General features: G+C 60.2%; 54 protein-coding genes and 1 pseudogene. 22 read left to right on the top strand and 33 right to left on the bottom strand.

Going from position 1 to position 55,969, the window contains the following annotated elements; all coding sequences use genetic code 11:
• Positions 1-21: 21 nt before the first annotated feature.
• From ybgF to AC07SU_RS11955, 15 genes are all read right to left on the bottom strand, one after another.
• Positions 22-858, bottom strand: coding sequence for a tol-pal system protein YbgF (gene ybgF / locus AC07SU_RS12025; protein ID WP_176994304.1), 837 nt, complete (start codon positions 856-858; stop codon positions 22-24).
• A gap of 6 nt (positions 859-864) precedes the next feature.
• Positions 865-1,365: a peptidoglycan-associated lipoprotein Pal gene (gene pal, locus AC07SU_RS12020; protein ID WP_003209827.1), complete on the bottom strand. Its 501-nt coding sequence runs from the start codon at positions 1,363-1,365 to the stop codon at positions 865-867.
• A 55-nt stretch (positions 1,366-1,420) separates the two neighbouring features.
• Entirely contained in the window at positions 1,421-2,701 is a 1,281-nt protein-coding gene (tolB, locus tag AC07SU_RS12015) for a Tol-Pal system beta propeller repeat protein TolB (protein WP_494997132.1), read from the bottom strand.
• A gap of 17 nt (positions 2,702-2,718) precedes the next feature.
• Positions 2,719-3,792 carry a cell envelope integrity protein TolA gene (gene tolA / locus AC07SU_RS12010; protein ID WP_176994306.1) on the bottom strand — a complete coding sequence of 358 codons (1,074 nt, stop codon included), beginning with the start codon at positions 3,790-3,792 and terminating at the stop codon, positions 2,719-2,721.
• Positions 3,792-4,244 (bottom strand): protein TolR, encoded by a 453-nt coding sequence (tolR, locus tag AC07SU_RS12005; RefSeq protein WP_161634127.1) that lies wholly within the window; start codon positions 4,242-4,244, stop codon positions 3,792-3,794. The genes tolA and tolR overlap by 1 nt, the downstream gene beginning before the upstream one ends.
• 23 nt (positions 4,245-4,267) lie before the next feature.
• Positions 4,268-4,963, bottom strand: a complete 696-nt coding sequence (gene tolQ, locus AC07SU_RS12000) for a protein TolQ (RefSeq protein ID WP_494997131.1) — start codon at positions 4,961-4,963, stop codon at positions 4,268-4,270.
• 1 nt (position 4,964) lies between these two features.
• Positions 4,965-5,420, bottom strand: a complete 456-nt coding sequence (gene ybgC, locus AC07SU_RS11995) for a tol-pal system-associated acyl-CoA thioesterase (protein ID WP_176994307.1) — start codon at positions 5,418-5,420, stop codon at positions 4,965-4,967.
• A 139-nt stretch (positions 5,421-5,559) separates the two neighbouring features.
• The gene (gene ruvB / locus AC07SU_RS11990) at positions 5,560-6,618 is read right to left on the bottom strand and encodes a Holliday junction branch migration DNA helicase RuvB (RefSeq protein ID WP_176994308.1); all 1,059 of its coding nucleotides are present in this window, start codon (positions 6,616-6,618) and stop codon (positions 5,560-5,562) included.
• The gene (gene ruvA / locus AC07SU_RS11985; RefSeq protein ID WP_034100169.1) at positions 6,619-7,230 is read right to left on the bottom strand and encodes a Holliday junction branch migration protein RuvA; all 612 of its coding nucleotides are present in this window, start codon (positions 7,228-7,230) and stop codon (positions 6,619-6,621) included.
• 67 nt (positions 7,231-7,297) lie between these two features.
• Entirely contained in the window at positions 7,298-7,822 is a 525-nt protein-coding gene (ruvC, locus tag AC07SU_RS11980; RefSeq protein WP_105695400.1) for a crossover junction endodeoxyribonuclease RuvC, read from the bottom strand.
• 158 nt (positions 7,823-7,980) lie between these two features.
• Positions 7,981-8,727, bottom strand: coding sequence for a YebC/PmpR family DNA-binding transcriptional regulator (locus tag AC07SU_RS11975; RefSeq protein WP_176994309.1), 747 nt, complete (start codon positions 8,725-8,727; stop codon positions 7,981-7,983).
• A 135-nt stretch (positions 8,728-8,862) separates the two neighbouring features.
• Positions 8,863-10,638, bottom strand: coding sequence for an aspartate--tRNA ligase (aspS, locus tag AC07SU_RS11970; protein ID WP_176994310.1), 1,776 nt, complete (start codon positions 10,636-10,638; stop codon positions 8,863-8,865).
• A gap of 107 nt (positions 10,639-10,745) precedes the next feature.
• Positions 10,746-10,967 carry an FmdB family zinc ribbon protein gene (locus tag AC07SU_RS11965; protein WP_176994311.1) on the bottom strand — a complete coding sequence of 74 codons (222 nt, stop codon included), beginning with the start codon at positions 10,965-10,967 and terminating at the stop codon, positions 10,746-10,748.
• Positions 10,968-11,131: 164 nt separating this feature from the next.
• Positions 11,132-11,473, bottom strand: coding sequence for a ribbon-helix-helix domain-containing protein (locus tag AC07SU_RS11960; RefSeq protein ID WP_494997130.1), 342 nt, complete (start codon positions 11,471-11,473; stop codon positions 11,132-11,134).
• 182 nt (positions 11,474-11,655) lie between these two features.
• Positions 11,656-12,129: a Dps family protein gene (locus AC07SU_RS11955; protein WP_176994313.1), complete on the bottom strand. Its 474-nt coding sequence runs from the start codon at positions 12,127-12,129 to the stop codon at positions 11,656-11,658.
• Positions 12,130-12,546: 417 nt separating this feature from the next.
• On the opposite strand from AC07SU_RS11955, the gene AC07SU_RS11950 reads away from it, so the two are divergent.
• Positions 12,547-13,149, top strand: a complete 603-nt coding sequence (locus tag AC07SU_RS11950) for a cold-shock protein (protein ID WP_003193875.1) — start codon at positions 12,547-12,549, stop codon at positions 13,147-13,149.
• Between the two features lie 80 nt (positions 13,150-13,229).
• Here AC07SU_RS11950 and AC07SU_RS11945 read toward each other — a convergent pair whose 3' ends face one another.
• Both AC07SU_RS11945 and AC07SU_RS11940 read right to left on the bottom strand, forming a co-directional pair.
• Positions 13,230-13,436, bottom strand: a complete 207-nt coding sequence (locus AC07SU_RS11945; protein WP_015885618.1) for a SlyX family protein — start codon at positions 13,434-13,436, stop codon at positions 13,230-13,232.
• A 16-nt stretch (positions 13,437-13,452) separates the two neighbouring features.
• Entirely contained in the window at positions 13,453-13,878 is a 426-nt protein-coding gene (locus AC07SU_RS11940) for an HIT domain-containing protein (protein ID WP_494997129.1), read from the bottom strand.
• Between the two features lie 754 nt (positions 13,879-14,632).
• On the opposite strand from AC07SU_RS11940, the gene AC07SU_RS11935 reads away from it, so the two are divergent.
• A complete protein-coding gene (locus tag AC07SU_RS11935; RefSeq protein ID WP_178921789.1) occupies positions 14,633-15,904 on the top strand; it encodes an OprD family porin in 1,272 nt (423 codons plus the stop codon).
• 191 nt (positions 15,905-16,095) lie between these two features.
• On the opposite strand, the gene AC07SU_RS11930 is transcribed toward AC07SU_RS11935, so the two are convergent.
• Both AC07SU_RS11930 and AC07SU_RS11925 read right to left on the bottom strand, forming a co-directional pair.
• On the bottom strand, positions 16,096-16,938 hold the full coding sequence (locus AC07SU_RS11930; protein WP_176994317.1) for a mechanosensitive ion channel family protein: 843 nt from the start codon (positions 16,936-16,938) through the stop codon (positions 16,096-16,098).
• 136 nt (positions 16,939-17,074) lie between these two features.
• Positions 17,075-17,560: a YajQ family cyclic di-GMP-binding protein gene (locus AC07SU_RS11925; RefSeq protein WP_010208088.1), complete on the bottom strand. Its 486-nt coding sequence runs from the start codon at positions 17,558-17,560 to the stop codon at positions 17,075-17,077.
• A 123-nt stretch (positions 17,561-17,683) separates the two neighbouring features.
• On the opposite strand from AC07SU_RS11925, the gene AC07SU_RS11920 reads away from it, so the two are divergent.
• The 3 genes from AC07SU_RS11920 to AC07SU_RS11910 are packed head-to-tail and all read left to right on the top strand — an operon-like array spanning position 17,684 to position 21,265.
• Positions 17,684-18,601 (top strand): putative 2-dehydropantoate 2-reductase, encoded by a 918-nt coding sequence (locus AC07SU_RS11920; RefSeq protein ID WP_494997128.1) that lies wholly within the window; start codon positions 17,684-17,686, stop codon positions 18,599-18,601.
• 46 nt (positions 18,602-18,647) lie between these two features.
• Positions 18,648-20,684, top strand: coding sequence for a sensor histidine kinase (locus tag AC07SU_RS11915; protein WP_176994319.1), 2,037 nt, complete (start codon positions 18,648-18,650; stop codon positions 20,682-20,684).
• Between the two features lie 2 nt (positions 20,685-20,686).
• The gene (locus AC07SU_RS11910; protein WP_494997127.1) at positions 20,687-21,265 is read left to right on the top strand and encodes a cob(I)yrinic acid a,c-diamide adenosyltransferase; all 579 of its coding nucleotides are present in this window, start codon (positions 20,687-20,689) and stop codon (positions 21,263-21,265) included.
• Positions 21,266-21,375: 110 nt separating this feature from the next.
• Here AC07SU_RS11910 and AC07SU_RS11905 read toward each other — a convergent pair whose 3' ends face one another.
• From AC07SU_RS11905 to secA, 3 genes are all read right to left on the bottom strand, one after another.
• Positions 21,376-22,320, bottom strand: a complete 945-nt coding sequence (locus AC07SU_RS11905; protein ID WP_176994321.1) for a Nudix family hydrolase — start codon at positions 22,318-22,320, stop codon at positions 21,376-21,378.
• A gap of 13 nt (positions 22,321-22,333) precedes the next feature.
• Positions 22,334-23,551, bottom strand: coding sequence for a bifunctional glutamate N-acetyltransferase/amino-acid acetyltransferase ArgJ (gene argJ, locus AC07SU_RS11900; RefSeq protein WP_176994322.1), 1,218 nt, complete (start codon positions 23,549-23,551; stop codon positions 22,334-22,336).
• A 124-nt stretch (positions 23,552-23,675) separates the two neighbouring features.
• Positions 23,676-26,411 carry a preprotein translocase subunit SecA gene (secA, locus tag AC07SU_RS11895; RefSeq protein ID WP_176994323.1) on the bottom strand — a complete coding sequence of 912 codons (2,736 nt, stop codon included), beginning with the start codon at positions 26,409-26,411 and terminating at the stop codon, positions 23,676-23,678.
• Positions 26,412-26,716: 305 nt separating this feature from the next.
• Here secA and AC07SU_RS11890 point away from each other — a divergent pair, with 305 nt between their 5' ends.
• Positions 26,717-27,172, top strand: a complete 456-nt coding sequence (locus AC07SU_RS11890; RefSeq protein WP_176994324.1) for a DUF721 domain-containing protein — start codon at positions 26,717-26,719, stop codon at positions 27,170-27,172.
• A gap of 4 nt (positions 27,173-27,176) precedes the next feature.
• Here AC07SU_RS11890 and AC07SU_RS11885 read toward each other — a convergent pair whose 3' ends face one another.
• Positions 27,177-28,655: a helicase HerA-like domain-containing protein gene (locus AC07SU_RS11885; protein ID WP_494997126.1), complete on the bottom strand. Its 1,479-nt coding sequence runs from the start codon at positions 28,653-28,655 to the stop codon at positions 27,177-27,179.
• A gap of 204 nt (positions 28,656-28,859) precedes the next feature.
• On the opposite strand from AC07SU_RS11885, the pseudogene AC07SU_RS11880 reads away from it, so the two are divergent.
• Positions 28,860-29,891: pseudogene (locus AC07SU_RS11880) on the top strand (HAMP domain-containing protein); the annotation flags it as partial.
• A gap of 93 nt (positions 29,892-29,984) precedes the next feature.
• On the top strand, positions 29,985-30,749 hold the full coding sequence (locus AC07SU_RS11875) for a methyl-accepting chemotaxis protein (RefSeq protein WP_371319318.1): 765 nt from the start codon (positions 29,985-29,987) through the stop codon (positions 30,747-30,749).
• An 11-nt stretch (positions 30,750-30,760) separates the two neighbouring features.
• On the opposite strand, the gene AC07SU_RS11870 is transcribed toward AC07SU_RS11875, so the two are convergent.
• Together AC07SU_RS11870 and purU are read right to left on the bottom strand one after the other, a co-directional pair.
• Positions 30,761-30,931 (bottom strand): hypothetical protein, encoded by a 171-nt coding sequence (locus AC07SU_RS11870; protein ID WP_494997125.1) that lies wholly within the window; start codon positions 30,929-30,931, stop codon positions 30,761-30,763.
• Between the two features lie 86 nt (positions 30,932-31,017).
• Positions 31,018-31,866, bottom strand: a complete 849-nt coding sequence (gene purU, locus AC07SU_RS11865) for a formyltetrahydrofolate deformylase (protein ID WP_494997124.1) — start codon at positions 31,864-31,866, stop codon at positions 31,018-31,020.
• A 349-nt stretch (positions 31,867-32,215) separates the two neighbouring features.
• Here purU and mvaT point away from each other — a divergent pair, with 349 nt between their 5' ends.
• Complete coding sequence (mvaT, locus tag AC07SU_RS11860) at positions 32,216-32,590, top strand: histone-like nucleoid-structuring protein MvaT (RefSeq protein ID WP_016970296.1); 375 nt, start codon at positions 32,216-32,218, stop codon at positions 32,588-32,590.
• 90 nt (positions 32,591-32,680) lie between these two features.
• On the opposite strand, the gene sbcB is transcribed toward mvaT, so the two are convergent.
• Positions 32,681-34,108 carry an exodeoxyribonuclease I gene (sbcB, locus tag AC07SU_RS11855; RefSeq protein WP_494997123.1) on the bottom strand — a complete coding sequence of 476 codons (1,428 nt, stop codon included), beginning with the start codon at positions 34,106-34,108 and terminating at the stop codon, positions 32,681-32,683.
• Positions 34,109-34,274: 166 nt separating this feature from the next.
• Between sbcB and AC07SU_RS11850 the strand changes: the two genes are divergently transcribed.
• The 6 genes from AC07SU_RS11850 to AC07SU_RS11825 are packed head-to-tail and all read left to right on the top strand — an operon-like array spanning position 34,275 to position 40,948.
• Positions 34,275-34,967, top strand: a complete 693-nt coding sequence (locus tag AC07SU_RS11850) for an RDD family protein (RefSeq protein WP_494997122.1) — start codon at positions 34,275-34,277, stop codon at positions 34,965-34,967.
• The gene (locus tag AC07SU_RS11845) at positions 34,964-35,944 is read left to right on the top strand and encodes a stage II sporulation protein M (protein ID WP_494997121.1); all 981 of its coding nucleotides are present in this window, start codon (positions 34,964-34,966) and stop codon (positions 35,942-35,944) included. Before AC07SU_RS11850 ends, AC07SU_RS11845 begins: the two co-directional genes overlap by 4 nt.
• A complete protein-coding gene (locus AC07SU_RS11840; protein WP_494997120.1) occupies positions 35,931-37,460 on the top strand; it encodes a DUF4129 domain-containing protein in 1,530 nt (509 codons plus the stop codon). Before AC07SU_RS11845 ends, AC07SU_RS11840 begins: the two co-directional genes overlap by 14 nt.
• A complete protein-coding gene (locus AC07SU_RS11835; protein WP_494997119.1) occupies positions 37,457-38,617 on the top strand; it encodes a DUF4350 domain-containing protein in 1,161 nt (386 codons plus the stop codon). The genes AC07SU_RS11840 and AC07SU_RS11835 overlap by 4 nt, the downstream gene beginning before the upstream one ends.
• Complete coding sequence (locus AC07SU_RS11830; protein WP_494997118.1) at positions 38,614-39,609, top strand: AAA family ATPase; 996 nt, start codon at positions 38,614-38,616, stop codon at positions 39,607-39,609. Before AC07SU_RS11835 ends, AC07SU_RS11830 begins: the two co-directional genes overlap by 4 nt.
• Before the next feature lie 7 nt (positions 39,610-39,616).
• Positions 39,617-40,948, top strand: coding sequence for a DUF58 domain-containing protein (locus tag AC07SU_RS11825; protein WP_494997117.1), 1,332 nt, complete (start codon positions 39,617-39,619; stop codon positions 40,946-40,948).
• 57 nt (positions 40,949-41,005) lie between these two features.
• On the opposite strand, the gene AC07SU_RS11820 is transcribed toward AC07SU_RS11825, so the two are convergent.
• Positions 41,006-41,365: a PilZ domain-containing protein gene (locus AC07SU_RS11820; RefSeq protein WP_494997116.1), complete on the bottom strand. Its 360-nt coding sequence runs from the start codon at positions 41,363-41,365 to the stop codon at positions 41,006-41,008.
• Between the two features lie 220 nt (positions 41,366-41,585).
• Complete coding sequence (locus AC07SU_RS11815) at positions 41,586-41,960, bottom strand: tetratricopeptide repeat protein (RefSeq protein ID WP_176994337.1); 375 nt, start codon at positions 41,958-41,960, stop codon at positions 41,586-41,588.
• 173 nt (positions 41,961-42,133) lie between these two features.
• Between AC07SU_RS11815 and pyk the strand changes: the two genes are divergently transcribed.
• Positions 42,134-43,585 carry a pyruvate kinase gene (gene pyk / locus AC07SU_RS11810; RefSeq protein WP_494997115.1) on the top strand — a complete coding sequence of 484 codons (1,452 nt, stop codon included), beginning with the start codon at positions 42,134-42,136 and terminating at the stop codon, positions 43,583-43,585.
• 166 nt (positions 43,586-43,751) lie between these two features.
• On the opposite strand, the gene AC07SU_RS11805 is transcribed toward pyk, so the two are convergent.
• Entirely contained in the window at positions 43,752-44,501 is a 750-nt protein-coding gene (locus tag AC07SU_RS11805) for an enoyl-CoA hydratase-related protein (protein ID WP_494997114.1), read from the bottom strand.
• Positions 44,502-44,531: 30 nt separating this feature from the next.
• Positions 44,532-45,464 (bottom strand): iron-sulfur-binding ferredoxin reductase, encoded by a 933-nt coding sequence (locus tag AC07SU_RS11800; protein WP_494997113.1) that lies wholly within the window; start codon positions 45,462-45,464, stop codon positions 44,532-44,534.
• A gap of 216 nt (positions 45,465-45,680) precedes the next feature.
• Here AC07SU_RS11800 and AC07SU_RS11795 point away from each other — a divergent pair, with 216 nt between their 5' ends.
• The 4 genes from AC07SU_RS11795 to AC07SU_RS11780 all read left to right on the top strand — a co-directional run bounded on the left by AC07SU_RS11795 (position 45,681) and on the right by AC07SU_RS11780 (position 52,116).
• Positions 45,681-47,204: a fumarate hydratase gene (locus tag AC07SU_RS11795; RefSeq protein ID WP_176994341.1), complete on the top strand. Its 1,524-nt coding sequence runs from the start codon at positions 45,681-45,683 to the stop codon at positions 47,202-47,204.
• Positions 47,205-47,438: 234 nt separating this feature from the next.
• Positions 47,439-49,205 carry a sensor histidine kinase gene (locus tag AC07SU_RS11790; protein WP_494997112.1) on the top strand — a complete coding sequence of 589 codons (1,767 nt, stop codon included), beginning with the start codon at positions 47,439-47,441 and terminating at the stop codon, positions 49,203-49,205.
• Positions 49,199-50,524, top strand: a complete 1,326-nt coding sequence (locus AC07SU_RS11785) for a sigma-54-dependent transcriptional regulator (protein ID WP_176994343.1) — start codon at positions 49,199-49,201, stop codon at positions 50,522-50,524. Before AC07SU_RS11790 ends, AC07SU_RS11785 begins: the two co-directional genes overlap by 7 nt.
• Before the next feature lie 272 nt (positions 50,525-50,796).
• Positions 50,797-52,116 carry an MFS transporter gene (locus tag AC07SU_RS11780; protein ID WP_178921737.1) on the top strand — a complete coding sequence of 440 codons (1,320 nt, stop codon included), beginning with the start codon at positions 50,797-50,799 and terminating at the stop codon, positions 52,114-52,116.
• Positions 52,117-52,228: 112 nt separating this feature from the next.
• On the opposite strand, the gene AC07SU_RS11775 is transcribed toward AC07SU_RS11780, so the two are convergent.
• Positions 52,229-52,990 (bottom strand): COG4705 family protein, encoded by a 762-nt coding sequence (locus AC07SU_RS11775; RefSeq protein ID WP_494997111.1) that lies wholly within the window; start codon positions 52,988-52,990, stop codon positions 52,229-52,231.
• A 195-nt stretch (positions 52,991-53,185) separates the two neighbouring features.
• Here AC07SU_RS11775 and AC07SU_RS11770 point away from each other — a divergent pair, with 195 nt between their 5' ends.
• Positions 53,186-53,806: a flavin reductase family protein gene (locus tag AC07SU_RS11770; RefSeq protein ID WP_494997110.1), complete on the top strand. Its 621-nt coding sequence runs from the start codon at positions 53,186-53,188 to the stop codon at positions 53,804-53,806.
• Positions 53,807-53,965: 159 nt separating this feature from the next.
• On the opposite strand, the gene AC07SU_RS11765 is transcribed toward AC07SU_RS11770, so the two are convergent.
• Positions 53,966-54,244 carry a hypothetical protein gene (locus AC07SU_RS11765; protein WP_176994347.1) on the bottom strand — a complete coding sequence of 93 codons (279 nt, stop codon included), beginning with the start codon at positions 54,242-54,244 and terminating at the stop codon, positions 53,966-53,968.
• Positions 54,245-54,253: 9 nt separating this feature from the next.
• Complete coding sequence (locus AC07SU_RS11760) at positions 54,254-54,595, bottom strand: antibiotic biosynthesis monooxygenase family protein (protein WP_016975490.1); 342 nt, start codon at positions 54,593-54,595, stop codon at positions 54,254-54,256.
• Between the two features lie 328 nt (positions 54,596-54,923).
• Here AC07SU_RS11760 and AC07SU_RS11755 point away from each other — a divergent pair, with 328 nt between their 5' ends.
• The gene (locus AC07SU_RS11755; protein WP_176994348.1) at positions 54,924-55,853 is read left to right on the top strand and encodes an AraC family transcriptional regulator; all 930 of its coding nucleotides are present in this window, start codon (positions 54,924-54,926) and stop codon (positions 55,851-55,853) included.
• The last annotated feature ends 116 nt before the right edge of the window (positions 55,854-55,969 follow it).

Genomic DNA, 55,969 nt, shown 5'->3' with positions numbered 1-55,969 from the left:
TTCTAAACGGGCAAACATCGCTTACAAGCGTTGCAAATCCCGTTGAGCCAACTGCGCAGCGGATGTCCCCGGATACTGGGCCACCACCTGCTGCAGAATGCCTTTGACCTTGTCGGTATGACCCAGGCGGCGCTCTACGTCAGCGAGTTTGTACAGCGAATCCGGCACCTTGGCGTGCTTGGGGTACAGCTGGCTGACCTTGGCAAAGGCCTGGCCTGCGGCTTGCAGATCACCCTTGGCCAGGTTCACCTCACCCAACCAGTACTGGGCGTTGCCCGCGTACTGGCTGTTTGGGTATTTGCGCAGGAATGCGGTAAAAGCCTGGCTGGCCTTATCGAAATCCTTGGCTTTGATCAGGTCGAAGGCTGCGTCGTAATACAGCTTTTCCTTCGCCGGATCACCCGGTTCGCTGCTGGCGGCAGGGGCTTGGCTGGCAGCCGCGGCCCCTGCTGCGGCACCACCGGCAGCGGCGCTTGGCGCGCCACCGGCAGAAGAATTATCAGGAGTTGCGGCAGGTTGAACGCCGGCTCCAATGCGTCGGTCAAGATCCTGGTATCGCTCCAGGCCTTCTTGCTTCAGCTGGTTCACTTGATTCTGCAGAACTTCAATGGTGCCTTGTTGCTGCGCCAATTGATCCTGCATACGTTGCAGCTGGTTGAACAGTTCGCCCTGTGCCGAGGGAGCGGACGTAGCCGCTCCCCCCGCATAGGCGCCGTTCGTGCCATAACCCGCTGGCGGATAACTGCTCCCGCTATTGTTATAGCCAGAGTTGCTATCTTCCACAGGAACCGCAGCCCACACCGCAAGCGGTGCGAGGCTGAGAGCCAATACAGTTAGAGCACGACGGCACGTTCGCATGACGAATTACTTACGCAGTTCGACGCGACGGTTTTGAGCCCAGGACTGCTCGTCGTGGCCAGTAGCAACTGGACGCTCTTTACCGTAGGAAACCAGTTCCAGTTGGCCTGGAGCAACACCTTGCAGTACCAGGTAGCGCTGAACGGCTTTCGCACGACGCTCGCCCAGTGCCATGTTGTACTCACGAGTACCACGTTCGTCAGTGTTACCTTCCAGAACAACGCGAGCGCCGTTAGCTTTCAGGTCCTTCGCGTGAACGTCCAGAGCGCGCATGGCTTCTGGCTTCAGGTCCGAACTGTCGTATTCGAAGTAGAAAGTGGTGATAGCGCGCAGAGCAGCTTCTTCGCTCAGGGAGCCGTCAACTGCACCAGTGTTAGCGCCGTAACCAGCGTTTGGATCAACAGCTGCGCCTTCACCGGCATTGTCGCCGCCTTTAGACGAGCAACCAACGGCTACGGACAGAGCCAGAGCCAGAGCAGCAAACTTACCAAACTTCAGCATTTCCATCGTGAAACTCCTAATGAACCCCAGTGTGTTAAGCAAATCTTTTTGTAGCGCCGCGTCAGTTCAGGTAAGGGGACCAGGATGGTTCTCTGACTTCGCCTTGAGCGGTAGGAAGTGGGAGCCTTACACGTCCATTAATGGACACGAGCATCAAGACTCCCCGGCCCTGCTGGCGGGTGGCGTAGATTACCATGGTGCCGTTGGGCGCAACAGTGGCTGACTCATCAAGGTTGGTATCTGTAAGGATTTTTACCGTTCCACGCTGCAAATCCTGGGCCGCAACCCGGAAATTAGTGAAACCATCCTGACGGTGAATCATTACCAACGTCTTTTCATCGGCCGAAAGTTTAGGGTTGGCGTTGTAGTTACCAATAAAAGTAACGCGCTCTGCACCACCACCATTCACGTTCGCCTTATAGACTTGTGGCTTGCCGCCACGGTCGGAGGTGAAGTAGATGGTCGAACCATCCTTGCCCCAGAACGGTTCAGTGTTGATACCCGGGCCGCTGGTTGCACGCGTGATCTGGCGCGAAGCCATGTTCATCACGTAGATATCCGGGTTGCCGTCCTTGGAGAGCACGAACGCCAGGCGCGAACCATCCGGCGACCAGGCAGGCGCACCGTTGAGGCCTTCGAAGTTGGTGATCTGCTCACGACGGCCAGTATCGATGTGCTGGACGAAGATACGCGGACGCTTCTGTTCGAAAGACACGTAGGCAATACGCTTGCCGTCCGGCGCAAAGCGCGGCGACAGGATTGGCTCACGGGATTGCAGCAAGGTCACGGCACGGGCGCCGTCATAGTCCGAACGCTGCAAAGTGTAACGAGTGTTGTCTACAGAGAAACGTTCAGCCGTGACGTACAGCAGGCGTGTCGAGAACGCACCCTTGATACCGGTGAGCTTTTCAAACGACTGGTCCGAAATGTAGTGGGCCATGTCGCGAATCTGTTCGGCAGTACCCGAGACGCTGCCGGTCAGGACCTGCTGCTCAGTCGCCACGTTGAACAAGGTGTAGGTGATTTGCAGACGACCACCGGCCGGCGTGATATTGCCCACCATCAGGTACTGCGCGCCCACGGCTTTCCAGTCGCGGAAGATGACTTCGCTGGCCTGGGTCGGCTGGCTGATCATGTTGCCTTTGTCGATGGGCGCGTAGTAACCGGAGTTGCGCAGGTCGTCGCTGACGATCTGGGCCATGTCGTCCGGCAGCACGCTGCCGCCCTGCCAGCCAAACGGTACGACGGCAATCGGGGTGGCCCGATCGCTACCGCTGGTGACCAGGATGTTCTTTTCATCCGCCGCCGCTATCCCTGCCATACAGCAAATAACGACAAGCATTCCTCGAAGAATGTTTCTCACGGGGCTAGATCCTCAGGTGTGAATGTCATCTTGAATGAACGATAGGGAGCGAAGTCACTTGGTTTCATTCCCTGCATCTCGGTCAACCGGCCAATGTTCTTGACCGCTGCAACCGCCGAACTGTCGAACGATCCATCGCCACTGGAACTGGCCACGCCGACCGAAGCCACCGTACCGTCCGGCAACATACCGATCTGCAGTACCACTTTCATGCCTTTGCGTGCCGAAGGAGGACGTGTCCAGCCTTCTGCTGCGCGCGCTCGAATCAGGTCGTCGAAACTGCCCGCAACTTGATCACCCTGCTCATCGGCCAAGGCTTGCTGACGCTGCGGCGTGTCGGAGAGCAAGTCTGCCAAGGCCTGGGCCTTTTTCTCTTCGGCGGATTTGCGCGCTGCTTCCTGGGCCTTTTTCTTGGTGGCGTCGGCGGCAGCTTTCTTCTTCGCGTCGTCGGCGATTTTCTTCTTCGCCTCGTCTGCTTCAGCTTTTTTCTTGGCGTCTTCGGCGGCTTTCTTCTTCGCGTCTTCGACTATTTTCTTCTTGGCGTCTTCAGCGGCCTTTTTCTTGGCCTCTTCTTCAGCAGCTTTCTTCGCTTCGTCTTCGGCTTTCTTCTTGGCTATATCAGCCAATTGTTTCTCTTCGGCCTTTTTCGCTTCGGCAGCTTTCTCGGCTTTCTTGGCTTCATCAGCCTTTTTCGCCTCGTCGGCCTTCTTCGCTTCGTCAGCCTTTTTCGATTCCTCGGCCTTTTGAGCCGCCTCTTCTTTCTTTTGTTCCGCAGCAGCCTTCACCGCTTCCTGCTCGACCTTCTTCTGTTCCATCTGCTCGACTTCAGTCTGGCGCGCAGCCGACTTCTGGGCCTCACCCGCAATCTTCTGATTGGTCTGGGTAGTGGCCTGACTTTTCGATTTCAGCTGATACAGGGTCGCCTGCACGATCGGCTTGGCTGGCGGCAGGTCCGGGGTCATGGCAAAGCTGACGAACAGCATGCCAAACACCAGGACGTGCAGGGCAATTGCCCAGACGCTAGGCCAGAAGTAGCTTTCCGAGGCGGACGGCTCTCGCTGTTGCTGCATCAGGGCGCCTCGGTAATCAAGCCAACGTTACCCACGCCGGCCTTCTGCAGCCCGCCCATGGCGCCCATGACGGAGCCGTAGTCGACCGCCTTGTCACCGCGGATGAAGACCTGGGTGTGCTTGCCGCCTTCGTTGCCGGAGCGAATGATCTTGGTCACCGCATCGGTCATTGCCGGCAAGGTCAGCGCCTTGTCCTGCTGCTTCTGAGTGTCGACTTCGCTGCCAAGGTTCCAGTAATAGGTCTTGTCGGACTTGATCGAAATGGTCAGCACCTGGGTGTTGTTGTCCTGGGGCAAGGCTTCGCTGGAAACCTTGGGCAGGTCAACCTTCACACCCTGGTTGAGCATCGGCGCGGTCACCATGAAGATCACCAGCAGCACCAGCATCACGTCGATGTAAGGCACTACGTTCATCTCGGCGACCGGCTTGCGCTTGGTGCGTGCTCGAGTGATTAAAGCCATCGGGAAATACCTGCTTATTCTTCGCTGGTGTGCACTTTACGGTGCAGGATCGCCTGGAATTCATCGGCGAAGGTGTAGTAACGGCCAATCAGGATTTCGCCACGGGCGGCAAAACGGTTGTAGGCAATTACTGCGGGGATGGCAGCGAACAGGCCGATCGCGGTGGCGATCAGGGCTTCGGCGATACCCGGGGCCACGGTGGCCAGGGTCGCTTGCTGCGCCTGGGCCAGGCCACGGAAGGAGTTCATGATGCCCCACACGGTACCGAACAGGCCGATGTACGGGCTTACGGAACCGACGGTGGCGAGGAACGGCAGGCTCTGTTCCAGTTTCTCTTCTTCGCGGGAGATGGCAACGCGCATGGCACGGGCCACGCCTTCCATCACCGCTTCCGGGTCAACACCGGGCTGCTGGCGCAGACGGGAGAACTCCTTGAAGCCGGCGCGGAAGATCTGCTCGACGCCCGAATCCGGGTCCGGGTTGCTGCCGGCCTGGCGATACAGCTTGGACAGGTCGATCCCCGACCAGAAGCGCTCCTCGAAGCTCTCCAGGGCACGTCGACCGGCACGCAGCAGGTTGCTGCGCTGAAAAATCATGACCCAAGAGGTAACCGATGCGGCTACCAGGGTCAGCATGACCAGTTGAACCACAACACTGGCATTGCTGACCAGGCTCCACATGGAGGAATGGTCGACGACGGTAGGTTCCACGCTAAATCTCCTGCTTTGATTGTTTACCCGCGCCGCTTACGTCGGCAAAGGCCGCACGTAGAGCTTCGGGAATGGCCCGGGGTTTCAAACTATTGGTGCGCACACAGGCCACCAGGAACTGCCCCTCACAGAGCAGCGTTGCATCCGATGCCCGCCTGACCTGCTGTTTAAAGCGCAGGCTGACACGGTTCAATTCGATTACTTCAGCGCTGACCAACAATTCATCGTCCAGCCGCGCCGGCGCGTGGTACCGCGCCTCGCTGGAATGCACGACGAATAACAGGTCCTCCCCTGCCAGCTGGGATTGGGCAAAGCCCAGCTCCCGTAGCCGCTCGGTTCGAGCCCGCTCCATGAACTTGAGGTAGTTGACGTAATACACGATGCCGCCCGCATCGGTGTCCTCGTAATAAACGCGACAGCGATGTGCGAACGACTGATCCCCGTTTTGCGCGCGCATACTCTAGTGCTTACTCCTCAGGTTGCCAATCCGGCTGGGCAACTGTTTTTTCATCCGTCGAAACATTTTCGGTGACTGAATGACGCCACCAGCCACTAGGACAGCACAAACTTCAGATAAATCGACTGTCGCGACCTTTTTAATCGTCCACTGCATCGAGGAATTCGTCTACCACGGGCATCTCGCCCAATCGTGACGGAATGTTTAACCCAAAGTGCAAATAGGCATGGCGCGTCACTACCCGCCCCCTTGGCGTGCGCATGATGTAGCCCTGCTGGATCAGGTACGGCTCCAGCACGTCCTCGATGGTATGACGCTCCTCGCTGATGGCCGCCGCCAGGCTGTCCACACCCACCGGACCACCGTCGAACTTCTCGATCATGGTCAGTAGCAGGCGCCGATCCTGGTGATCAAAGCCATGCTCGTCCACGTCCAACAGGTTCAAGGCCAGGTCGGCCACGGCCTTGGTGATGTGCCCCTTGGCCCGCACTTCGGCAAAGTCGCGCACACGGCGCAGCAAACGGTTGGCAATGCGCGGCGTGCCACGGGCGCGACGGGCGATTTCAAAGGCGCCTTCCGGGTCCAGCGGCAAACCGAGAATGCCCGCCGAGCGGCTGACAATGGTCGCCAGGTCGCCGGTGCTATAGAACTCTAGACGTTGAACAATGCCGAAACGGTCTCGCAGCGGGTTGGTCAACATGCCCGCACGGGTCGTCGCCCCCACCAGGGTGAACGGCGGCAGGTCGAGCTTGATCGAACGGGCCGCAGGCCCCTCGCCGATCATGATGTCGAGCTGGAAGTCTTCCATGGCCGGGTACAGCACTTCTTCGACGATGGGCGAGAGCCGGTGGATTTCGTCGATAAACAGCACGTCGTGGGGTTCAAGGTTGGTCAGCAGCGCTGCCAGGTCGCCTGGACGTTCCAGTACCGGGCCCGAGGTGGACTTGATCGACACGCCCATTTCCTGGGCGATGATATTGGCCAGGGTGGTCTTGCCCAGGCCTGGCGGGCCGAAGATCAGCGTGTGGTCCAGGGACTCGCTGCGCCCGCGCGCGGCCTGGATGAACAACTCCATCTGCTCGCGCACGGTGGGCTGGCCGATGTAGTCGGCCAGGCTCAGGGGGCGGATGGCCCGGTCCTGGATTTCTTCACGGTCGCGTGGGCCGGTGGCCGCGATCAGACGATCAGCTTCAATCACTTAAATCATTCCCTTCAGGGCTCGGCGGATCATGTCTTCGCTGCTCAGGTTCTTGTCCTTGATGGCCGATACGGCCTTGCTGGCCTCCTGGGGTTTGTAGCCCAGGGAGATCAACGCGCTGACCGCATCGCTTTCGGCACTGGCCACCTGGCTCGCCGGCATGTCCGGCTGGTTCGGCACCAGGGCAAACATGCTTGGCACGACTTCCCAGGCCTTGAAGCGGTCCTTGAGCTCTACCAGCAGGCGTTCTGCGGTTTTCTTGCCCACGCCCGGCACCTTGGTCAGGGCCGAGGTGTCCTGGGCGGAAACGGCACGCACCAGTTCATCCACTTCCAGACTCGACATCAGCGCCAGGGCCAGCTTGGGTCCCACGCCGTTGAGGCGGATCAGCTCACGGAAGAAGTCACGGTCGCGCTTGCCAATGAAACCATAGAGCAATTGCGCATCTTCGCGCACAACGAGGTGGGTATGCAGGGTCAGCGGCTCGCCGACTGACGGAAGGCGATACAGGGTGGTCATGGGCACTTCCAGCTCATAGCCCAGCCCGTTCACATCCAGAATCAGGTGCGGCGGCTGTTTCTCAGCCAGGGTGCCGCGCAAGCGTCCAATCACGGTTCGAATCCTTAAAGCGTAGGGTCAGATCAAGGCCTGACCGGAAAAAACGATTGCGCTGATGCTATCAGAGACGCAGCCGCCCGCCACGACTGCGTGCAGTGCCCAGGCCGTGAGGCAGCAGGCTGGAGCGGGTATGGGCGTGGCAAATGGCGATGGCCAGGGCGTCGGAGGCGTCGATTTGCGGTTTGGCGGTGAGCTTGAGCATGTGCATGACCATCATCTGCACCTGCTCCTTGTTGGCCGCACCGGTGCCGACCACGGCCTGCTTGACCTGGGTCGCGGTGTATTCGGCAATTTCCAGGCCCTCCTCCGCCCCGGCAACGATGGCCGCGCCACGGGCCTGGCCAAGTTTCAGCGCGGAGTCGGCATTCTTTGCCATGAACACCTTTTCGATGCCCATGGTGACCGGCCCGTAGGTCTGGATCACTTCCCGTACACCGCGATAGACGATCTGCAGGCGCTCGGCCAGCTCGCCTGCGCCGGTGCGGATGCAACCCGAGGCGACATAGATGCAGCCGCGAGGGGTTTGTTGCACCACGCCAAAACCGGTGATGCGCGAACCGGGGTCGATACCTAGGATTAAAGTCATAACGCCTGCGGGTTGGGTAAACACAATTTCTGCTACAAAGAAGATCCAATGTGGGAGCGGGCTTGCCCGCGAAGACGGTGGATCAGCCAACATTTTCAGCGACTGGTACACCGCATTCGCGGGCAAGCCCGCTCCCACATTTTGATCTACGTCATACCTCAGACTAGCTGCGCAGCCACATCCTCCGGGATGTCGGCATTGGAATACACGTTCTGCACATCATCCAGGTCTTCGAGCATATCCAGCATCTTCAGCACTTTCTGCGCGCCTTCCAGGTCCAGCTCGGCGCTGGTGGTCGGCAGCATCACGATTTCTGCGTCAGTGCCTTTGAAGCCAGCGGCCTCAAGAGCATTACGCACGGCGTAGAAACTGGCAAACGAAGTGAACACGTCGATGGAGCCGTCTTCGTTGGTCACCACGTCGTCAGCATCGGCTTCCATGGCCGCTTCCATCAACGCGTCTTCATCCGTGCCCGGTGCGAAGGAGATCTGCCCCTTGCGCTCGAACAGGTAGGCCACCGAGCCGTCGGTGCCGAGGTTGCCGCCGCACTTGCTGAACGCATGGCGCACGGCCGCTGCGGTGCGGTTGCGGTTGTCGGTCATGCACTCGACCATCACCGCCACGCCACCCGGGCCGTAGCCTTCGTAGCTCAGCTCGACCATGTCGTCCGTGTCGGCAGCACCGGCACCACGGGCCACGGCGCGGTCGATGATGTCGCGGCTCATGTTCGCGCCAAGGGCCTTGTCCAGCGCCAGGCGCAGACGCGGGTTGGAACCCGGGTCACCACCGCCCTGGCGGGCAGCGACGGTCAGCTCGCGGATCCACTTGGTGAAGATCTTGCCTTTCTTGGCATCCTGACGCTCTTTGCGGTGCTTGATGTTCGCCCACTTGGAATGGCCAGCCATAACACAACTCCGAAATTCTGTAGAAACCTTGATCAACCCCGCCCCAGGCGGGAGGTAGTCCTTTAACGCAAAGGCGCATCCGAAGATGCGCCTTTTTAGACTGCGTAAACCTCAGTGCGCTTTCACGCAGCAGCCTTACTCAGCCTTTGGCGTCTCGCGCAGACGGATGTGCAGTTCGCGCAGAGCCTTGGCATCCACCACGCCCGGAGCCTGGGTCATGACGTCCGCAGCACTCTGGGTTTTCGGGAAGGCGATCACTTCACGGATCGACTGGGCGCCGGTCATCAGCATCACCAGGCGGTCCAGGCCGAAGGCCAGGCCACCGTGCGGCGGTGCGCCGTATTTCAGGGCGTCGAGCAGGAAGCCGAACTTCTCTTCCTGTTCCGCTTCGTTGATGCCCAACAGGCGGAATACCGCTTGCTGCATCTCTTTGCGGTGAATACGGATCGAACCGCCACCCAACTCAGTGCCGTTGAGCACCATGTCATAGGCGCGGGACAACGCGCCAGCCGGGTTGGCTTCCAGCTCGGCCGGGGAGCACTTCGGCGCGGTGAACGGGTGGTGCAAGGCGCTGAAGCTGCCGTCGTCGTTCTCTTCGAACATCGGGAAGTCAACGACCCACATCGGGGCCCACTCGCAGGTCAGCAGGTTCAGGTCGTGACCCAGCTTGATCCGCAGCGCGCCCAGGGCTTCGCTGACGATCTTGGCCTTGTCGGCGCCGAAGAACACGATGTCGCCGTCGACGGCACCCACGCGGTCGAGGATCGCGTTCAGGTTGTCCAGCGGGATGTTTTTCACGATCGGCGATTGCAGGCCGTCAATGCCGTTGGCGCGCTCGTTGACCTTGATGTACGCCAGGCCCTTGGCACCGTAGATGCCGACGAACTTGGTGTAGTCGTCGATCTGCTTGCGTGGCATGCTCGCGCCGCCTGGTACACGCAGGGCGGCGATGCGGCATTTAGGGTCGTTGGCCGGGCCGCTGAACACCTTGAACTCGACTTCTTTCAGTTGATCAGCCACGTCCACCAGTTCCAGCGGGTTACGCAGGTCTGGCTTGTCGGAACCGTAGCGGCGCATGGCTTCTTCGAAGGTCATGTGCGGGAAATCACCGAACTCCAGGTTCAGCACTTCCTTGAACAGGTTGCGGATCATCTGCTCGGTCAGGCCCATGATCTCTTTTTCATCGAGGAAGCTGGTCTCGATGTCGATCTGGGTGAATTCCGGCTGGCGGTCGGCGCGCAGGTCTTCGTCGCGGAAGCACTTGGCGATCTGGTAGTAACGGTCGAAGCCGGCCACCATCAGCAGTTGCTTGAACAGCTGCGGCGATTGCGGCAGGGCGAAGAACGAACCGGCGTGAGTACGGCTCGGCACCAGGTAGTCACGCGCACCTTCCGGGGTGGCCCGGGTCAGGATCGGCGTTTCCACGTCCAGGAAGCCGTTTTCGTCGAGGAAGCGGCGGATGCTGGTGGTCATGCGCGAACGCAGGCGCAGCTTCTCGGCCATTTCCGGACGACGCAGGTCCAGGAAGCGGTAGCGCAGGCGGGTTTCTTCGCCCACGTCGGAGTATTCGTTGAGTGGGAACGGCGGGGTTTCCGATTCGTTCAGCACTTCCAGTTCGTAGCCCAGTACTTCGATGCCACCGGAGGCCATGTTCTTGTTCACGGCACCGGCCGGACGCAGGCGAACCTTGCCGGTGATCTTCACGACGTATTCGCTGCGCACGCGGTCGGCAGCGGCGAAGCTTTCGGCGCGGTCCGGGTCGAACACCACCTGGGCCAGACCATCACGATCACGGATATCGAGGAAGATCACCCCGCCGTGGTCGCGGCGACGGTGAACCCATCCGCAAAGGGTGATTTCCTGACCTTCCAGGGTCTCGTTCAGTTGGCCGCAATAGTGGCTGCGCATCATGGTAGTGGTTTCACTTCTCGTAATTCGAAATTCGGTGGAGGCCTGCCTCGTCACCGTACATTAAAGCAGGGGACGGATAATGCAGGAGCCTGCGCGTTGAGTTCAACTCAGTCTGCTTTGTCGCCGCCCGCCAGATTCTTCTTCGAGCCGGTCTTGAAGTCGGTCTCGTACCAGCCGCCGCCACTCAGGCGGAAGCCTGGCATGGACAACATCTTCTTGAGTTCCGGCGCCTGGCAGGCCGGGCAATCGACCAGCGGCGCTGCGCTGATCTTCTGAATGGCTTCCAGCTGATGACCACAGGAAGCACATTGATAGTCGTACATGGGCATGGCGATGTCTCGGCGATCGAACGTTACTGCGCCACGCCTGTTCCGGGGCAGGCCCGGCATGCGCAGCAAAGCGCGGGATTATATCTGTTAAATCGAGGCAGCGCAGCCGGCTTTCTGCCCGGGGCCTGCCCACCAGTGAAGCGGGCCGACCCCGGGCAGTCGGATTACTCCGGGTTGTGCGAACAGGCCCGGCCCGTCAGCACATGAACCACGCACACCACCCTGACCAGACCGCTGAAGTTCTTCACCCCGCCATGGCGCAAATGCACTTCCCGGTCGACGTAGGACAACAACGCACTGACCGAACAGGTGTTGATCCTGGCGATCTCCGTGAGGATGTTCCAATAGATCTGCTCAAGGCGCAGGCAGGTGGAAAACCCATTGAGCCTCACCGAACGGGACAGCGGCTTGGCCAGCCCCATGTCGAACCCCTTGGCAAAGGGATCGATTTTTATCTTATGGAAACCACCGGTTTCCATCACTCCATTACCCACTCCGCGTGACATACACCTGACACTCCATTGCCAAACAGCCGCCCATGGGTTTCTCCCATTGGGCAATGGGCCTTATCAAACAGCAGGCAACAAAAGGCAGCCAGAAGACGGGGAGTTGAAAGGTGTAGGACAACGCCAGGAAGCACGGAGAAACAAGCGAGCGGCGCCCGGACGGCGCCACCCGGAAGGTAGGGTTACTGATTCTCGAGCAGGGAACGCAGCATCCACGCGGTTTTCTCGTGAACCTGCATGCGCTGGGTCAACAGGTCGGCCGTCGGCTCATCGCTGACCTTGTCGAGCAGCGGGAAGATGCCCCGTGCGGTGCGCGTGACCGCCTCCTGGCCCGCAACCAACTGCTTGATCATCTCCTCGGCACTGGGCACGCCCTCTTCTTCCTTGATCGAAGACAGACGGGCATAGATCGAATAAGCGCCCGGCGCCGGGAAACCCAGGGCGCGGATACGCTCGGCAATGGAGTCCACGGCCAGCGCCAGTTCGTTGTACTGCTCTTCAAACATCAAGTGCAGCGTGCGAAACATGGGGCCCGTGACGTTCCAGTGAAAGTTGTGGGTCTTCAAATACAGTACATAGGTATCGGACAGCAGCCGTGAGAGCCCATCGACGATGGATTTACGGTCTTGTTCACTGATACCAATATCGATTGCCATGTTTTTCCCCTTCAATTGACGAGCATTCATTGATCAGGTGCAGGACCACTCTAGCAAGAGTGCAGGCGGCATGCAGCCCAAGGCCCTGGTCCAAGGTGCGACAAATCGCCCACGCTTAGGAATGACGGTGCTCCTCACCATGTAGGAAACATCGCCAAAAGCGCGTCGAAAAGCACGCACCTGTCTAGGACAAGTGTTTGACGCAGAAATGCCCCACCCGCCGTAACACCCCGAAATGCTTGATTTGAGTAGGCACAGCCTTTGCTGTTAAATAGGCGGCGTGTGGCTGCCGTTATCGTTCTGCGGCACGTCACATAGGCTGATACCCGCGCACGTGCTCAACGCCTCCCATTGTTCAGAAGCGAACCGTGCCAGTCAGCTCTTCCTTGTGATCCGTCTTAACGTGAGTTAATCAAAATGTTGAAAATCGTCCACCTGCTAACGGGCGTTGCAGCTTTGCTGCTGTCCTTTATCCCGAGCCTGCAGCCTGAAAGCCTGCCGTATCTGGAACAACACGACGCCCTGTACCTGGCCTTGTTCGGCCTTCTTAACCTGACGCTGGCACCGGTAATTCCTTACTGGAACAAAGGCACGCGTCATCAACTGCAAAACCTGGTCAGCGCGCTGCTGGTGCTCACCGTTGTCGTACAAACCCTCACCCTTCTGGCACCGATGCCTGAAGTAGGCGGCCATCCGGCTATCCTGCTCAGCCTGGTGATTGCTGTGGTCGCCATCGTTCTTCACCTGGCCATCAGCTTCTATCGTTCGTCCCCTGCCGCTGCGTCGCAAAACTACGACATGACCAACCGGGATACCGGGACCGTCAAGTGGTTCAACACCTCCAAAGGCTTCGGCTTTATTTCCCGCGATTCGGGCGACGACATCTTCGTCCACTTCCGGGCCATCCGTGGCGAAGGCCATCGCGTCCTGGTCGAAGGCCAGCGCGTGGAGTTCTCCGTCATGAACCGTGACAAGGGTCTGCAAGCCGAAGACGTGATCGCGGCACTGCCGCGTCGCTGATTGCTTCCCGTCACAAAAAAACCGCGACCCAGCCCAGCTGGATCGCGGTTTTTTAATGCCTGCTATTAATGTCGACTTCATTAATAGTGAGGCGGCGGTGCCTCTTCTTCGGAGGTTTCGAACTGGCCACCCATTTCTTCCTGGCGTTTCAACAGCGCGGTCATCTGCAGTTGCAGGCGTTCGACCGCCCGCTGCTGGGTGACGAGGATGTCATTGAGGGTCTCGATGGTGTCGTCCTGAAAGGCCAGGCGGCTTTCCAGATCCGTCACACGGTCTTGCAAATCCATAAGTCAGTCCTGCAGTTCAAGCTTGGGAAAAGATGAAGTCGGCCGGTAACAACTCACGCAAGCGCGCGCGAATCGCCGCCACTTGGTCCTCTGTGTACGGCTGAGCCGGATGCTTGCCCCACACCGGCGCAGGCCAGGCGGCGTCATCGCGTTTGCGCACGATCACGTGCACGTGCAACTGGCTCACGACGTTACCCAGCGCGCCAATGTTCATCTTGTCGGCCACCCAGCCTTCGTTGAGCCGTTGCGCCAAGGCGGTCGTCTCCTGCCACAACGTTTGTTGATCGGCGACATCCAGTTGAAACACTTCGCTGATACCGTTGATGCGCGGCACCAGGATGAACCATGGGTAGTTCGAATCATTGGACAGCAGCAGGCGGCACAGCGGGAAGTCCCCGATGACCAGTGTGTCTTGTTGCAGGCGTTGATCTAGGGCGAACACCACGGGCACTCCGTTCGGCAGGTCAGTTTCAGGGGCCCAGCATACCCGCGAATGCCCAGCGCTTCACGACGAATGCACGCTACGCAGGCAGCGTTTGGCCCTGGCACGACAAAAAAACTGCACCCTTTCGAGGCAGTCCGATAATTGAGCTACGCTAAACCGGGCCTCAACGGGACGCACCAAAATGACCCACCTGTGCCTCAAAGGGATCCGCCAAGTACCCACTCATGAGGGTGAACCGGTAACATTTTTGTCTCAGGCAGGTTTTGTGCGTTCCCAAACAGGTGAAGCACCTGGGCGTCAAGCCCAAACCAAACGGCGTAAAAAGCCCGTGCTTATGCGGTTTTTACACTGTCGTAACGTTTTTCACGAAAAAATGACATTCAGTTACCGGTTTGTGCACGCTTGTTGCATTCACCCCCATATCGTCGGCAACGACACCCGCCAGGAAGCAGGTGTTTCGCGATAAAAACAGTGGCGTTTCAATGTGTATCAAGGATGGATTCAAACTTTAAAACAGGTTTGGAAACAGTATTGAAGTTGTCAGTCCGGTGACACTCGGACTGTGAATTTGCGACATGGAGCTAGCAATTTACGACAGCCTCGTAAAGAAGCTGAAAGGATAGATGGGTAAGTATCGTCAATAGAGTCTGCGTGATATAACTTTGCGCCGACACAAAAAAGAAAGAGCCGCCCAGATAAAAATACAGGTGGGACGGCAGTACTCTTCCTAAAACCAAAGGAGCAAATCACGATGCGCGTGATGAAGTGGAGCATGATCGCCCTGGCTGTTTCAGCAGGCACCTCGCAGTTCGCAATGGCGTCCGCCCAGGACGATTCCAAGGGCTTTGTTGAAGACAGCACGTTCAGCATCAACACTCGCCTCCTGAACTTTGGTCGCGACTTCCGTAACAACGACACCGGCAAAAGCCGCGTCAACGAAACCGGCCTGGGCTTCAACGGCCTGTTCCAGTCGGGCTACACCCAAGGCACCATCGGTGTCGGTGTTGACGTCATCGGCCTGCTGGGCGTGAAACTGGACAGCGGCAAGGGTCGCTCGGGCACTGGCCTGTTCCCTACCGGTTCGGACGGTCGCGCACAAGACGATTACTCCAAAGGCGGCGGCGCTGTTAAGTTCCGCATCTCCGATACCGTGCTGAAAGTGGGCGACCAATACACCACCGCTCCTGTCTTCGCTTCCGATGACAGCCGTTTGCTGCCAGAGCTGCCACAAGGTATCTCGATCACCAGCAACGAAATCAAAGGCCTGAAACTGGAAGGCGGTCACTTCACTTCCAGCGTGGCACAAGCACAGACTTACCGTGACAGCCTGGGCCTGACCAAAACCGACTTCATCGGTGGTGTCTATGCCCTGACGCCGGAAGTCAGCGCCAGCCTGTACTACGCGAAGACCGAAGACTACTGGAAGAAAACCTACGCCAACCTGAACTGGACTCACGCGCTGAGCAACGACCAGTCCCTGGCCGTTGACTTCAACATCTACAGCACCAAGAGCGATGGCGCCGGCCTGCAACGCGCAGAAAAAGACGGCACCACCAAACTGGATAACCGTGCATACAGCCTGCAAGGCGCGTACACCATCCAGGCTCACACCTTCACCCTGGCCTACCAGAAAGTCAGCGGCGACGGTGACTACGGCTACGGCGTAGACGGCGGCGGCACTATTTTCCTGGCCAACTCCATCGCCCGTTCCGACTTCAACGCTGAAGACGAGAAATCGTTCCAGGCTCGCTACGACCTGAACATGGCCACCTTCGGCGTGCCAGGCCTGAGCTTCATGACTCGTTACGTGAAAGGTACCGGCGCCAACACCGCCGACACCTCGAATGGCAAAGAGTGGGAACGCGACATCGAAGCCAAATACGTGATCCAGAGCGGCCCAGCCAAAGACCTGAGCCTGCGCGTACGTCAAGCGACCTATCGTTCGTCTGACGGCGTTTACTACGGTTCGGCGTCTATCGACGAACTGCGTCTGATCGCGCAATACCCGCTGAACATCTTGTAATTGGCAGTTTGATTACAACGATGGCTTAAGGCTTCGGCCTTAAATAAAAAGCCGCCCCCTTGCAAACAAGGGGGCGGCTTTTTTATTGCCGTTTTATTTCAATCGAAAAATAACTAGCAAGCTAACTAACGAGATTAACCCGTCGACCTCGAACCTGACCTTTTGGCCAAGTTCGAGGCCCTTGCACTTAGTTACTTCGTAACACTTTCCTGCATCACTCGAATAACCCGCTGTGGAAATGGAATATCAATCCCGGCGGCCTTCAAGCGGTCACGTGCAAGTTCATTCAGCATGAACACTACATCCCAGTAATCTGGAGTTTTGGTCCAGCAGCGCAGGGAGACCGTGATCGAGCTGTCACCCAGTGTCGAAACCACCGCCACCGCAGCCGGGTCGGCCAGTACGCGTGGGTCTTTGGCCAGTTCCAGCAGCACTTCACGGGCTTTCTGAAGGTCGGCGTCATAGTCCACGCCCACGTCGAACACCACTTTACGAGTCGGCTGACGGTTGGTGTTGGTGATCAAGCCGTTGGACAAGCTGCCGTTGGGGATGATCACCGTCTTGTTGTCACCGGTGCGCAACACGGTGTGGAAGATCTGGATGCTGTCGACGGTACCCGACGTGCCCTGGGCTTCGATCCAGTCACCAATGCGGAATGGGCGGAACAACAGAATCAGCACGCCACCGGCGAAGTTCGCCAGGCTGCCTTGCAAGGCCAAGCCAATGGCCAAGGTGGCGGCACCGATCGCGGCAACGAACGAGGTGGTCGCCACGCCGATCATCGACGCCACGTTGACCACCAGCATGACCTTCAGCGCAATGTTCGCCAGGCTGGTGATGAAGTGTTGCAGCGCCAGGTCTGCATTGCGCAGGGCGAGCAAACGCCCCACGCGGTGAGTCAATACGTTGATCAGCCACCAGCCGATGGCCAGGGTGATCACCGCCAGCAAAAACCGGCTGCCGTATTCCATGATCATCGGGATCCACGACTCGGAGGTCTTGATCAAGTGATCCACTTCAGCGTTCAAATCCATCTACATTCTCCTGTCTAGCGGACGTTCGGTATTTTCAGGCGCCCAAAAATGCAATTGAGCCCCGTAGGGCTCAAGAGTAGGCAATGGCTCTGGGGCGTGGGACGCCAAAAACGTCCTCAGGTTCCCCAAATGGCCATCAGTCGCGGAAGTTATTGAACTGCAGCGGCATGTCGAAGGTCTTGGCACGCAAGGCAGCGATTGCTTCTTGCAGGTCGTCACGCTTCTTGCCGGTGACACGTACTTGCTCACCCTGGATAGCGGCCTGAACCTTCAGCTTGGCATCCTTGATGTGGGCCACGATCTTTTTCGCCAGCTCTTTATCAATGCCTTCCTTGAGGATGGCTTCCTGCTTCATCAGCTTGCCGGAGGCGTAGGCGTCCTTGATTTCAAGGCATTGCGCATCGATCTTGCGCTTGACCAGGGACAGCTTGAGGATTTCGATCATCGCTTCCAGCTGGAAATCGGCTTCAGCGGTCAGGTTGACAGTCAGTTCCTTTTCCTTGAACTCGAAGCTGCCCTTGCCTTTCAAGTCATAGCGACGGTCCAGTTCCTTGACGGCGTTCTCGACGGCGTTGGTGACTTCGTGTTTGTCCAGTTCGGATACCACGTCGAACGAAGGCATGTCATTTCTCCAATATAAGGGGCGGGCTCAGTAGAGATGGAGCGCGCCCGAGCTAAAATGCCGGGGCATTATAGCGGTTCTTTCGCCCCGTTCATCGTGGGCGACCCAACGGAGCACAAACAGATGTCGACCACCTGGCACATTCTCGGCGCGGGCAGCCTGGGCACACTCTGGGCCACACGCCTGGCCCGTGCGGGCGTGCCCGTCCGGTTGATCCTGCGTGATGAAGCGCGCCTGGCCAGCTACCAGGCGGGAGAAGGCCTGACCCTGGTGGAACAAGGCGTCTCGCACACCTACCCGGTAATCGGCGAAACACCTGACAGCCCTGGGCCGATTCATCGCCTGCTGGTGGCGTGCAAAGCCTACGACGCCCAAAGCGCCGTCGCACAACTGCAGCACCGGCTTGTACCGGACGCCGAACTGATCCTGCTGCAAAACGGCCTCGGCAGCCAGGACGCGGTGGCCGCCCAGTTGCCCCAGGCCCGCTGCATTTTCGCCTCCAGCACCGAAGGCGCATTTCGCGACGGCGACTGGCGCGTGGTGTTCGCCGGTCACGGTTATACGTGGCTGGGCGATGTTGCCCACCCGACACCGCCTCTATTGTTGGAAGACCTGCAAGCAGCTGGCATACCCCACGAATGGAGCACCGACATCCTCACCCGCCTGTGGCGCAAACTGGCCCTCAATTGCGCCATCAACCCGCTGACTGTGCTGTACCAATGCCGCAACGGCGGCTTGCAAGCCCACCAGTGCGAGGTGGCCACCCTGTGTGCGGAGCTGGCCGAGCTGCTGGAATGCTGCGGCCAACCCGAAGCCGCCCGGGATCTGCACAGCGAAGTGGAACGGGTAATCCAGGCCACCGCCGCCAACTACTCCTCGATGTATCAGGACGTGGCCAACGCCCGGCGCACCGAAATCAGCTACCTTCTGGGGTACGCCTGCCTCGCGGCGGCTCGCCATCAATTGGTCCTGCCGCATCTGCAACAGGTGCAAGCCCGCCTGGTCGAGCAGTTGCTCGCACGCGGATTGCCCAGCGACTGAACCACGCGCTACCCTGCCCACTTGTCTATTGCCTGCGAAAAACCTGATGCCACTGCGCCAGCGTCTAGAAAACCTACCGGTCGGGCAGAAACTGCTGGCCGCCTTACTGGTGCTGCTCACCACCGTGTTGCTGGTGGCCAACCTGACGTTCATCAGTGCGGCCTACTGGATCTCCCAGGAAAGCATGGCCCCCCAGGCCCTCCAGGCCATTGGTCGGCTGGTGTCCAACCCGGCCCTCGCCGCCGAAGCCCTCGAATCCCCCGCCAAGGCCGACGCGCTCCTTAACGAACTGACCAGCTATTCACCGCTGCGCGCGGCCGCACTGTACGACGGCGAAGGCAACCGCCTGGCGCAGATGCAACACGGCGATCGCCTGCACCTGCCGGACAACTACCGGCATATCGAAGCCTGGCGCGTCACCGAATTTCGCAGCAACCAAGTCATTACCCTACCCCGCGCCGGCCAGCCTTCCGGACACTTGCTGCTGGTGGCCAGCAGTGAGCTGCCGGTGGCCTTCTATACCGGCACCTTGACCGCCAGCCTGGGCATCCTGATTTTCAGCGTGCTGCTGTGGCTGATCATCGCCCGGCAAATCAAGCGCCTGATCACCCGGCCGATCCATGAACTGGAGGAACTGTCGCGCCAGGTCACCCGCGAAGAGAACTACGCCCTGCGCGCCGGCCGCGGCAACCACGACGAAATCGGCAGCCTGGCCGAAGCCTTCAATACCATGCTCTCGCGCATCGAAGCCCGCGAGCAGCAACTCAAGCGTGCCAGGGACGATTCCCAGGCCGCCTACGACCAGGCTCAGGGCCTGGCCGAAGAAACCCGCCACACCAACCGCAAGCTGGAACTAGAAGTCCAGGTGCGCAGCAAGATCGAGAAAAAACTCACCGGCTTCCAGAACTACCTCAACAGCATCATCGATTCGATGCCCTCGGCGTTGATCGCCCTGGACGAACAGCTCTACGTGACCCAATGGAACCAGGAAGCCAGCGCGCTTTCCGGTACGCGCCTGGATGAAGCCCTGAACCAGCCGATTTTCCTGGCCTTCCAGCCGCTCAAGCCCTATTTGCCGCAAATCAAGGCCACCGTCGAGCAACACACGGTGGAGCGAATCGAGCGGGTCACCTGGGTCAAGGATGATGAGCCCAAGCATTACGCCCTGACCTTCTACCCGCTGATGGGCGGAGCCGGGCGCGGCGTGGTGATCCGTATCGACGACATTACCCAGCGCCTGTCCCTGGAAGAGATGATGGTGCAGTCGGAAAAAATGCTCTCGGTCGGTGGCCTCGCCGCCGGTATGGCTCATGAGATCAACAACCCCCTGGGCGCAATCCTGCACAACGTACAGAACATCCGCCGCCGTCTGTCCCCCGATTTGCCCAAGAACCTGGAGCACGCCGAACAAGCCGGCATCGAGCTGGACACCGTCAACCGCTACCTGCAAAGCCGTGAGGTGCCGCAGTTGCTCGATGGCATCCAGCAAGCCGGTGCACGGGCAGCGAAGATCGTTACCCACATGCTCAGTTTCAGCCGGCGCAGCAACCGGCAGATGGCGCCGTGCGACCTGCCCGCGCTGATTGACCAAGCGGTAGAGATCGCCGGTAACGACTTCGACCTGACCATCGGTTTCGACTTCAAGGGCCAGGCGATCATTCGCCAGTTCGACCCGCAACTGGGCCCGGTGCCCGGCACCGCCAACGAATTGGAACAGGTGCTGCTCAACCTGCTGAAAAACGCCGCCCAGGCGATCCACCTGCGCGAAGACGACAGCGAGCCGGGGCGCATCATCCTGCGCACCCGCCTCAACCCGCCGTGGGCGGAGATCCAGGTGGAAGACAACGGCATCGGTATGAGCGAAAACGTGCGCAAGCGCACCTTCGAGCCGTTCTTCACCACCAAGGAGATCGGCCAGGGCACCGGGCTTGGGCTGTCGGTGTCGTACTTCATCATCACCAACAACCACAAGGGCCAGATGGAAGTGCACTCCACACCGGGCCAGGGCACGTGCTTTACCCTGCGTCTGCCCCTGGCCGGCAGCCAACTGCCCCCCTACGAACTTACCCAACTGGAGCACTGACCATGGGCTTTCGCCTGTCGAAGATCTACACCCGTACCGGCGACAAGGGCGAAACCGGCCTCGGCGATGGCCGTCGCGTACCCAAGGACCACCCACGGGTGGAGGCCATTGGCGAGGTCGATACGCTGAACAGTCAGTTGGGGTTGCTGCTGGCCAACCTGGAAGAACAGAGCGGCAAGCACCCGGAACTGAAGGATGTGATCGAAGTGCTTACGCCTTGCCAGCATCGCTTGTTCGATCTGGGCGGTGAGCTGGCGATGCCGGTGTACAAGGCGTTGAACGCGGCGGAAGTGGATCGGCTGGAAGCAGCGATTGACCGCTGGAATGAGGAAGTGGGGCCGCTGGAGAACTTCATCCTGCCCGGTGGTTCGGCGCTGATCGCCCAAGCCCATGTATGCCGCAGCCTGGCGCGCAGTGCAGAGCGACGGTGTCAGCAGTTGAATGCGGTGGAACCGTTGGAAGGCGTGGGTTTGGCGTATATCAATCGGCTGTCGGATTTGCTGTTTGTCGCAGCGCGGGTGATTGCCCGGCGCCAGGGTGTGGCGGAGGTGTTGTGGCAGGCGGCGGCCAAGCCCCACTGAGGATTGTGTGTTGACTGGTCTGGCGCCATCGCCGGCAAGCCGGCTCCTACAGGGGAATGCATTTCAACTGTAGGAGCCGGCTTGCCGGCGATGGCGTCGTTAAGGCCGCATCAAACCTCAGGCCAAAACGCCCGAATGCCAGCCACACCCTGAGCCCCAGCGTCCCAAGCCTGCTCCCGCTCAGCCGGCCCCACCCCACCCAGCAGAAACACCGGCTTGCTGAACCCACTGATCAACTGCGCCGCCTGCTCCCAACCCAACGGCTGCGCGTCAGGATGAGTCTGGGTCGGTTGCACCGGTGACAGGGTGACAAAATCCACGTCCATCAACTCGGCCAGCGCCAGTTCTTCAGCGTTGTGGCAAGAAGCCGCCAACCAGCGGTCCTTGGGCAGCGGCCGGCCTTTGCTCGCGTATTTGCGCAGTTGTGCCGAGGTCATGTGCCAGCCCGCCGAGGGGAAATCCCCCAACCATTCAAATGGCCCTTTGAGCATCAATTGCGCCTTGCCTGCGCACAGCCCCACTGCATCCACCGCCAGGTCACGGTACTTGGGGTCGTAGCCATTGGGCGCTCGCAGTTGAACCAGCTTGATGCCGCCAGCAATGGCTTTCTGGATACCGCGCAACAATGCGGGGGTTTCCAGCTCGCCAGGCGTGATCAAGTACTCGGCCGGCAAACGCGCGGCTGCAACGATCGGTGCATTGGCAGCCGGGAATTCATAGTTGATCAGGTCTCGCGGCGCCACCCATTCCAACGGCTGCCCTTCGGCACCATGGGGTTCGCCGGTAAAGGCCGAGACTTCCCAGACATCCAGCAACACCTGCTTGTCCGGGTAGTCATGCTGTACTTTGATCAACGGGCGTGCCGTGGTGACCTGGATGCCCAGCTCTTCCTGCAATTCGCGGGACAGTGCGGTTTCGACCGATTCGTCGGCCTCCACCTTGCCCCCGGGAAACTCCCAGAGACCGCCCTGATGCTGGGTATCGGCGCGGCGCGCCAGCAGGATCCTGCCGTCGACACCGCGGATCACCGCTGCTGCTACATGCACTCGTTTCACCGCGCTTATCCTCTTAGGTACGGTATTCCGCGTTGATCTTCACGTACTCGTGGGACAGGTCGGTGGTCCAGATGGTTTCGCTGCACTCACCGCGGCCCAACTCGATGCGGATGGTGATTTCTTCCTGTTGCATCACCGCCGAGCCCTGGGCTTCGGTGTAGGTCTCGGCACGGGCGCCACGGCTGGCGATGCACACGCCGCTGAGGAACACGTCGATCTTGCTCACGTCCAGGTCCGGCACGCCGGCACGGCCGACGGCTGCCAGGATACGGCCCCAGTTCGGGTCAGAGGCGAACAGCGCGGTCTTGATCAGCGGCGAGTGCGCCACGGTGTAACCCACGTCCAGGCATTCCTGGTGGTTGCCGCCGCCATTGACTTCAACGGTGACGAACTTGGTGGCGCCTTCGCCGTCACGCACGATGGCCTGGGCCACGTCCATGCACACTTCAAATACCGCCTGCTTCAACGCGGCGAACAGCGGGCCGCTGGCCTCGGTGATTTCCGGCAGGTTGGCCTGGCCGGTGGCGATCAGCATGCAGCAGTCGTTGGTGGAGGTATCGCCATCGATGGTGATGCGGTTGAACGACTTGTTGGCGCCGTCCAGGATCAGGCTGTGCAGCACGTCGCGGGAGACTTTGGCGTCGGTGGCGATGTAGCCGAGCATGGTGGCCATGTTCGGACGGATCATGCCCGCGCCCTTGCTGATGCCGGTCACGGTGACGGTCACGCCGTCGTGCACGAACTGGCGGCTCGCGCCTTTTGGCAGGGTGTCGGTGGTCATGATGCCGGTGGCAGCGGCAGCCCAGTTATCCACAGACAGGTCGTCCAGTGCGGCTTGCAGGGCACCTTCGATTTTTTCGACAGGCAACGGCTCGCCGATCACCCCGGTGGAGTACGGCAGCACTTGGCTGGCATCCACGCCCGTCAGTTGGGCCAGCTTGGCGCAGGTGCGCGCAGCGGCCACCAGGCCTGGCTCGCCGGTACCGGCGTTGGCATTACCAGTGTTGGTCAGCAGGTAACGAATGTTGCCGGCTACACGCTGCTTGGCCAGGATCACCGGCGCTGCGCAGAACGCATTGAGGGTGAACACGCCAGCGACGGTTGAACCTTCGGCACAGCGCATCACCACCACATCCTTGCGCCCCGGGCGCTTGATGCCGGCCGAAGCGATACCGAGTTCAAAACCGGCAACCGGGTGCAATGTGGGCAAAGGACCAAGACCAACAGCCATGAATGCGCTCCTTAAAAATGAGGTGATATCTGTGCCGTCGTGAGCGACGGTGAAATTAATGGCAAAACGCCGCGACGGCAAAGGCCGGTCGCGGCGCGGGGTGTTGCAGCGTCAGGCAAAAATCTTAGTTGATTTCGCCGTGGCAGTGTTTGAACTTCTTGCCCGAACCGCACCAGCACAGTTCGTTGCGGCCCAGCTTCTGGTCGTTGCGAACCGGCGTCTGAGCCAGGGCCACATCGACCTCTTCGCCCAGCACTTCAGGTTGCTCAAGACCCGGGGCTTCGTCGTGCTGGAACTGCATGCGCGCAGCCAGAGCCTCGGCTTCCTGACGCAGGCGTGCCTCTTCCTCGATCGGGTCTTCGCGACGCACCTGAACGTGGGACAGCACGCGAATCGAATCGCGCTTGATCGAATCCAGCAACTCGGAGAACAGCGTGAACGACTCGCGCTTGTACTCTTGCTTCGGGTTCTTCTGGGCGTAGCCACGCAGGTGGATACCGTGACGCAGGTGATCCATGGTCGACAGGTGGTCTTTCCACAGGTCGTCCAGCACACGCAGCACGATTTGTTTCTCGAAGGTGCGCAGTGCTTCGGCACTCGCCTGCTCTTCTTTTTCGTTGTACGCGGCCAGCAGCTCGGTCATCAGCTTCTCGCGCAGCGTCTCTTCGTACAGGTGGTCGTCTTCGTCCAGCCATTGCTGAACCGGCAAGTCCACACCGAAGTCGCTCTTGAGTGCCGCTTCCAGACCGGCAACATCCCACTGCTCTGGCAGGGACTGTGGCGGAATGTGTGCACTGACGGTGGCGTTGAGCACGTCCTGACGGAAGTCAGCGATGGTCTCGCCAATGTTGTCGGCGGCCAGCAACGTATTACGCATGTGATAGATCACTTTACGCTGTTCGTTGTTGACGTCATCGAACTCGAGCAGTTGCTTACGAATGTCGAAGTTGCGGCCTTCAACCTTGCGCTGCGCTTTCTCGATGGCGTTGGTCACCATGCGGTGCTCGATCGCTTCACCGGACTGCATGCCCAGGGCCTTCATGAAGTTCTTCACGCGGTCCGAGGCGAAGATACGCATCAGGCTGTCTTCCAGCGACAGGTAGAAGCGGCTGGAACCGGCGTCACCCTGACGACCGGCACGACCACGCAGCTGGTTGTCGATACGGCGCGATTCGTGACGCTCGGAAGCGATCACCTGCAGGCCGCCGGATTCCAGCACGGCCTGGTGGCGTTTCTGCCAGTCAGCCTTGATCTGGGCGATCTGCTCGGGGCTTGGGTTTTCCAGGGCCGCGACTTCCACTTCCCAGTTGCCGCCCAACAGAATGTCGGTACCACGACCGGCCATGTTGGTGGCGATGGTCAGTGCGCCTGGGCGACCGGCCTGGGCGATGATCTCGGCTTCTTTTTCGTGGAACTTGGCGTTGAGGACCTTGTGCTCGATGCCTTCCTTGTTGAGCAGGTTGGACACGTGCTCGGAAGTCTCGATGGTGGCAGTACCGACCAGGATCGGGCGACCCTGGGCCATGCCGTCCTTGATGTCATTGATGATTGCCGCGTATTTCTCTTCGGCCGTCAGGAACACCAGGTCGTTGAAGTCTTTACGCGCCAACGGCTTGTTCGGCGGGATGACCATCACGGCCAGGTTGTAGATCTGGTGGAATTCGAACGCTTCCGTGTCGGCCGTACCGGTCATGCCGGACAGTTTGTTGTACAGACGGAAGTAGTTCTGGAAGGTGGTGGACGCCAACGTCTGGCTTTCGGCCTGGATGTTGAGCACTTCCTTGGCTTCGATGGCCTGGTGCAGGCCTTCGGACAAACGACGACCCGGCATGGTACGGCCGGTGTGTTCGTCGACCAGGACCACCTGGCCGTCCTGCACGATGTATTCGACGTTGCGGTGGAACAGCTTGTGGGCGCGCAGGCCGGCGTAAACATGGGTCAACAGGCCCAGGTTATGCGCCGAGTACAGGCTCTCGCCTTCAGCCAACAGGCCGATCTGGGTCAGCATGTCTTCGACGAACTGGTGACCGGCTTCGTTGAGTTCGACCTGGCGGGTCTTCTCGTCGATGGTGAAGTGACCTTCTTTGGTCACCACGCCTTCGACTTCTTCAACGTGCTGGGTCAGGCGCGGAATCAACTTGTTGATTTCGGTGTACAGGCGCGAGCTGTCTTCGGCCTGGCCGGAGATAATCAGGGGGGTACGGGCTTCGTCGATGAGGATGGAGTCGACTTCGTCGATCACGGCAAAGTTGAGTTCGCGCTGGAATTTTTCTTCCATGCTGAACGCCATGTTGTCGCGCAGGTAGTCGAAACCGAATTCGTTGTTGGTGCCGTAGGTGATGTCGGCAGCGTAGGCCGCGCGTTTTTCTTCCGGCGGCTGGAACGGCGTTACCACGCCGACGGTCAGGCCGAGGAATTCATACAGCGGGCGCATCCAGTTGGCATCCCGGCGAGCCAGGTAGTCGTTCACCGTCACAACATGCACGCCCTTGCCGGACAATGCGTTGAGGTAAACGCCCAGGGTTGCCACCAGGGTCTTGCCTTCACCGGTACGCATTTCGGCAATCATGCCTTCATGCAAGGTCATGCCGCCGATCAACTGAACGTCGAAGTGGCGCATGCCCATGACACGCTTACCGGCTTCACGGGCGACCGCAAAGGCTTCGGGAAGCAGCTTGTCGAGGGTTTCACCTTTGGCTATGCGGGCCTTGAACTCTTGGGTCTTGGCGCGCAATTGGTCGTCCGAAAGGGCAACCATCTGCTCTTCGAAGCCATTGACCAGCTGCACCGTCTTGAGCATGCGTTTAACTTCGCGCTCATTCTTGCTTCCAAAAAGTTTCTTTAACAAAGGCGCAAACATATCGGCAGGTTCTTCCACACATAGGGATGGAGGGCGCACCGTGAGTGGCCCGAGCAGCCCTCACGGCCGCATGCGAACGCGCATTCTACCCGGATTCGTGGGTGAGGAAAGTGGCGTTGTTCCCCGATGCTGGCATGGTGCTGTGAGAGGGCTTGTTTAAAATAAGGGCTTTTGCTGGAACTTCAACCCATGGCGTGCAGAAGTTACCTATTGATTTTGCGGTCTTTGGCCTGTCATTGCATTGCCAGGGGGCCTGCGGGCGCTTTCTGTTAAGATGGCAGCTCTGTTACTTAAGGTGTCTAAACATGGCATTTCGCCCTCATACAGCTCGCATTCCCAGCGTGTTGCTCCGCGAAGCCAAGCCGTTGAAAGCCATCTTTGGCCACGCGCAACGCTTGGGCCATTTGCAACGCCTGCTCGAAAGCCAATTGCAACCGGCCGCACGTGAACATTGTCACGTGGCGTCCTGGCGCGAAGGCAATTTGCTGTTAATTGTCACCGACGGTCATTGGGCCACGCGTTTGCGTTACCAGCAAAAGCGCCTGCAGCGTCAATTGATGGCGTTCGATGAATTCGCCAACCTGATGCGCATCCAGTTCAAAGTGCAGCCGCCCACCGTGCAACAGGGCGCAGTGGGGCACACAATGGACTTGTCGGTGAATGCCGCCGAAACCATCCAAGCGACGGCCGACGGCATTAGTGATCCCGGCCTGCGCGCCGCCCTGGAACGGCTCGCCGCCCACGCCAAGCCCAAGGCTTGAACCGTTACTTGCGCTTGCTGCCGCCAAGCAACGATCCCAGCAAACCGCGCACCAACTGACGCCCCATCTGATTGGCCGCCTGCTGCATCGCGGATTTCAGCGCCTTGCCTGCCGTGGTGCCCAGAAAGGCACCCGCCTTGTCCGTAAAGCTCGGCTCTTCGGCAGCCGGCTTGGCCTCTTCGGTCGGCCCAAGCTCCTTGCGCGCCATCAGCACTTCATAGGCCGATTCCCGGTCAATCGGCTTGTCGTAGCGCCCCAGCAACGGCGAACTGGCGATCAGCGCGGCGCGTTCGGCCTCGCTGAGCGGCCCGATACGCGACTGCGGCGGCGCCACCAGTACGCGCTGGACGACTTCCGGCGTGCCTTTTTCCTGCAGCGCGCCCACCAAGGCCTCACCCGTGCCCAGCTCGGTCAGCACCGCCAGGGTATCGAAGGTCGGGTTGGGCCGAAAACCGTCTGCCACTGCCCGCAGGGACTTCTGTTCCTTGGTGGTGAACGCCCGCAGGCCGTGCTGGATGCGCAGGCCCAATTGCGCCAGGACCGTGTCAGGCAAATCCCCCGGAGACTGTGTGACAAAGTAAACGCCAACGCCTTTGGAGCGAATCAACCGCACCACTTGCTCCAACCGCTCCTGCAACGCCTTGGGCGTATCGGCAAACAGCAAGTGGGCCTCATCGAAGAACAGCGCCAACAACGGTTTATCGGCATCGCCGCGTTCAGGCAACTGCTCGAACAGCTCCGCCAACAGCCACAGCAGGAAGGTCGCGTACACCTTGGGCGCCTCATGCACCAGACGGCTGGCGTCGAGCAGGTGGATACGCCCTCGCCCATCACTGGCGGGTTGCAGAATGTCTTCCAGCTGCAAGGCTGGCTCGCCAAACAAGGCTTCCGCGCCCTGTTGCTCCAACACGGCAAGACGCCGTAACAGGGCCTGGCTGGAGCCGGTGGTCATCAGCGCCGCGTCGTCGCCCAGCAGTTCCGGGTGGTAACGCAGGTGGTTGAGCAGTGCTTTCAGGTCTTTGAGGTCCAACAGCAGCAAGCCTTCGCGATCGGCCACTTTAAAGGTCGCATAGAGCGCTGACTGTTGGCTGTCGGTAAGTTCCAGCAGCGCGCCGAGCAGCAATGGGCCCATTTCACTGATGGTGGTGCGCAATGGATGACCGGATTGCCCGTGGATATCCCACAACGTCACGGGGTAGGCCTTGGCCGTGTACCCCAGGAAAGGCATGCCGGCGATGCGCTCGGCCACCTTGCCCTGCGGATTGGCTGCGGCCCCGAGGCCACACAGGTCGCCCTTGATGTCCGCCGCAAATACCGCCACGCCCGCGTCACTGAAGGCTTCCGCGAGGCGCTGCAAGGTGACGGTCTTGCCCGTGCCGGTCGCACCGGCAATCAGCCCATGACGGTTGGCCAGGCGCATGGCCTGGGCGACGGGGTGGCCGTCCAGGCCCGCGCCGATAAGGAGTTGCGTGGTATCAGGCATTTCGTCACCTCTGGTTAATCTTTAGTGCCGCCAGGTCGATATAGAGAGGTGTGAGACCCACAAAGTCTAAAAATAGGTCGGATAGTTCCTACAGGGACCAACGGAGCTATCGCAAGAAATATCACACCTTTTTTGACGCTGCCATTTTGCGCATCCCATAAGGACGCGCTTCGGATAATAAGACCTTAGCGGACCCTACAAGCCATGAATAAAAATCTGCGCTTCAGCCACAAAATCCTGCTTGCAGCCTCCCTTATCGTCATCGCCGCTTTTGCGCTGTTTACCCTCTACAACGACTACCTGCAACGCAACGCCATTCGCGACGACCTCAACAATTACTTGCATGAAATGGGTGATGTCACCGCCAGCAACATCCAAACCTGGCTTACCGGGCGCATTGCCCTGGTTGAAAACGCCGCACAAAACATCGCCATCAACCCCGAGCCCTCCGCCGTTGCCAGGCTGCTGGAGCAGAAAGTCCTGACCTCCTCGTTCATGGCGACCTACGTGGGTGACAGCAAGGGCGCGTTCACCATCCGCCCCGACACCAAGATGCCGGACGGCTTCGACCCGCGTGTTCGCCCCTGGTACAAAGGCGCCCAGGCCAGCAACGGCTCGACGCTCACCGAGCCCTACATCGATGCCGCGACCGGCAAACTGATTATTTCCATCGCTACCCCCAGCACCCAGGGCGCCCAGAGCATTGGTGTCGTGGGTGGCGACCTGAGCCTGCAAACCCTGGTGGATAACATTGGCGCGCTGAACTTCGGCGGCATGGGTTATGCGTTCCTGGTCAGCGCCGATGGCAAGGTGCTGGTGCACCCGGACAAGAACCTGGTGATGAAGACGCTGGCCGATGTGTACCCAAAAAACACGCCAACGATCAGCACCGGCTTCAGCGAGGTCGAGGCCAACGGCAAGGACAACATCGTGACCTTTACACCGATCAAGGGTCTACCCTCGGTGAACTGGTATCTCGGCATTTCGGTGGATAAAGACAAATCCTTCGCCATGCTCAGCGAATTCCGCACCTCAGCGGTGATTGCCACGGCCATTGCCGTGGTGATCATCATCGCCCTGCTCGGCATGCTGATCCGCATCCTGCTGCAACCACTGCACGTGATGACCCGCGCCATGCAAGACATCGCCGACGGTGAAGGCGACCTGACACGCCGCCTGACCATCCAGAACCACGACGAATTCGGCACCTTGGGTAACGCCTTCAACCGCTTCGTAGAACGTATTCATACGTCGATCCGCGAAGTGTCCTCGGCCACCGAGCAGGTCAATGAAGTGGCGTTGCGCGTGGTGAGCGCCTCCAACTCGTCGATGGTCAATTCCGATGAACAGGCCAACCGCACCAACAGCGTGGCGGCCGCCATCAACCAACTGGGTGCCGCCGCCCAGGAAATCGCGCGCAATGCGGCGCAAGCCTCGCACCAGGCCAGCGATGCACGGCACCTGGCCGAAGATGGCCAACAGGTGGTGGAGCGCAACATCAAGGCGATGAATCAGCTGTCCGAGATGATCAGTGCCTCCAGCAGCAATATCGAGGCGCTCAACAGCAAGACGGTGAATATCGGGCAGATTCTCGAGGTGATCACCAGCATTTCCCAGCAAACCAACTTGCTGGCGCTCAACGCCGCGATCGAAGCGGCCCGTGCCGGGGAAGCGGGTCGCGGGTTCGCCGTGGTGGCCGACGAGGTGCGCAACCTGGCCCATCGCACCCAGGAATCGGCGCAACAGGTGCAAAAGATGATCGAGGAGTTGCAGGTCGGTGCCCGTGATTCGGTCAGCACCATGGGTGAAAGCCAGCGTCACAGCCATGACAGCGTGGAGATCGCCAACCTGGCCGGTGAACGCCTGAACAGCGTGACCCAACGCATTGGCGAGATCGATGGCATGAACCAATCGGTGGCCACCGCCACCGAGGAGCAGACCTCGGTGGTCGAGTCGATCAACATGGACATTACCGAGATCAACACCCTCAATCAGGAAGGCGTCGAAAACCTGCAATCCACCCTGCGCGCCTGCGCAGACCTGGAGCAACAGGCGGCGCGCTTGAAACAGTTGGTGGGTAGCTTCCGGATCTAACCCCGTGGGGGTTAGTTAACCTCCGGTTCGGTCTTGCCCTTCTCTTGCTCCCACAGCTCGGCGGCCCCCGGAAACTCGGTGCCGTCGTCGCTGCTCAGTTCTTCCGGGTCAAACCGGCTCAAACAGCCCTCTCCCAGGGTGGCGGGTGCCTTGGAAGTGGCTTTGTCCAGGGGATCGCTCATGGTCCAAACCTCTACGCCCAACAAAGAAAAAGGGCCTGGGACGATTTAACGCCCAGGCCCTTCATTCTTCAATCAAAACCCTTGGATCAGAACACGACGGTCTTGTTGCCATGTACCAACACGCGATCTTCCAAGTGGTAACGCAGGCCACGGGCCAAGACCATCTTCTCGACGTCACGGCCGAAACGCACCATGTCTTCGATGCTGTCACTGTGGCTGACACGCACCACGTCCTGCTCGATGATCGGGCCGGCGTCCAGCTCTTCGGTGACGTAATGGCACGTCGCGCCAATCAGCTTCACGCCACGCAGGGAGGCCTGGTGATAAGGCTTGGCACCAATGAACGACGGCAGGAAGCTGTGGTGAATGTTGATCACCTTGCCCGCGTACTCACGGCACAGTTCCGGTGGCAGGATCTGCATGTAGCGCGCCAGCACCACCACATCCGCTTCATGCTGCTTGACCAGGCGGGAAATCTCGGCGAACGCCGGTTCCTTGTCCTGCGGGTTGACCGGGACGTGGTAGTACGGGATGCCGTGCCATTCGACCATGCTGCGCAGGTCGTCATGGTTGGAGATCACACAGGCGATTTCACAGTCCAGCTCGTCGCTGTGCCAGCGGTGCAGCAGGTCGGCCAGGCAGTGGGACTCGCGACTGGCCATCAATACCACGCGCTTCTTCTGCTCGGTGTCGGTGATCTGCCAGGTCATCGAAAACTCTTCGGCGATCGGCGCAAACGCCTCGCGAAAAGCCTCAAGACCAAACGGCAGTGTGTCGGCACGAATCTCGTGACGCATGAAGAACCAACCGCTGAGATTGTCCGAGTGATGGCTCGCCTCGGTGATCCAACCGTTGTGGGAAGCCAGAAAGTTACTGACCTTGGCAACGATGCCAACCCGGTCCGGGCAAGCAATCACCAGCCGAAAAGTGCGCATTAGGGGGAAACTCCAGAACTTCACAAAGGCCGCCATTCTAGCGATTGCGCAGAAAATCTGCAGTATTCCTTGTGGCTTATTCTGATCCTTCGCGCCGGCCACGCCCCTTAATAGCGTAAGGTTTACGATCACTACGTGGCCGTAAAATGGCAAGCCTTGCGAAATATCAAAAAACAACGGCGATTATCTTTAGCGCTACGACCTACTAATTAACTCGATTGCATAGCTTCACCACAAACATTCAAAGTAATTCACATAAATGACTTGTTAAATGTTTACTTGATGAAATTGCCTGACTATTATTGGCCCATTCCCCCTGTCAACCCGCGCTCTACATAAGGTAGTCCACATGTCTCTGATCAACGAATACCGTGCCACCGAAGAAGCTATCAAAGAGCTGCAAGCCCGTTTGAAGAACCTGTCCCAAGACGACAAGCTGCAAACCGAGCTGGAATTCGAAGGCAAACTGCGCGCCCTGATGGGTGAATACTCCAAATCCCTGCGTGACATCATCGCGCTGCTGGATCCAGAGTCGAAAGTTAAAGCACCACGTGGCGCTGTAAAAACTACCGGCACCAAGCGCGCTCGCAAGGTCAAGCAATACAAGAACCCGCACAACGGCGAAGTGATTGAAACCAAAGGTGGCAATCACAAGACCCTGAAAGAGTGGAAAGCCAAGTGGGGCGGTGATGTGGTTGAAGGCTGGGCAACCCTGCTGGGCTAAGCCTCATCGGGCTTGCGCCTGATACGCCACACATTAAAAACGCCAGCCTGCTGGCGTTTTTTATTGCCTGGGGTATTTGTTATTACCCGATTACAAATTCAGGCGAGCGGCTAAAGAGTCGGCATAATCCTGCCATTGGTCGAGCACCTGGCGCTGATGCGGCGTAGCACTTACAGCCAACTCCTGCGCGGCCTGTTTAAATGCCTCCAGGGTATTGGGCGCTCCCCATTCCTCGCTCGACAAACGCTGCTGACAAAATAGTTGCCAGCGTTGTTGTTCCTCGCTGTTCAAGGTTTCAGGAAAGTTACGCGCACGGTAGCGAAACAATAATTCCGGCAAGCGATGATCATCGAACGGCCACTGCTGGCGCGCCAACTCCAGCGGCTCGGCAGCCCGTACTTGTTCACATAAACGACGATCGCGATCACCGATAAAACCATCGTAGAGCTGCTGCTCCGGGTCCGAACTCGGTTCGAAATCTTCCTCGGCATAAATGGTCGCCAACTTGTCCCGCCACACTTCCTGTGCGTCAGTAAGTCGCAGTGCCCTCGCCAGACAAGCTTCCTTATCCAACTGAAGTCGCTGGAGGTCTGGCCCACGCAGCACATTCAACGGGGCGACGACCGGACAACGGTTGATATGCAACAACTTGAGCGGCACCGGTAACTCACCGTCGGCCAATTCATCACGACGAGTGTAAAGACGCCGGCGCAACGTATCCGCATCGAGGTCCAGCAAACCTTGCGGGTCCAGGCCCAGGTCACACACGATCAGCGCATTGCGATTGCGCGGGTGCCAGGCCAGCGGCAGCACGACCCCCAGGTAATGGCGCTCGGCAGAAAAGCGCCCCGATATGTGCACCATCGGTTGCAGCAGGCGTACCTGGTCCATCACCCGTTGCTTGCTGCGCAACTGAAACAGCCATTCATACAGCTTGGGCTGTTTCTCACGCACCAGACGCGCCAAAGCGATGGTGGCACGCACATCGGACAACGCATCGTGGGCCTGACCATGGTCGATGCCGTTGGCTTCGGTCAGCCGCTCCAGCTTGAGGGTGACGCGCCCATCTTGCTCGGGCCAGACAATCCCTTCAGGCCGCAACGCGTAGGCGGTACGAACCACGTCGATCAGATCCCAGCGGCTGTTGCCCCCCTGCCACTCGCGGGCGTAGGGGTCGAAAAAGTTGCGATACAGGCTGTACCGCGTCATTTCATCGTCGAACCGCAGGGTGTTATAGCCAGCACCACAGGTTCCCGGGGCGGCCAGCTCTGCATGTACGCGAGTCATGAAGTCGGCTTCAGCCAGCCCCTTCTCAGCCAGGATGCCGGGCGTGATACCGGTAATCGCGCACGCTGCCGGGTGAGGCAGGATGTCGTCGCTGGGCTGGCAGTAAAGATTGACCGGCGGACCGACCTCGTTGAGTTCGAGGTCGGTACGAATCCCGGCCACCTGCAGCGGGCGATCGCTGCGCGGGTTGATGCCGGTGGTTTCGTAGTCGTACCAGAAAATGGTGGTCACGGGCTGTTCCTGTACTAAAGATCGACAGAGTCTAGGCGCAGCAAGGCGTCAGAGGCCAGCGATAGATGGCTGTACAAATACCCAGTAAAAACTTGAATGGTTGCTTCCATCGTCGACACTGCTAGCATCCGTGTCTCTCAGCCGCTTCGCACTGCCAAGGATCGCAATGCCATCAGCCCCGTTGGATACCCGCTACCAGATCGAGACCCCGGAGGGTATCGATCTGCCTTTGCGCCCGGCAGGCTTGCTGCCCCGCGCACTAGCCTTTGCCTTTGACCTGGGTGTACGCGGGCTGATCATGGGTATCCTGCTCGTGCCTTTGGCCTTGTTGGGCAATATTGGTATCGGCCTGGGCTCATTGCTGCTGTTTCTGGTCAGCTGGTGGTACATGGTGCTGTTCGAAGTACTGAACCAGGGCAGTTCTCCCGGCAAGCAAGTCATGGGCTTGAGGGTCGTGCAGGATGACGGCACGCCCGTCGGCTGGTCCGCGTCACTGATCCGCAACCTGCTGCGTTTTGTCGACATGCTGCCCTTCGGCTACTTCCTCGGTGCCATCAGTTGCCTGCAACACCCTCATTTCAAGCGCCTTGGCGACCTGGCCGCAGGCACGCTGGTGATCTACCGCGAACAGCCACTGGCTCGCCCACAGGTGCCTCAAGCCCAGCCGTTGCGCCTGCCATTCCCACTGGAGTTGAGTGAACAGCGAGCGATCCTTGGTTTTGCCGAACGCCAGGGTGAACTGTCTGCCGAACGGGTGCATGAACTGGCCTCCATCCTCGCCACCCCCCTGCAGGTGTCTCCGGCCCGCGCCGTCGAACAACTCAATGGCGTGGCCCGCGGACTGTTGGGGCCAGCATGAAGCAGAGCCTCTTCGAAAGCCGTCACCAACGCCAATGGCAGGCCTTTGCCGAGCAGTTGAAACAGTTGGAGCAAGGCAAAGCCAAGGCGAGTGACATGGCGGACTTCCCCCACCACTATCGAAGGTTGTGCCAGCACCTCGCCCTGGCCCAGGAACGCGGCTATAGCAGCTACCTGGTCGATCCCCTTCAGCAACTCGCCCTGCGTGGCCATCAGCAGTTGTATCGTCATCGCAGCCAACTGACGGCGAATGTCCTCGGCTTCATCCTGGCGGGCTTTCCACGCCTGGTACGTGAGCAATGGCGCTTCGTGCTGATCGCAAGCCTGCTGTTCTTTACCAGCCTGGTGGGGATCGCCTTGCTGGTCTATCTGTTCCCCGACCTGATCTACAGCATCGTCAGCCCCCAGCAGGTCGCCGAGATGCAAGCCATGTACAACCCCGATGCCAGCCGTCTCGGCCGCGCCGCCGACCGTGCATCCAGCGAAGACTGGATGATGTTCGGCTACTACGTGATGCACAACATCGGCATCGCTTTCCAGACCTTCGCCGCCGGCCTGCTGTTTGGCCTGGGCAGCGTGTTCTTCCTGATATTCAACGGTTTGATCATCGGAGCAATCTCCGGGCACCTGACCGAAATCGGTTACGGCCAGACGTTCTGGTCGTTCGTCATTGGCCACGGTGCCTTCGAATTGACGGCCATCGCCCTGGCTGGTGCGGCAGGCTTGCAACTGGGCTGGGCGTTGATTTCGCCAGGGCCACTCACCCGGGGCGAATCCCTGCGCCTGGCCGCACGCAAAAGCGTGCAGATGCTCTGCGGCGTCATGATCTTCCTGTTGATCGCAGCGTTTATCGAAGCGTACTGGTCTTCCACGACGACGATCGCGCCCTGGGTCAAATACCTCGTGGGCGCCACACTCTGGTTGCTGGTAGCCGCTTATTTGACCTTTGCCGGGCGGACCTCTCATGCGCCTGAGTGATGCCAGCGTCGTGATCCGCCCACGTACTACCTGGGAAGCCATGGACCTCGGCGTACTCATGGCTCGCCAGCATCGTGGGCTGTTGATGAGTAGTTGGGCGCTGGTGACCTTGCCAGTCTTTGCGCTACTCACGGTTTTGCTCTGGGACTTCCCCACGCTCGCCATGATCCTGTTCTGGTGGCTCAAGCCCGCCTTCGACCGGCTTCCCCTGTACATCTTGTCCACCGCACTGTTTGGTGACACCCCAAGCCTCAAACACGCGGTGCGCCACTGGCCAAGGCTGCTCAAAGGCCAGTTGCTGGTCAGCCTGACCTGGCGCCGGTTCAGCCTCAGTCGCAGCTTCCTGCTGCCGGTCAGCCAACTCGAAGGGTTGGACGGCCAGGCACGCCAGCGACGCCTGGGCGTGTTGCTACAGCACAACGCCGGGGCTGCACGATGGCTTACCCTCCTCGGAATGCATCTGGAAATCGGCCTGTGGTTCGGCTGCATGGCCCTGTTCTACTTCTTCATTCCCCAACAGGTCGAAATGGACTGGGACTGGCAACGGCTGGCACTGGCGACCGCCTCCGAAGGCTTATGGCTGGAACACCTGGGCAACGCGTTCTACGCCCTGGTGCTGGTGTTCTGGGAGCCCATCTACGTTGCCTGCGGCTTCAGCCTTTATCTCAACCGCCGTACCCTGTTGGAAGCCTGGGACCTGGAACTGGTGTTTCGCCGCCTGCGCCAGCGCCTGGCCAACGTTGCGACGTTGATGTTGCTGGTGGTCGGGTTGATTCTCATCCAAACCAGCTCTCCGGCCTTGGCTGGGGAGTCCAATAGCAGCAAGCCGCTAAGCACCCAAGCCGCTAGCCAGTCGATCAAGGCACAGTTGGAAAAGCCTCCTTTCAAAAACCCGGAAACCGTCACCCGGTACCGCTTCGGCGAGGAAAAAACCGCCGTCAAAAACCGCACGCACAGCGAAGGCAAGTTACCCGCCTGGCTGCAGGCACTGCTGGACAGCTTCAACAGCACTAACTTCAAGCACGCGGCCCAAGGCCTGGAAGTCATCCTGTGGAGCGTGCTGATCGGTGGCCTGGCGCTGTTGGTCTGGCGCTATCGGGACTGGCTTCGCGCCTTCGTCAGCCGACGCCCCACTCTCCCGCACAAAACGCCCAAGCCGGCTCCTGCTCAATTGTTTGGCCTTGATCTGGGCATCGAAACGTTGCCCGAGGACATCGCCAGCACCGCCGAAGCACTCTGGGCGACGCGTCCCAGGGAGGCCCTTGGGCTGCTGTATCGCGGATTGCTCAGTCGACTGCTGCACGACTTCCACCTGCCGCTTAAAAAAGCCGACACCGAAGGCCAGGTCCTGGAGCACGTTCACCACCTGCAACAACCGCAGTTGCTGGCCTTCAGTGATGAACTGACTCGCCACTGGCAGAACCTCGCCTATGGCCACCGCCTGCCACCCGCCGCAGCCCAGCAAAAGCTGTGCAGTGATTGGCGTATGCTGTTCAGCTCGGGGGCCGCACGATGAATCGGCTACTGCTGTGGACGGGACTGTTGCTGGCATGCCTGCTGGGGGCCGGTGCGTTTTATGCCTGGCACAAGGCAATCCCCTATGAAGAAGTCGTCGACCGGGGGCCATCGCCGGAAGCCCAGGCGAACCCTTACCTGGCGGCCGAACACTTTCTGCGCCAGCAGGGCCTGGCCGTGGCACATGCCAATAGCCTTGAAGGGCTCGCCGACCTGCCGCCCAAAGGTAATAGCCTGCTGTTACTGGGTGAACGCAGCACGATGACGCCAGGCCAGGTGAACCAACTGCTCGACTGGGCAAAGTCCGGCGGCCATCTGTTGGTGGTTGCCGAAGCCTTGTGGGATGAAGAGACCGGCACCAGCGGCGACCTGCTGCTCGATCGCTTGAATATCCATCAGGCATTGAGCGAGGCATTCGACGAACCGGCTTCACCGCGCAACAAAAAGAAAGCGCCAGACCTGACCAAGCTGTATGTCGACAATGAAACCGCTCCGGCCTATTTCAACTTCGACACCGACTTCAACCTCACCGACCCCAAGCACCTGGCGCAATTTTCTGCCAACAGCGCCAAGTCCAGCCACCTGATGCAACTGGACTTTGGGCAAGGCAGCGTGACCGTGGTGACCGACAGCGATGTATGGAAGAACGCTGCTATCGGCCAATATGACAATGCCTGGCTGCTCTGGTACTTGAACCAGGGCACGGATGTGACCTTGCTGTTCCGTACCGATGTGGACAGCCTGCTCACCCTGCTGATGCGTTACTTTCCCCAGGCGGTGGTGGCACTTGTCGCGCTGATAGCCCTGGCACTCTGGCATGCCGGCATGCGCCAGGGTCCTATCCAGGCACCGGCGCCCAAGGCTCGCCGCCAATTGCAGGAACACCTTCAGGCCAGTGCCGATTTTCTGCTCCGGCGCGGCGGCCAAGGTGCCTTGCTACGTGCATTGCAACAAGACATTCAACGCGCCGCCCGCCGTCGTCACCCAGGCTTTGAACATCTCGAAACAGCAGAACAGTGGCAGGTGCTCGAACGCCTGACGCACCAACCCTTGCACGTCATCAGCCAGGCCCTCGGACCACTTGCGGCAAAACGGCTTAACAGCGCCGATTTCAGTCGTCAGGTGGCATGCCTGCAAACCCTCAGGAATGCCCTATGAGTGATTTTCCAACGGCGAGTGCCCTGACCACCGAAAGCCTTCAACACGCCAGCAGACAGGCACAGGATCTGCGCGTTGAACTGCGCAAGGCGGTGATCGGCCAAGACCAGGTGATTGACGATGTGCTGACGGCATTGATTGCCGGTGGCCACGTGCTGCTCGAAGGCGTACCTGGCCTCGGCAAGACGTTGCTGGTGCGGGCGCTGGCGCGGTGTTTTGGCGGTGATTTCGCGCGCATCCAGTTCACGCCCGACCTGATGCCCAGCGATGTGACCGGCCATGCCGTGTACGACCTGCACAGCGAACAGTTCAAGTTGCGCAAAGGCCCGCTGTTCACCCATCTGTTGTTGGCCGACGAAATCAATCGCGCGCCCGCCAAGACCCAGGCCGCACTGCTCGAAGCGATGCAGGAGCGCCAGGTCACTCTTGAGGGTGAAGCACTGCCTCTCGGCCAGCCGTTCATGGTACTGGCAACCCAGAACCCTATCGAACAGGAAGGCACCTACCCCTTGCCCGAAGCCGAGCTGGACCGGTTCATGCTCAAGGTGCGCATGGATTACCCGGATGCCCAGCAAGAGCTGGATATGGTGCGCGAAGTCACCCGCTCGTCCCGAGCCGACATGCTCGACGTGCAGCCATTACGCACCGTGCTTCAGGCCCAGGACGTCGTGCAATTGCAGCAAATCGCCAGTGAATTGGCCTTGGATGAGCAGGTGCTCGACTATGCCGTACGACTGGCCCGCGCCACCCGCAGCTGGCCGGGCTTGACTATCGGTGCAGGCCCACGAGCCTCCATTGCACTGGTGCGCGGTGCCCGGGCCCGGGCCTTGTTGCGCGGCGGCGAATTCGTCACCCCGGACGACATCAAGGGTTGTGCATTGGCAGTATTGCGCCATCGGGTACGCATTGCGCCAGAGCTGGACATCGACGGGTTGGAGGTCGACCAAGTGCTCCAGCAGTTGCTGGATCAGATCCCGGCGCCACGGCAGTGATCCTTCCATGAAACCGACGCGACTGTTGTTGAGCTGGTTGGGGGTGCTGCTAGGCCTGAGCATCCTGATCGGCACAGCTGAGGCATTGCAGCTCAAGGTGCCCGGCACTCTGCACTCCATAGCCTGGGGTCTATTGCTCGCACTCTTGTTGATGGCCGTACTGGATGCCGTACGGTTGTGTCGTCGGCCGTCCGTACAGGTAGAACGCCTGATGCCCGGCAGCCTGGCACTCGGGCGATGGAGTGAGGTGCGCCTGAGCTTGACACACCACTACTCACAGCCCCTGACAGTCACCGTATTCGACCACGCCCCCGATGGCCTGAGCGTAGAAAACCTGCCCCAATCCATCGCGCTGAACCCAGGTGAGCGCAGCGAACTTGGCTATCGCCTGCGCCCCATGCGCCGTGGCCACTTCAGTTTCAGCCGTTGTGAGGTTCATCTGCCCAGCCCTTTTGGGTTGTGGTCGGCGCGGCGGTTTGTTGAAGTAAGCGACGCAACCCGCGTGTACCCGGACTTCGCTCGTTTATATGGCGCGCAGCTGTTGGGTGTGGATAACTGGCTAAGCCAGCTGGGCGTGCGACAACATCAGCGCAGGGGGTTGGGGTTGGAATTCCATCAACTGCGTGAGTTTCGTGAAGGCGACAGCCTGCGCCAGATCGATTGGAAAGCCACTGCCCGGCAACGCACCCCCATCGCCCGCGAATACCAGGATGAACGCGACCAACAAATTGTATTCATGCTCGATTGCGGTCGGCGTATGCGCAGCCAGGACGATGAACTCTCCCACTTCGACCATGCGCTCAACGCCTGCCTGCTGCTCAGCTATGTGGCGTTACGCCAGGGTGATGCGGTGGGGTTGTGCACCTTTGCCAGTGAACAGCCGCGATACCTGGCACCGGTCAAGGGCAGCAGTCAGCTGAACCTGTTGCTCAACGCGGTATACGACCTGGACACCACCCGACACACGGCCGACTACGAGGCTGCCGCCAGCCAACTGCTGGCTCGGCAAAAGCGCCGGGCATTGGTGATCATGGTGACCAACCTGCGGGACGAGGACGATGAGGCACTGATGACCGCGGCCAAGCGTATTGGTCGACAGCACCGGGTGCTGGTGGCCAGCCTGCGAGAAGAAGTCCTCGACCACCTGCGCCAGGTGCCCGTGCAAACCTTGCCTGAAGCACTGGCTTACAGCGGCACGGTCGACTACCTCAATACCCGAGATGAATTGCACGACAGGCTGAGCGCACAGGGTTTATCGCTGCTGGACGCCTTGCCTTCAGCATTGGGGCCCGCCCTGGTGACACGTTATCTGGGCTGGAAAAAAGCCGGGGTGTTCTAAAGCACGCGTCGACCCCGGCCAGGGCTCCCCCAGAACCGAGTCGACCGTGCGCAGTGGCTAGGCGGATGCCTGCAAAGGATCGAAACTGAAATAATTCAACAGGGCATTGATCAGTTGCACGTACTCCTCGGACGCCTGAGTCACACTGAATCCCGAGTCGTAGTGCTGAGGGTTTACATCTTCATGGCTCCACAGGCATGTCGCCGTGATGTCAATCGCATGAAAATCGCCCTCAGGCCCCGGGATCTTAAAGCGCAGCTCGAAGTCCACGTCGACCATCATGGGCAATTGGCTGATCAACATCAGGCCATCTTCAGAAACATTGCCCAAATAACCGATAGGCTTATCCGTGCGGCGATTAAACACCTGCAGGAAATAAGGGAGTTGGTGTCGCTCAATCCGTCGTTCGGTAAACATGGTCGTCATCCAGTGGCCATGAGTCAGGCCGTGCCAGTGATTCGGAACGGGCCAATGGCCCACTCTCCCCGGGTCTCGGTGTGACACCACGCTTCCTGCGTGTCACTAGACTGCTGCCGAATCCAGGCCCTGCATGCGTTCGAACAAAAACTTGTACAAACGAACAATCGAAGGATAGACCAAGACTGGCGACGGGCCAGCTCTTAAATGACGAATGTAATTACAATGATGCCGGACGCGGCTGCGCAACACTGGCACCGGGGTAGTGCCCCAACTGTTGCAAAGTGTCGAGCCGGGCGCGAGCACGGTACGCATATTCACTCGACGGGTACTGGGTGATGATGAACTGATAGGTCTGAACCGCGTCGACAAACAACTTTTGCCGCTCCAGGCATTGCCCGCGCAACATCGACACTTCCGGCTGCACATAACGACGGGTGCGGCTCTCACGGTCGACCTGCGACAACTCCAGGGTGACGCGCTCGCAATCACCCACCCCATAGGCACGGTAAGCATTGTTCAAATGGTGGTCCATCGACCAGCGGGTACAGCCGACAACACTGACGGCCAGGGCAGCAACGAGCAAAATTCGCATGGGGGTTCTCCTGTCTTGTGCAGTGTATCGACCCCTCGTCGAAAATCTTCAAGGGTGTTCGTATTCACTCGCAGCAAAAACAAGTCAATCGTCGATAAGTAGTGCAAACGAACAATGACTACAACGAAAGAGCATAGTAGCCTTCCTCAGCGCTTGAACTCAGGAGTCTGTGCATGTCCGTCCGTCGTACCAAAATCGTCGCCACCCTTGGCCCGGCCAGCAACTCGCCGGAAGTCCTCGAACAGCTGATTCTGGCTGGTTTGGACGTTGCCCGTCTGAACTTCTCCCACGGCACCCCGGACGAGCACAAGGCTCGCGCCAAGCTGGTGCGTGACCTGGCTGCCAAGCACGGCCGCTTCGTGGCGCTGCTGGGTGACCTGCAAGGCCCGAAAATCCGTATCGCCAAATTCGCCAACAAGCGGATCGAGCTGAAGATCGGTGACACGTTCACCTTCTCCACCAGCCACCCGCTGACCGAAGGCAACCAGCAAGTCGTGGGTATCGACTACCCGGACCTGGTCAAGGACTGCGGCGTCGGCGACGAATTGCTGCTGGACGACGGCCGTGTAGTCATGCGCGTCGACACCGCCACACCGACCGAACTGCATTGCACCGTGATCATCGGCGGCCCGCTGTCCGACCACAAAGGCATCAACCGTCGTGGTGGCGGCCTGACCGCACCGGCCCTGACTGAAAAAGACAAGGCTGACATCATTCTCGCCGCCGAAATGGAAGTGGACTACCTCGCCGTGTCCTTCCCGCGCGACGCTGCCGACATGGAATACGCCCGTAAACTGCGCGACGAAGCCGGCGGCACCGCCTGGCTGGTGGCGAAGATCGAACGCGCCGAAGCCGTGGCCGATGACGAAACCCTCGACGGCCTGATCAAGGCGTCCGACGCCGTAATGGTTGCCCGTGGTGACCTGGGCGTGGAAATCGGCGATGCCGAGCTGATCGGTATCCAGAAGAAAATCATCCTGCACGCACGCCGCCACAACAAGGCGGTGATCGTGGCGACCCAGATGATGGAGTCGATGATCCAGAACCCGATGCCGACCCGTGCCGAAGTGTCCGACGTGGCTAACGCCGTGCTCGACTACACCGACGCCGTGATGCTCTCGGCTGAAAGTGCTGCCGGCCCGTACCCACTGGAAGCGGTGCAAGCCATGGCGCGTATCTGCCTTGGCGCTGAAAAGCACCCGACCAGCAAGACGTCCAGCCACCGCATTGGCAAAGAGTTCGAAAGCTGCGACCAGAGCATCGCCCTGGCGGCCATGTACACCGCCAACCACTTCCCGGGCGTGAAGGCGATCATCGCCCTGACCGAAAGTGGCTACACGCCGCTGATCATGTCGCGTATCCGTTCTTCGGTACCGATCTACGCGTTCACCCCACACCGCGAAGCCCAGGCCCGCACGGCGATGTTCCGTGGCGTGTACACCGTTCCGTTCGATCCGGCCTCACTGGCACCGAACGAAGTCAGCCAGAAGGCAATCGACGAGCTGGTCAAGCGCGGCGTGGTGGAGAAAGGCGACTGGGTCATCCTGACCAAGGGCGACAGCTACCACACCACCGGTGGCACCAACGGCATGAAGATCCTGCACGTGGGCGACCCGCAGGTTTGAGTGAGCGTTGAATGAGAAAGCCCCGACTGGTTCGGGGCTTTTTTATGCCTGGTTTTTTGTGTGGCTGCAGAGTGCCTCATCGCGGGCAAGCCCGCTCCCACAGTTTGACCGCGATCCCCTGTGGGAGCGGGCTTGCCCGCGATGAGGCCGATCAACCAACACACCTCTACCGCCGAGTGATAAAGGCCGACAACGCCGCCACCGCCTCCGGCGACCGCAACCGCTGGGTAAACAACGCCCCCTCGTCCTCAATCACCTGCCGTAACTGCTCGCGATCAACGCTCTTCATCAACTGCTTGGTCACCTGCACCGCCCCCGGCGCCAGGTCTTCAAAACGTGCGGCCATTGCCCGCGCCTTGGCCAACGCCGCTTCACCACTGGCCAACGCCTCGGTGGCAATCCCCCACGCGGCCGCCTGCTCGCCGCTGAAACCTTCGCCCAATAGCAATAATTCAGCTGCTTTCGCATGCCCCAACAAGCGCGGCAGGATCAGGCTCGAACCAAACTCCGGGCACAGGCCGAGGTTGACGAACGGCATGCGCAAGCGCGCATCACGACTGATATAGACCAGGTCACAATGCAGCAACAGCGTCGTGCCGATCCCCACCGCAGCGCCTGCCACGGCCGCGATCACCGGCTTGCGGCAGTTGATCAGGCTTTTCATGAAGTGAAACGGTGGGCTGTCGAGATCGCTGGGGGGCTGTTCGAGGAAATCGCCGATGTCATTGCCGGCGGTAAAGCACTCACTGCTGCCCTGGATCAGCACGCAGCGGATGTCGGCATCCGCGTCAGCGCCTTCCAGCGCCTCGGCCAGTTGGGTGTACATGGCGCGGGTCAGGGCGTTTTTCTTGTCCGGTCGATTGAGCTGCAAGGTCAGCAGCCCGCGCTCGCGTTGTTGCAGGATGGCGTCGGTCATGGTGAGTCTCGCGACGGTGGAATTCAGCGCTCAACCACGGGGCAGGAACACGTCGGCCAGCAGTTGATTGCGCGGCAGCCCCGCCAGGAACAGGCGCTTGGAGAACGCCTCGACATTGCCAGGGTGCCCGCAGAGTAAAGCCAGAGTTTGCCGCGAAACAAGCCGCAGTTGCGCCAATGCCTGGGTCGCCTCGGCCGTGGTCCACAGCTCCACTGTCAGGTTCGGGTACTGCGCGGCCAGCTGCGTCAGGGCTTCGGCCAGGTAATGTCCGTTGGCATCATGGGCCAGGTGAATCACGCGGATCGCGCCCTGGTGATCCTGACGCAACGCCTCACGCAACACGCCCCACAAAGGTCCCAGGCCTGTACCGGAAGCCAGCAGCCACAGCGGCCGGGCGTGCCAGTCCGGGTCGTAGTGCAACGCGCCGCCGCGCAGTTCGCCCAAGCGCAGAGGGTCTCCCACTTGCAGTTGACGGGCCAGGTCGCTGAATTCGCCGGGTTGGCGGCAATCAAGGTGAAACTCCAGGAACGGGTCCTCCTGGGGCAGGCTCGCCAGGGAATACGGCCGGGCCACCTGCCCGGCCCACAACACCAGGTGCTGGCCGGCGCGATAACGCAGGCCGCGCTCCGGTTGCAGGCGCAGGCGCAGCACCGTCGGGCTCAACCAGTCGGCACCCACCACGCGAGCAGGCAGGCCATCGCGCTGGGGGTCGAAGGTTTCGACCTGCAAATCCCCCAGGACCTGGCACTGGCACGCCAAACGCCAACCGTCCTGGCGTTGCGCCGGGCTCAAGGCCTCGGGTTGCTTGTCCTCGACCTCGCCCCGGCAACGGACCAGGCAGGCGTGGCAACTGCCGGCGCGGCAACTGTAGGGCACGGCCACACCCGCCTGGTTCAGCGCATCCAGCAGGTTGCTGCCGGGGGCGACCGACCAGTGGCGTTCGCCGACGTGCAGTTCAGGCATATAAAGGTCTCAGACACAGGGGACGCGCACAGGGAATCATGCCTGCGACAGTTTGACCATAGTCGGGTGTATCGGCCACCGAGCCGGGTTATACTGCCGCGCCTTTTAGCGTCGCGCCTGCACCATTTTGGCGTGCCTTGGAAAGGTGGCTTCAGCCGACCGATGCAACACTGAAACCACCTTTATTGAATGTTCCCTTATAGAGGAGCGCGACTCATGACCGTGATCAAGCAAGACGACCTGATTCAGAGCGTTGCCGACGCCCTGCAATTCATTTCCTACTACCACCCCGTTGATTTCATCCAGGCCATGCACGAAGCCTACCTGCGCGAAGAATCGCCAGCGGCCCGTGACTCCATCGCCCAGATCCTGATCAACTCGCGCATGTGCGCCACCGGCCATCGCCCGATCTGCCAGGACACCGGTATCGTCACCGTGTTCGTGCGCGTGGGCATGGACGTGCGTTGGGACGGCGCCACCATGGGCCTGGACGACATGATCAACGAAGGCGTGCGTCGCGCCTACAACCTGCCGGAAAACGTCCTGCGTGCATCCATCCTCGCCGACCCGGCAGGCGCGCGTAAAAACACCAAGGACAACACCCCCGCGGTCATCCACTACTCCATCGTCCCGGGTAACACCGTGGAAGTGGACGTGGCGGCCAAGGGCGGCGGCTCCGAGAACAAGTCGAAAATGGCCATGCTCAACCCGTCCGACTCGATCGTTGACTGGGTCTTGAAGACCGTTCCGACCATGGGCGCCGGCTGGTGCCCACCGGGCATGCTGGGCATCGGCATCGGCGGCACCGCCGAGAAAGCTGCGGTGATGGCCAAGGAAGTGTTGATGGAGTCCATCGACATCCACGAGCTGAAAGCCCGTGGCCCGCAGAACCGTATTGAAGAGATGCGCCTGGAGTTGTTCGAGAAGGTCAACCAACTGGGCATCGGCGCCCAGGGCCTGGGTGGCCTGACCACCGTGCTCGACGTGAAGATCATGGACTACCCGACCCACGCCGCCTCCCTGCCGGTGTGCATGATCCCCAACTGCGCCGCCACCCGTCACGCACACTTCGTGCTCGACGGTTCGGGCCCTGCGTCGCTGGAAGCGCCACCGCTGGACGCCTACCCGGAAATCGTCTGGGAAGCCGGCCCATCGGCCCGCCGCGTCAACCTCGACACCCTGACCCCGGAAGAAGTGCAGAGCTGGCAGCCAGGCGAAACCGTGTTGCTCAACGGCAAGATGCTCACCGGTCGCGACGCGGCGCACAAGCGCATGGTCGAGATGCTGAACAAGGGCGAAACCCTGCCGGTGGACCTCAAGGGTCGTTTCATCTACTACGTCGGCCCGGTTGATCCGGTGCGCGAAGAAGTGGTTGGCCCGGCTGGCCCGACTACCGCGACGCGGATGGACAAGTTCACCCGTCAGATCCTCGAGCAAACCGGCCTGCTGGGCATGATCGGCAAGTCCGAGCGCGGCCCGACTGCGATCGAAGCGATCAAGGACCACAAAGCCGTGTACCTGATGGCTGTGGGCGGCGCTGCTTACCTGGTGGCGCAAGCCATCAAGAAGTCACGCGTTGTTGCCTTCGCCGAACTGGGCATGGAAGCGATCTACGAGTTCGACGTGAAAGACATGCCGGTGACCGTTGCAGTTGATAGCAAAGGTGAGTCGGTGCACATCACCGGTCCTGCGATCTGGCAGAAAAAGATCAGTGAAAGCCTGGCGGTAGAAGTGCAGTAAGCACCTGACCGTTTGAATGAAGGCGACTGCGGCCCTAGGCCCCAGTCGCCTTTTTTATGCCTGACACTTTTTAGGTGGGAGCTGGCTTGCCTGCGATGCAGGCACCTCGGTTTTTCAGTGACGCCGAGGGGATGCCATCGCAGGCAAGCCAGCTCCCACAAAAGCGGGCCCGCCACAAGATCCTGGCCGCGCATGGTATGGTGCTCACCCCTTACTGTGCCTGCCCCTCACCGTATGATCGTGATCCCTCGCCCGCTGCGCCTGACCTTCTATTCGCTGCTGATCATCGCCGGCGCAGTGCTCGCAGCCGCCCTGGCTACACGCCACGCCGAGCGCCAGGCCCTGGTGGACGATGCCGCTCGTGCCAATCAGCAACTCACGCTGTATGGCAACTCGTTGCATACCCTGATCGAACGCTACCGCGCCCTGCCCGCCGTGCTGGCGCTGGACTCGGAAATGATCCGCGCCTTGAAAGGCCCGCTGGATCCCGGCACCCAGGACCTGCTCAACCGCAAACTGGAACGCATCAACGGCGCCGCCCAATCCTCCACCCTGGAGTTGATGGACCGCACCGGCCTGGCCGTGGCCGCCAGTAACTGGAACCTGCCGAGCAGTTACGTCGGGCATAACTATGCGTTTCGGCCTTACTTCAGCCAGACCCTGAGCCAGGGCACCGGGCGTTTTTATGCCGTGGGCGTGACCACGGGCATCCCCGGTTATTTCCTCTCCAGTGCGGTGGTGGATGAGCACGAGCAATTCCTCGGCGCTATGGTGGTGAAACTGGAGTTTCCCGAGCTGGAACGCGAATGGGCCCAGGGCAATGACCTGCTGCTGGTCAGCGACGCGCGGGGCATCGTGTTAATCGCCAACCAGCCGGGTTGGCGCTACCGTAACCTGCGGCCGCTGTCGGTGCAGGACCTGGCGGAGCTCAAGGCCACCCGTCAATACGACAAAAAACAGCTGCAAGCGCTGGAAAGCCAGCCCCTGCAACGCTTCGACGACAACAGCCACCTGATGCGCGTCAACGGCCCCGACGGCAGCGCCAATTACATCTGGGAATCCCTGCCGCTGAAGGCCGAGGGCTGGACGTTGCACCTGCTGCGTAAACCGCAGTTTGCCTTTGAAGACCAGCGCAACGCCGGCCTCGCCGCCGCCGGTTCCTGGCTGGCCCTGGTGTTCCTCGTGCTGTTCCTTACCCAGCGCTGGCGCCTGGCCCGTTTGCGCCAACGCAGCCGTGAAGAGCTTGAGCAATTGGTAGAGGAGCGCACCCAGGCCCTGCGCACCGCACAGGACGGCCTGGTGCAATCAGCCAAGTTGGCGGCACTGGGGCAGATGTCTGCCGCCCTCGCCCATGAAATCAACCAGCCACTGACGGCCCAGCGCATGCAACTGGCCACCTTGCGCCTGCTGCTGGACCATGGCCGCGTGGACGACGCCTACACGGCGCTGACCCCGCTGGATGAAATGCTTACCCGCATGGCCGCCCTCACCGGCCACCTCAAGACATTTGCCCGTAAAAGCCCGAGCGGCCTGCGCGAACGACTGGATTTGGCGTTAGTGGTGGACCAGTCCCTGCATCTGCTCGATGCACGCCTGCGTGATGAAGGCATCGGCGTGGTACTCGACCTGACCCGCCCGGCCTGGGTCCGTGGTGATGCAATCCGCCTGGAACAAGTGCTGATCAACCTGCTGCGCAACGCCCTTGATGCGATGGCCGACAAACCGCGCAAGCGCCTGGAAATCCGCCTGCATGCCGACCAGCAGTTGTGGCAACTGACCGTCAGCGACAGCGGCGGCGGGATAGCCGAGGAACACCTCAACAGCGTGTTCGACCCCTTCTTCACCACCAAGCCGGTGGGCGACGGGCTGGGCCTCGGGTTGGCTGTGTCGTACGCTATCGTGCATGAACTGGGTGGACGCCTGATCGCCGGCAACCGAGGCGATGGCGCCGTGTTTACCCTGACCTTGCCCATCGCGCTGGAGACGCCAGACCTATGTTGAATGCGGTGATCGTAGTCGATGACGAAGCCAGCATTCGCACGGCCGTCGAGCAATGGTTGAGCCTGTCCGGCTTTGAAGTGCAGTTGTTCAGCCGCGCCGAGGAATGCCTGGCGCAACTGCCCAAGGATTTTGCCGGCGTGATCCTGAGCGACGTGCGCATGCCGGGGCTGAGCGGCCTGGAACTGCTGGCCGAAGTACAGCGCCGCGACACCGACCTGCCGGTAATCCTGCTCACCGGCCATGGCGACGTGCCGATGGCCGTCGAAGCCATGCGCGAGGGTGCCTACGATTTCCTGGAAAAACCCTTCAGCCCTGACGCCCTGCTCAACAGCCTGCGCCGGGCGTTGGACAAGCGCGGGCTGATCCTGGAAAACCGGCGCCTGCATCAGCAGGCCGATGCCAAGGCGCAACTGGAATCCAGCCTGCTCGGCGTATCCCGTGGGCTGCAGAACCTTCGGCGCCAGGTGCTCGACCTGGCGAGTTTGCCAGTCAACGTGCTGATCCGTGGCGAGACCGGCAGCGGCAAGGAACTGGTCGCCCGTTGCCTGCATGATTTCGGGCCTCGGGCGAAGAAGCCGTTCGTGGCGCTCAACTGCGCCGCGATCCCTGAGCAACTGTTTGAGGCCGAGCTGTTCGGCCACGAAAGCGGCGCGTTCACCGGCGCCCAGGGCAAGCGCATCGGCAAGCTGGAATATGCCCATGGCGGCACGCTGTTCCTGGACGAAATCGAGAGCATGCCCCTGGCCCAGCAGGTCAAGCTGCTGCGGGTGCTGCAGGAACAGAAGCTGGAACGGCTGGGCTCCAACCAGAGTATCCCTGTGGACCTGCGCATCATCGCCGCCACCAAGCCGGATCTGCTGGAAGAGGCCCGCGCCGGGCGTTTCCGCGAAGACCTGGCCTACCGGCTGAACGTCGCGCAACTGCGCCTGCCGCCCTTGCGCGAGCGCCGTGAAGATATCCCGTTGCTGTTCGACCACTTCGCCCGAAGTGCTGCCGAACGCCTGGGGCGCAGTGTCGAGCCCCTGAGTGGCGCGCAGTTAGGACGCCTGCTGAGCCATGACTGGCCGGGCAATGTGCGTGAATTGGCCAACGTCGCCGAGCGCCAGGTGTTGGGCCTGGGTGATCCGGAGCCAGAGGGTATAGAGGCCGGGCAATCCCTGGCGGCGCAGCAGGAGGCCTTTGAAGCACACTGCCTGAAGGCGGCGCTGATGCGGCACAAAGGCGATATCAAGGCGGTGTTGGCGGAGCTGCAACTGCCGCGGCGGACCTTCAATGAGAAGATGCAGCGGCACGGGTTGGTGCGGGAGATGTTTCTCTAGCGATCTTCAGGCCGCCATCGCGGGCAAGCCCGCTCCCACAGTTTGATCTGTGAACACATTCCCATGTGGGAGCGGGCTTGCCTGCGATGAGGCCGGCAGCCATAAGCGGATTTCCGCTCATCACCCAAAATTTATCAGCGACTTTCCGCTCAAAAAATCCTGCCAACCCTTCTAGGCCGGGCCTTCATCTACCTGGCACAGCTCCTGCTATAGCCCGAACCAGGCTGTGCTCAGGCACGCTCCATAAAAACAACTAGATGAAGGATCCTTCAATGGATAACTCCAACGCCCTGCCTCTGGGGTCGGCGGCCGCGCCGACGAAAGAGCGCACTACCTCAAGCCGTATCAAATCGATTTTCAGTGGTTCCGTCGGCAACATGGTCGAGTGGTACGACTGGTACGTCTACGCCGCGTTCTCGCTGTACTTCGCCAAGACCTTTTTCCCTAAAGGCGACACCACCGCCCAACTGCTCAACACCGCCGCGATTTTCGCCGTGGGCTTCCTGATGCGCCCGATCGGCGGCTGGCTGATGGGCCTTTACGCTGACAAAGTCGGGCGTAAAAAAGCCTTGATGGCCTCGGTCTACCTGATGTGCTTCGGCTCGCTGCTGATCGCCCTGAGCCCGGGCTATGAAATCATCGGCATCGGTGCACCGATCCTGCTGGTGTTTGCCCGCTTGCTGCAGGGTCTGTCGGTCGGTGGCGAATACGGCACCTCCGCCACTTACCTCAGCGAGATGGCCACCAAAGAGCGCCGTGGTTTCTACTCCAGCTTCCAGTACGTCACCCTGATCTCCGGCCAGCTCATCGCGCTGGGCGTGCTGATCGTGCTGCAACAATTCCTCACCACCGAACAGCTGTACGCCTGGGGCTGGCGTATTCCGTTCGCCATCGGCGCCCTGTGTGCGGTGGTCGCGCTGTACCTGCGTCGTGGCATGGAAGAAACCGAGTCGTTCACCAAGAAGGAAAAAGCCAAGGAAAGCGCCATGCGCACCTTGATGCGTCACCCCAAGGAACTGATGACCGTGGTCGGCCTGACCATGGGCGGCACCCTGGCCTTCTACACCTACACCACCTACATGCAGAAATACCTGGTGAACACGGTCGGCATGAGCATCTCCGACTCCACCACCATCTCGGCCGCCACGCTGTTCCTGTTCATGTGCCTGCAACCGATCATCGGCGGGCTGTCAGACAAGGTCGGTCGTCGCCCGATCCTGATCGCCTTCGGCGTCCTCGGCACCCTGTTTACCGTGCCGATCCTCACCACCCTGCACACCATCCAGACCTGGTGGGGCGCGTTCTTCCTGATCATGGCGGCGCTGATCATCGTCAGTGGCTACACCTCGATCAACGCGGTGGTGAAAGCCGAGCTGTTCCCTACTGAAATCCGCGCCCTGGGCGTGGGCCTGCCGTATGCACTGACCGTGTCGATCTTCGGCGGTACGGCTGAGTACATCGCACTGTGGTTCAAGAGCATCGGCATGGAAACCGGGTATTACTGGTACGTCACGGCGTGTATTGCGATTTCGCTGGCGGTTTACGCGACCATGAAAGACACCCGCAAGCATTCACGCATCACCACCGACTAAAGGTTTAACACGGTAAAAAATGTGGGAGCTGGCTTGCCTGCGATAGCGGTGAGCCAGCCAACGAATTTAGAGACTGATCCACTGCAATCGCGGGCAAGCCCGCTCCCACATTTTAGTTTTGTGTCGCCTGGCTAATGCGGTCACGCCCATACCGCCGCTGCGCATACGATGCCCCTGCAATCATCACCACCAGCACCGCCGCCAACACCGCCGACGAACCAATCGTGCCGAAATCCAGCCCGCCCTTTTCATGGGGTTTGGTGAGGAAGTCACCCAAGGTCGCGCCAAACGGTCGGGTCAGTACAAACGCCACCCAGAACAACAGCACCGACGAGATCCGGGTGAAGTAGTTGAGTGCTACCACCGCCGCAATGGCAGAGCCGATCAGCAAGGCGCCACCGGCGAAACCAAGCCCCGAGTCATCAGCCAGGAAGTCGCCCAATGCGGTGCCCAGGGTGTTGGAAAACAGAATCGCCATCCAGTAGAACAGCTCACCGCGAAAGCTCTGCACCTTATTCACGTTCAGCGAATCGCCGCTCACATGCCACAAGGCAAAGATGATCATCAGGATCGCAATCAGGATCATCGACCCCGTGGCATACCCCAGGCCCAAGGAGCGGTCCATGAAGTCCGACATGGTGGTGCCCGCCGTGCTGGTGGACAAAATCACGATCCAGTACAACACCGGGTTGTAGGCCTTGGACCAGAGTTGCGTCACCAGGGTGACCAGAAACACGCTGATCAAGATCATCGAGCTGATGGCGTAACCCACGTTCAGGGTCATCGACAGCAAGTCCCCGGCCGTTTCGCCCAGGGTGGTTGCGCAGATTTTCATGACCCAGAACGCCAGGGTGATCTGAGGAAGTTTGTTCATCGGGTAGAAGGCTCCAAAGCTCAGTCTTTCAATTGGCCGACTTATAAAGGGGGGTGTCGACCTGGGCGCAGACTGAACGTAGCGCTGTGAAAAATAGGTGGCCGATCAATGAAAATTCCATAGGGCCGGTGGAAATTCAGCGCCGTGGCTTGCAGTATGGCCACCTCACCGAACCCATTAGCAGGAACCCCGGCCATGTCTGACGATATCCATTTCTACGAACCCGCCAACGGCCATGGCCTGCCCCATGACCCGTTCAATGCCATCGTCGGCCCACGGCCCATTGGCTGGATTTCGTCACAGGACAGCGAAGGCCGCCTGAACCTGGCGCCCTACAGTTTCTTCAATGCGTTCAACTACATTCCGCCGATCATTGGGTTTTCCAGCGTCGGGCGCAAAGACAGCCTGAACAACATCGAACAGACCGGCGAGTTTGTGTGGAACCTGGCCACGCGCCCGCTGGCCGAGCAGATGAACCAGAGTTGTGCGGCGGTATCGCCAGAGGTGAACGAGTTCGAATTGTCCGGGCTGACCCCGGTTGCGTCGAAGATCGTCAAGGTGCCACGGGTAGGCGAGAGCCCGGTGTCGTTCGAGTGCAAGGTGACGCAGATCATCCAGCTGCAACGCGCGGACAAAGCGCTGGTGCCGAGCTGGTTGGTGCTGGGTGAAGTGGTTGCCGTGCACATTGCCAAGTGGCTGCTCAAGGACGGCATCTACGACACCGCCGCCGCCGAGCCGATCTTGCGCGGCGGTGGGCCGGCGGATTACTTCCAACTGGGGCCAGAGGCCCTGTTCAAAATGCACCGCCCACGCTGATTGATCACTTTCTAACAAACACAACCGATCCATGTGGGAGCCGGGCTTGCCCGCGATGGCGGAGTCTTAGCCACCCAATGAGTCGGCTGACCTGCCCTCATCGCGGGCAAGCCCGGCTCCCACATTTGCTCTTCGTTAGGCAGTAAAAAGTGTTCGGCTTCAGTTAGTGGCAGTTGCCCAGGTCAACTGACCTTCTTCATCCACATCAACCAGCCGCTCAAGCTGCACCGTCGCCGCATCATCGGCGTCGGAAGCGGTCTTGAACTTCTGTCCATCAAGGATCTTGTGAAACTGCGGTGCACCCATGCCATCCAGTGCCTTGACGGCGACGGCGGCGCTGTAGCCACCTTCTCCCGGTACAACGGCAGAGACGGCTTCGTGATGGGCAAATTGTTTACGTGCCATGTTGCAGGTCCTGGCCAATGGAAAGTCGGCCATTCTAGACCTTCAGCCGGCGAGTTGCAGGTACTCGCCGTAGGCGTGTGCAGCGGATGCATCGGTGAAGGTCTGGAAGTCCATGCTGCGGACCACCATGTCGTTCAACAGCTCGGTAAAGATCATCAGGGCCGGCGAGTTGAAGTAGGCGCTCATGGCCTGTTCGCTGCTCCAGAAACCCGAGACCAGCCAGACATCGGGGTCGACCTGGGAATGCTGCAACGAAAATTGCAGGCAACCCTGAGCCTGACGGCCCGGTTCGATCAAACTGCTCAAGCGTGCACCGAGTTCGGTGCTGCACCCGGTACGGGCACGGATAAAGGCCATATGGCTCGCGGGAATGGGGGTGGACATGTTCGACTCTCCCGTTGAGAAGTGATGCTCGGCAAACACTGTGAGGGCGTGTTGCCACAGGATCAAAGATAATGGCGCGGGTGTGGGCGCAGTTAGTCAATTCCTGCAGGCTTATTGCACAATCCTGCGAGAAGCGTAGATAGGACGTTTGCCGCCCGGGGTTTATTCCAAGCCCATGTTCAGTGTTTCAAGGAGATGACAGGCCCTGTGATTGCCTGATTCACGACCTGTCGCAGGATCAGGCAAGGATTGTGCAGAATCGACCTAACACTTTTTGAAAAGCCGCCGCTAAGCTGATCCCATCGAAACAGCCTGTAGAGGACGTCCCATGTCGTCGCCGGAACATAAGCCCATTCCCCTCGATGCCGAGATGGAAAAACAGCGAGCTGAGCTGGCCAGCATCGTGCACCGGCATACCTGGGAAGATGGCTCCTACGGTACGGCGGTGACCTCGCTGTACCTCAACCGCCACAACACACCGCGTGACTTCATGCCGGTGCTGGTGGAGCCGGCCTTGTGCATCCTGGCCAGCGGCAGCAAGGAAGTGCGCCTGGCCGACGAAATCTTTGCCTATGACCCGCTCAACTATTTGGTGTTCTCGGTGGCGATGCCGGTGGCCGGGCGAATCATCGACGCCACGCCAGAAGACCCCAATCTGTCGGTGCGCATCAACATCGACCCGGCGCAGCTCACCGCGTTGATCGCCGAGGCCGGACCGATGGGCGTGCCCTCGCGCCCGACCTCCCGTGGCATGTACGTCGACCGCATTGACACTCAATTGCTCGACGCCGTGTTACGCCTGGCACGACTGCTGGACACCCCCAAAGACATCGCCATGCTGGCGCCGCTGATCAACCGCGAAATCCTCTACCGTTTATTGCGGGGCCCGCAGGGCTATCGGCTGTATGAGATCGCCGTGGCCAACAGCCAGAGCCATCGGGTCAGCCAGGCGATCACCTGGTTGAACGGCAACTACGAACAACCGCTGCGCATCGATGACCTGGCCAAGGAAGTGAACCTCAGCGTCTCGACCTTGCACCACCGCTTCAAGGCGATCACCGCCATGAGCCCGCTGCAGTACCAGAAGCAACTGCGTTTGCAGGAGGCTCGGCGGTTGATGATTGCCGAAGGGCTGGAGGCGTCGGCGGCGGGGTATCGGGTGGGTTATGAAAGCCCGTCGCAGTTCAGCCGGGAGTACAGCCGGTTGTTCGGCGCACCGCCCTTGCGCGACCTGGCCCGGATGCGCCAAAGCGTCTGACCCCCCGCCGATCAAAATGTGGGGGCTGGCTTGCCGGCGATGAGGCCTGCACGCCGTCCCTATTGTAGGAGCCCGGCTTGCCGGCGATGGCGTCCGTGAGAGCGCTATCGCCGGCA

The organism is Pseudomonas sp. GW821-FHT05H12, assembly GCF_059419385.1.
This window is presented reverse-complemented; position numbering and strand designations above follow the sequence as displayed.

What these genes read in the sequence shown, in the direction of transcription:
- ybgF (WP_176994304.1), bottom strand. Translation starts at nt 858, where the DNA reads ATGCGAACGTGCCGTCGTGCTCTAACTGTATTGGCTCTCAGCCTCGCA.
- pal (WP_003209827.1), bottom strand. Translation starts at nt 1,365, where the DNA reads ATGGAAATGCTGAAGTTTGGTAAGTTTGCTGCTCTGGCTCTGGCTCTG.
- tolB (WP_494997132.1), bottom strand. Translation starts at nt 2,701, where the DNA reads ATGCTTGTCGTTATTTGCTGTATGGCAGGGATAGCGGCGGCGGATGAA.
- tolA (WP_176994306.1), bottom strand. Translation starts at nt 3,792, where the DNA reads ATGCAGCAACAGCGAGAGCCGTCCGCCTCGGAAAGCTACTTCTGGCCT.
- ybgC (WP_176994307.1), bottom strand. Translation starts at nt 5,420, where the DNA reads ATGCGCGCGCAAAACGGGGATCAGTCGTTCGCACATCGCTGTCGCGTT.
- ruvC (WP_105695400.1), bottom strand. Translation starts at nt 7,822, where the DNA reads ATGACTTTAATCCTAGGTATCGACCCCGGTTCGCGCATCACCGGTTTT.
- AC07SU_RS11975 (WP_176994309.1), bottom strand. Translation starts at nt 8,727, where the DNA reads ATGGCTGGCCATTCCAAGTGGGCGAACATCAAGCACCGCAAAGAGCGT.
- aspS (WP_176994310.1), bottom strand. Translation starts at nt 10,638, where the DNA reads ATGATGCGCAGCCACTATTGCGGCCAACTGAACGAGACCCTGGAAGGT.
- AC07SU_RS11965 (WP_176994311.1), bottom strand. Translation starts at nt 10,967, where the DNA reads ATGCCCATGTACGACTATCAATGTGCTTCCTGTGGTCATCAGCTGGAA.
- AC07SU_RS11960 (WP_494997130.1), bottom strand. Translation starts at nt 11,473, where the DNA reads ATGTCACGCGGAGTGGGTAATGGAGTGATGGAAACCGGTGGTTTCCAT.
- AC07SU_RS11955 (WP_176994313.1), bottom strand. Translation starts at nt 12,129, where the DNA reads ATGGCAATCGATATTGGTATCAGTGAACAAGACCGTAAATCCATCGTC.
- AC07SU_RS11950 (WP_003193875.1), top strand. Translation starts at nt 12,547, where the DNA reads ATGTTGAAAATCGTCCACCTGCTAACGGGCGTTGCAGCTTTGCTGCTG.
- AC07SU_RS11945 (WP_015885618.1), bottom strand. Translation starts at nt 13,436, where the DNA reads ATGGATTTGCAAGACCGTGTGACGGATCTGGAAAGCCGCCTGGCCTTT.
- AC07SU_RS11935 (WP_178921789.1), top strand. Translation starts at nt 14,633, where the DNA reads ATGCGCGTGATGAAGTGGAGCATGATCGCCCTGGCTGTTTCAGCAGGC.
- AC07SU_RS11930 (WP_176994317.1), bottom strand. Translation starts at nt 16,938, where the DNA reads ATGGATTTGAACGCTGAAGTGGATCACTTGATCAAGACCTCCGAGTCG.
- AC07SU_RS11925 (WP_010208088.1), bottom strand. Translation starts at nt 17,560, where the DNA reads ATGCCTTCGTTCGACGTGGTATCCGAACTGGACAAACACGAAGTCACC.
- AC07SU_RS11920 (WP_494997128.1), top strand. Translation starts at nt 17,684, where the DNA reads ATGTCGACCACCTGGCACATTCTCGGCGCGGGCAGCCTGGGCACACTC.
- AC07SU_RS11915 (WP_176994319.1), top strand. Translation starts at nt 18,648, where the DNA reads ATGCCACTGCGCCAGCGTCTAGAAAACCTACCGGTCGGGCAGAAACTG.
- AC07SU_RS11910 (WP_494997127.1), top strand. Translation starts at nt 20,687, where the DNA reads ATGGGCTTTCGCCTGTCGAAGATCTACACCCGTACCGGCGACAAGGGC.
- argJ (WP_176994322.1), bottom strand. Translation starts at nt 23,551, where the DNA reads ATGGCTGTTGGTCTTGGTCCTTTGCCCACATTGCACCCGGTTGCCGGT.
- secA (WP_176994323.1), bottom strand. Translation starts at nt 26,411, where the DNA reads ATGTTTGCGCCTTTGTTAAAGAAACTTTTTGGAAGCAAGAATGAGCGC.
- AC07SU_RS11890 (WP_176994324.1), top strand. Translation starts at nt 26,717, where the DNA reads ATGGCATTTCGCCCTCATACAGCTCGCATTCCCAGCGTGTTGCTCCGC.
- AC07SU_RS11885 (WP_494997126.1), bottom strand. Translation starts at nt 28,655, where the DNA reads ATGCCTGATACCACGCAACTCCTTATCGGCGCGGGCCTGGACGGCCAC.
- AC07SU_RS11875 (WP_371319318.1), top strand. Translation starts at nt 29,985, where the DNA reads ATGGTCAATTCCGATGAACAGGCCAACCGCACCAACAGCGTGGCGGCC.
- AC07SU_RS11870 (WP_494997125.1), bottom strand. Translation starts at nt 30,931, where the DNA reads ATGAGCGATCCCCTGGACAAAGCCACTTCCAAGGCACCCGCCACCCTG.
- purU (WP_494997124.1), bottom strand. Translation starts at nt 31,866, where the DNA reads ATGCGCACTTTTCGGCTGGTGATTGCTTGCCCGGACCGGGTTGGCATC.
- mvaT (WP_016970296.1), top strand. Translation starts at nt 32,216, where the DNA reads ATGTCTCTGATCAACGAATACCGTGCCACCGAAGAAGCTATCAAAGAG.
- AC07SU_RS11850 (WP_494997122.1), top strand. Translation starts at nt 34,275, where the DNA reads ATGCCATCAGCCCCGTTGGATACCCGCTACCAGATCGAGACCCCGGAG.
- AC07SU_RS11845 (WP_494997121.1), top strand. Translation starts at nt 34,964, where the DNA reads ATGAAGCAGAGCCTCTTCGAAAGCCGTCACCAACGCCAATGGCAGGCC.
- AC07SU_RS11840 (WP_494997120.1), top strand. Translation starts at nt 35,931, where the DNA reads ATGCGCCTGAGTGATGCCAGCGTCGTGATCCGCCCACGTACTACCTGG.
- AC07SU_RS11835 (WP_494997119.1), top strand. Translation starts at nt 37,457, where the DNA reads ATGAATCGGCTACTGCTGTGGACGGGACTGTTGCTGGCATGCCTGCTG.
- AC07SU_RS11830 (WP_494997118.1), top strand. Translation starts at nt 38,614, where the DNA reads ATGAGTGATTTTCCAACGGCGAGTGCCCTGACCACCGAAAGCCTTCAA.
- AC07SU_RS11825 (WP_494997117.1), top strand. Translation starts at nt 39,617, where the DNA reads ATGAAACCGACGCGACTGTTGTTGAGCTGGTTGGGGGTGCTGCTAGGC.
- AC07SU_RS11820 (WP_494997116.1), bottom strand. Translation starts at nt 41,365, where the DNA reads ATGTTTACCGAACGACGGATTGAGCGACACCAACTCCCTTATTTCCTG.
- AC07SU_RS11815 (WP_176994337.1), bottom strand. Translation starts at nt 41,960, where the DNA reads ATGCGAATTTTGCTCGTTGCTGCCCTGGCCGTCAGTGTTGTCGGCTGT.
- pyk (WP_494997115.1), top strand. Translation starts at nt 42,134, where the DNA reads ATGTCCGTCCGTCGTACCAAAATCGTCGCCACCCTTGGCCCGGCCAGC.
- AC07SU_RS11805 (WP_494997114.1), bottom strand. Translation starts at nt 44,501, where the DNA reads ATGACCGACGCCATCCTGCAACAACGCGAGCGCGGGCTGCTGACCTTG.
- AC07SU_RS11800 (WP_494997113.1), bottom strand. Translation starts at nt 45,464, where the DNA reads ATGCCTGAACTGCACGTCGGCGAACGCCACTGGTCGGTCGCCCCCGGC.
- AC07SU_RS11795 (WP_176994341.1), top strand. Translation starts at nt 45,681, where the DNA reads ATGACCGTGATCAAGCAAGACGACCTGATTCAGAGCGTTGCCGACGCC.
- AC07SU_RS11790 (WP_494997112.1), top strand. Translation starts at nt 47,439, where the DNA reads ATGATCGTGATCCCTCGCCCGCTGCGCCTGACCTTCTATTCGCTGCTG.
- AC07SU_RS11785 (WP_176994343.1), top strand. Translation starts at nt 49,199, where the DNA reads ATGTTGAATGCGGTGATCGTAGTCGATGACGAAGCCAGCATTCGCACG.
- AC07SU_RS11780 (WP_178921737.1), top strand. Translation starts at nt 50,797, where the DNA reads ATGGATAACTCCAACGCCCTGCCTCTGGGGTCGGCGGCCGCGCCGACG.
- AC07SU_RS11775 (WP_494997111.1), bottom strand. Translation starts at nt 52,990, where the DNA reads ATGAACAAACTTCCTCAGATCACCCTGGCGTTCTGGGTCATGAAAATC.
- AC07SU_RS11770 (WP_494997110.1), top strand. Translation starts at nt 53,186, where the DNA reads ATGTCTGACGATATCCATTTCTACGAACCCGCCAACGGCCATGGCCTG.
- AC07SU_RS11765 (WP_176994347.1), bottom strand. Translation starts at nt 54,244, where the DNA reads ATGGCCGACTTTCCATTGGCCAGGACCTGCAACATGGCACGTAAACAA.
- AC07SU_RS11760 (WP_016975490.1), bottom strand. Translation starts at nt 54,595, where the DNA reads ATGTCCACCCCCATTCCCGCGAGCCATATGGCCTTTATCCGTGCCCGT.
- AC07SU_RS11755 (WP_176994348.1), top strand. Translation starts at nt 54,924, where the DNA reads ATGTCGTCGCCGGAACATAAGCCCATTCCCCTCGATGCCGAGATGGAA.